The sequence below is a fragment of the Mesorhizobium sp. M0106 genome (assembly GCF_040322715.1).
Classification (GTDB): domain Bacteria; phylum Pseudomonadota; class Alphaproteobacteria; order Rhizobiales; family Rhizobiaceae; genus Mesorhizobium.
The window spans coordinates 1-55,153 of the sequence record NZ_JAMYUA010000032.1 but is presented as its reverse complement, the minus strand read 5'-3'; the positions used below and the strand labels follow the sequence as shown (position 1 = coordinate 55,153).

Annotated in this window: 59 protein-coding genes (1 of these 59 cut by a window edge); 37 read left to right on the top strand and 22 right to left on the bottom strand. The window is 63.1% G+C overall.

The window, feature by feature from the left end; translation table 11 throughout:
* The 4 genes from NKJ55_RS25560 to NKJ55_RS25545 all read left to right on the top strand — a co-directional run.
* Positions 1-1,112, top strand: the 3' end of a protein-coding gene (locus tag NKJ55_RS25560; protein WP_352452305.1) for a two-component system VirA-like sensor kinase. The gene continues 1,405 nt to the left of window position 1, outside the view; the window shows 1,112 of its 2,517 coding nt (coding positions 1,406-2,517); the start codon falls outside the window, past its left edge; the stop codon is at positions 1,110-1,112.
* Between the two features lie 169 nt (positions 1,113-1,281).
* Positions 1,282-2,331, top strand: coding sequence for a methyltransferase (locus NKJ55_RS25555; protein WP_352452304.1), 1,050 nt, complete (start codon positions 1,282-1,284; stop codon positions 2,329-2,331).
* A gap of 14 nt (positions 2,332-2,345) precedes the next feature.
* A complete protein-coding gene (locus tag NKJ55_RS25550) occupies positions 2,346-2,852 on the top strand; it encodes a hypothetical protein (RefSeq protein ID WP_352452302.1) in 507 nt (168 codons plus the stop codon).
* A 201-nt stretch (positions 2,853-3,053) separates the two neighbouring features.
* Positions 3,054-3,929: a class I SAM-dependent methyltransferase gene (locus NKJ55_RS25545; RefSeq protein WP_352452301.1), complete on the top strand. Its 876-nt coding sequence runs from the start codon at positions 3,054-3,056 to the stop codon at positions 3,927-3,929.
* A 116-nt stretch (positions 3,930-4,045) separates the two neighbouring features.
* On the opposite strand, the gene NKJ55_RS25540 is transcribed toward NKJ55_RS25545, so the two are convergent.
* Complete coding sequence (locus NKJ55_RS25540) at positions 4,046-4,783, bottom strand: gamma-glutamylcyclotransferase (protein WP_352452300.1); 738 nt, start codon at positions 4,781-4,783, stop codon at positions 4,046-4,048.
* Between the two features lie 304 nt (positions 4,784-5,087).
* On the opposite strand from NKJ55_RS25540, the gene NKJ55_RS25535 reads away from it, so the two are divergent.
* Both NKJ55_RS25535 and NKJ55_RS25530 read left to right on the top strand, forming a co-directional pair.
* A complete protein-coding gene (locus NKJ55_RS25535; RefSeq protein ID WP_352452299.1) occupies positions 5,088-6,245 on the top strand; it encodes a putative hexosyltransferase in 1,158 nt (385 codons plus the stop codon).
* The gene (locus NKJ55_RS25530) at positions 6,232-6,864 is read left to right on the top strand and encodes a hypothetical protein (RefSeq protein WP_352452298.1); all 633 of its coding nucleotides are present in this window, start codon (positions 6,232-6,234) and stop codon (positions 6,862-6,864) included. The genes NKJ55_RS25535 and NKJ55_RS25530 overlap by 14 nt, the downstream gene beginning before the upstream one ends.
* Here NKJ55_RS25530 and NKJ55_RS25525 read toward each other — a convergent pair.
* The 4 genes from NKJ55_RS25525 to NKJ55_RS25510 form a co-directional block, all read right to left on the bottom strand.
* Positions 6,861-7,301: a GtrA family protein gene (locus NKJ55_RS25525; protein WP_352452297.1), complete on the bottom strand. Its 441-nt coding sequence runs from the start codon at positions 7,299-7,301 to the stop codon at positions 6,861-6,863. The two genes, NKJ55_RS25530 and NKJ55_RS25525, sit on opposite strands and share 4 nt — an antisense overlap.
* On the bottom strand, positions 7,294-7,986 hold the full coding sequence (locus NKJ55_RS25520) for a class I SAM-dependent methyltransferase (protein WP_352452296.1): 693 nt from the start codon (positions 7,984-7,986) through the stop codon (positions 7,294-7,296). The genes NKJ55_RS25525 and NKJ55_RS25520 overlap by 8 nt, the downstream gene beginning before the upstream one ends.
* Positions 7,961-9,001, bottom strand: a complete 1,041-nt coding sequence (locus NKJ55_RS25515; protein ID WP_352452316.1) for a glycosyltransferase family 2 protein — start codon at positions 8,999-9,001, stop codon at positions 7,961-7,963. The genes NKJ55_RS25520 and NKJ55_RS25515 overlap by 26 nt, the downstream gene beginning before the upstream one ends.
* Before the next feature lie 465 nt (positions 9,002-9,466).
* The gene (locus tag NKJ55_RS25510; RefSeq protein ID WP_352452295.1) at positions 9,467-10,849 is read right to left on the bottom strand and encodes an FAD-binding oxidoreductase; all 1,383 of its coding nucleotides are present in this window, start codon (positions 10,847-10,849) and stop codon (positions 9,467-9,469) included.
* 226 nt (positions 10,850-11,075) lie between these two features.
* Between NKJ55_RS25510 and NKJ55_RS25505 the strand changes: the two genes are divergently transcribed.
* On the top strand, positions 11,076-12,083 hold the full coding sequence (locus tag NKJ55_RS25505; RefSeq protein WP_352452294.1) for an AraC family transcriptional regulator: 1,008 nt from the start codon (positions 11,076-11,078) through the stop codon (positions 12,081-12,083).
* A 123-nt stretch (positions 12,084-12,206) separates the two neighbouring features.
* Here the strand turns inward: NKJ55_RS25505 and efp are convergent, their stop codons facing one another.
* Complete coding sequence (gene efp / locus NKJ55_RS25500; protein ID WP_352452293.1) at positions 12,207-12,773, bottom strand: elongation factor P; 567 nt, start codon at positions 12,771-12,773, stop codon at positions 12,207-12,209.
* Positions 12,774-12,887: 114 nt separating this feature from the next.
* On the opposite strand from efp, the gene epmA reads away from it, so the two are divergent.
* From epmA to lpxK, 7 genes are all read left to right on the top strand, one after another.
* Positions 12,888-13,934 carry an EF-P lysine aminoacylase EpmA gene (gene epmA / locus NKJ55_RS25495; RefSeq protein ID WP_352452292.1) on the top strand — a complete coding sequence of 349 codons (1,047 nt, stop codon included), beginning with the start codon at positions 12,888-12,890 and terminating at the stop codon, positions 13,932-13,934.
* Positions 13,935-14,102: 168 nt separating this feature from the next.
* Entirely contained in the window at positions 14,103-15,446 is a 1,344-nt protein-coding gene (locus NKJ55_RS25490; RefSeq protein WP_352452291.1) for a TldD/PmbA family protein, read from the top strand.
* Positions 15,433-16,239, top strand: coding sequence for a 3'(2'),5'-bisphosphate nucleotidase CysQ (locus tag NKJ55_RS25485; protein ID WP_352452290.1), 807 nt, complete (start codon positions 15,433-15,435; stop codon positions 16,237-16,239). The genes NKJ55_RS25490 and NKJ55_RS25485 overlap by 14 nt, the downstream gene beginning before the upstream one ends.
* A 74-nt stretch (positions 16,240-16,313) precedes the next feature.
* Positions 16,314-16,559, top strand: coding sequence for a DUF4170 domain-containing protein (locus NKJ55_RS25480; RefSeq protein ID WP_023674378.1), 246 nt, complete (start codon positions 16,314-16,316; stop codon positions 16,557-16,559).
* 5 nt (positions 16,560-16,564) lie between these two features.
* Positions 16,565-17,344 (top strand): lysophospholipid acyltransferase family protein, encoded by a 780-nt coding sequence (locus tag NKJ55_RS25475; RefSeq protein ID WP_023717166.1) that lies wholly within the window; start codon positions 16,565-16,567, stop codon positions 17,342-17,344.
* Positions 17,341-18,657 carry a lipid IV(A) 3-deoxy-D-manno-octulosonic acid transferase gene (waaA, locus tag NKJ55_RS25470; RefSeq protein ID WP_254817457.1) on the top strand — a complete coding sequence of 439 codons (1,317 nt, stop codon included), beginning with the start codon at positions 17,341-17,343 and terminating at the stop codon, positions 18,655-18,657. Before NKJ55_RS25475 ends, waaA begins: the two co-directional genes overlap by 4 nt.
* Before the next feature lies 1 nt (position 18,658).
* Positions 18,659-19,687, top strand: coding sequence for a tetraacyldisaccharide 4'-kinase (gene lpxK, locus NKJ55_RS25465; RefSeq protein WP_352452289.1), 1,029 nt, complete (start codon positions 18,659-18,661; stop codon positions 19,685-19,687).
* A 142-nt stretch (positions 19,688-19,829) separates the two neighbouring features.
* Here lpxK and NKJ55_RS25460 read toward each other — a convergent pair whose 3' ends face one another.
* From NKJ55_RS25460 to NKJ55_RS25450, 3 genes are all read right to left on the bottom strand, one after another.
* Positions 19,830-20,249, bottom strand: coding sequence for an NUDIX domain-containing protein (locus NKJ55_RS25460; RefSeq protein WP_352452288.1), 420 nt, complete (start codon positions 20,247-20,249; stop codon positions 19,830-19,832).
* A 302-nt stretch (positions 20,250-20,551) separates the two neighbouring features.
* Positions 20,552-20,785, bottom strand: a complete 234-nt coding sequence (locus tag NKJ55_RS25455; protein ID WP_031211156.1) for a DUF2093 domain-containing protein — start codon at positions 20,783-20,785, stop codon at positions 20,552-20,554.
* 79 nt (positions 20,786-20,864) lie between these two features.
* Positions 20,865-21,791 carry a LysR family transcriptional regulator gene (locus NKJ55_RS25450; RefSeq protein WP_352452287.1) on the bottom strand — a complete coding sequence of 309 codons (927 nt, stop codon included), beginning with the start codon at positions 21,789-21,791 and terminating at the stop codon, positions 20,865-20,867.
* Positions 21,792-21,881: 90 nt separating this feature from the next.
* Here NKJ55_RS25450 and NKJ55_RS25445 point away from each other — a divergent pair, with 90 nt between their 5' ends.
* The gene (locus tag NKJ55_RS25445; RefSeq protein WP_352452286.1) at positions 21,882-22,775 is read left to right on the top strand and encodes a DMT family transporter; all 894 of its coding nucleotides are present in this window, start codon (positions 21,882-21,884) and stop codon (positions 22,773-22,775) included.
* A 205-nt stretch (positions 22,776-22,980) separates the two neighbouring features.
* Here NKJ55_RS25445 and mutL read toward each other — a convergent pair whose 3' ends face one another.
* Positions 22,981-24,831 (bottom strand): DNA mismatch repair endonuclease MutL, encoded by a 1,851-nt coding sequence (gene mutL / locus NKJ55_RS25440; RefSeq protein ID WP_352452285.1) that lies wholly within the window; start codon positions 24,829-24,831, stop codon positions 22,981-22,983.
* Positions 24,832-24,919: 88 nt separating this feature from the next.
* Entirely contained in the window at positions 24,920-25,822 is a 903-nt protein-coding gene (locus NKJ55_RS25435) for a LysR family transcriptional regulator (protein ID WP_352452284.1), read from the bottom strand.
* Positions 25,823-25,925: 103 nt separating this feature from the next.
* Between NKJ55_RS25435 and NKJ55_RS25430 the strand changes: the two genes are divergently transcribed.
* The gene (locus NKJ55_RS25430) at positions 25,926-26,915 is read left to right on the top strand and encodes a zinc-dependent alcohol dehydrogenase family protein (RefSeq protein WP_352452283.1); all 990 of its coding nucleotides are present in this window, start codon (positions 25,926-25,928) and stop codon (positions 26,913-26,915) included.
* A gap of 17 nt (positions 26,916-26,932) precedes the next feature.
* Here NKJ55_RS25430 and NKJ55_RS25425 read toward each other — a convergent pair whose 3' ends face one another.
* Entirely contained in the window at positions 26,933-27,835 is a 903-nt protein-coding gene (locus NKJ55_RS25425) for a LysR substrate-binding domain-containing protein (protein ID WP_352452282.1), read from the bottom strand.
* Positions 27,836-27,927: 92 nt separating this feature from the next.
* On the opposite strand from NKJ55_RS25425, the gene NKJ55_RS25420 reads away from it, so the two are divergent.
* The 6 genes from NKJ55_RS25420 to NKJ55_RS25395 all read left to right on the top strand — a co-directional run bounded on the left by NKJ55_RS25420 (position 27,928) and on the right by NKJ55_RS25395 (position 34,408).
* Positions 27,928-29,478, top strand: coding sequence for a trimethylamine methyltransferase family protein (locus tag NKJ55_RS25420; RefSeq protein ID WP_352452281.1), 1,551 nt, complete (start codon positions 27,928-27,930; stop codon positions 29,476-29,478).
* A 41-nt stretch (positions 29,479-29,519) separates the two neighbouring features.
* On the top strand, positions 29,520-31,169 hold the full coding sequence (locus NKJ55_RS25415) for an ABC transporter substrate-binding protein (protein ID WP_352452280.1): 1,650 nt from the start codon (positions 29,520-29,522) through the stop codon (positions 31,167-31,169).
* Between the two features lie 105 nt (positions 31,170-31,274).
* Entirely contained in the window at positions 31,275-31,754 is a 480-nt protein-coding gene (locus NKJ55_RS25410) for a DUF3828 domain-containing protein (protein WP_352452279.1), read from the top strand.
* 4 nt (positions 31,755-31,758) lie between these two features.
* Positions 31,759-32,316 (top strand): hypothetical protein, encoded by a 558-nt coding sequence (locus NKJ55_RS25405; RefSeq protein WP_352452278.1) that lies wholly within the window; start codon positions 31,759-31,761, stop codon positions 32,314-32,316.
* A gap of 11 nt (positions 32,317-32,327) precedes the next feature.
* Entirely contained in the window at positions 32,328-33,512 is a 1,185-nt protein-coding gene (locus NKJ55_RS25400) for a mandelate racemase/muconate lactonizing enzyme family protein (RefSeq protein ID WP_352452277.1), read from the top strand.
* A gap of 110 nt (positions 33,513-33,622) precedes the next feature.
* Positions 33,623-34,408 (top strand): alpha/beta hydrolase, encoded by a 786-nt coding sequence (locus NKJ55_RS25395; RefSeq protein ID WP_352452276.1) that lies wholly within the window; start codon positions 33,623-33,625, stop codon positions 34,406-34,408.
* Between the two features lie 14 nt (positions 34,409-34,422).
* On the opposite strand, the gene queF is transcribed toward NKJ55_RS25395, so the two are convergent.
* A complete protein-coding gene (gene queF / locus NKJ55_RS25390) occupies positions 34,423-34,884 on the bottom strand; it encodes a preQ(1) synthase (protein WP_352452275.1) in 462 nt (153 codons plus the stop codon).
* A 114-nt stretch (positions 34,885-34,998) separates the two neighbouring features.
* Between queF and NKJ55_RS25385 the strand changes: the two genes are divergently transcribed.
* A complete protein-coding gene (locus NKJ55_RS25385; RefSeq protein ID WP_352452274.1) occupies positions 34,999-37,044 on the top strand; it encodes an oxidoreductase in 2,046 nt (681 codons plus the stop codon).
* A gap of 139 nt (positions 37,045-37,183) precedes the next feature.
* Here NKJ55_RS25385 and NKJ55_RS25380 read toward each other — a convergent pair whose 3' ends face one another.
* Complete coding sequence (locus NKJ55_RS25380; protein WP_245274614.1) at positions 37,184-37,552, bottom strand: hypothetical protein; 369 nt, start codon at positions 37,550-37,552, stop codon at positions 37,184-37,186.
* Positions 37,553-37,708: 156 nt separating this feature from the next.
* On the opposite strand from NKJ55_RS25380, the gene NKJ55_RS25375 reads away from it, so the two are divergent.
* Positions 37,709-38,137: a MarR family winged helix-turn-helix transcriptional regulator gene (locus NKJ55_RS25375; protein WP_023674397.1), complete on the top strand. Its 429-nt coding sequence runs from the start codon at positions 37,709-37,711 to the stop codon at positions 38,135-38,137.
* Positions 38,138-38,157: 20 nt separating this feature from the next.
* Entirely contained in the window at positions 38,158-38,400 is a 243-nt protein-coding gene (locus NKJ55_RS25370) for a type II toxin-antitoxin system Phd/YefM family antitoxin (protein WP_352452273.1), read from the top strand.
* A gap of 5 nt (positions 38,401-38,405) precedes the next feature.
* On the opposite strand, the gene NKJ55_RS25365 is transcribed toward NKJ55_RS25370, so the two are convergent.
* Positions 38,406-40,478 (bottom strand): putative bifunctional diguanylate cyclase/phosphodiesterase, encoded by a 2,073-nt coding sequence (locus NKJ55_RS25365; RefSeq protein WP_352452272.1) that lies wholly within the window; start codon positions 40,476-40,478, stop codon positions 38,406-38,408.
* Between the two features lie 265 nt (positions 40,479-40,743).
* On the opposite strand from NKJ55_RS25365, the gene NKJ55_RS25360 reads away from it, so the two are divergent.
* The 3 genes from NKJ55_RS25360 (at position 40,744) to NKJ55_RS25350 (ending at position 43,716) form a co-directional block, all read left to right on the top strand.
* Positions 40,744-41,931, top strand: coding sequence for a glycine C-acetyltransferase (locus NKJ55_RS25360; RefSeq protein WP_352452271.1), 1,188 nt, complete (start codon positions 40,744-40,746; stop codon positions 41,929-41,931).
* A gap of 96 nt (positions 41,932-42,027) precedes the next feature.
* Positions 42,028-43,062, top strand: coding sequence for an L-threonine 3-dehydrogenase (gene tdh / locus NKJ55_RS25355; protein ID WP_352452270.1), 1,035 nt, complete (start codon positions 42,028-42,030; stop codon positions 43,060-43,062).
* 33 nt (positions 43,063-43,095) lie between these two features.
* Entirely contained in the window at positions 43,096-43,716 is a 621-nt protein-coding gene (locus NKJ55_RS25350) for a DUF4304 domain-containing protein (protein ID WP_352452269.1), read from the top strand.
* A gap of 32 nt (positions 43,717-43,748) precedes the next feature.
* On the opposite strand, the gene NKJ55_RS25345 is transcribed toward NKJ55_RS25350, so the two are convergent.
* Positions 43,749-44,186 (bottom strand): MarR family winged helix-turn-helix transcriptional regulator, encoded by a 438-nt coding sequence (locus NKJ55_RS25345; protein ID WP_352452268.1) that lies wholly within the window; start codon positions 44,184-44,186, stop codon positions 43,749-43,751.
* A gap of 153 nt (positions 44,187-44,339) precedes the next feature.
* Here NKJ55_RS25345 and hmgA point away from each other — a divergent pair, with 153 nt between their 5' ends.
* The 6 genes from hmgA to NKJ55_RS25315 are packed head-to-tail and all read left to right on the top strand — an operon-like array spanning position 44,340 to position 48,760.
* Positions 44,340-45,653, top strand: a complete 1,314-nt coding sequence (hmgA, locus tag NKJ55_RS25340) for a homogentisate 1,2-dioxygenase (protein WP_352452267.1) — start codon at positions 44,340-44,342, stop codon at positions 45,651-45,653.
* A 10-nt stretch (positions 45,654-45,663) separates the two neighbouring features.
* A complete protein-coding gene (locus NKJ55_RS25335; protein ID WP_352452266.1) occupies positions 45,664-46,527 on the top strand; it encodes an MBL fold metallo-hydrolase in 864 nt (287 codons plus the stop codon).
* Positions 46,524-46,865, top strand: coding sequence for a DUF7660 family protein (locus tag NKJ55_RS25330; RefSeq protein WP_352452265.1), 342 nt, complete (start codon positions 46,524-46,526; stop codon positions 46,863-46,865). Before NKJ55_RS25335 ends, NKJ55_RS25330 begins: the two co-directional genes overlap by 4 nt.
* 17 nt (positions 46,866-46,882) lie before the next feature.
* On the top strand, positions 46,883-47,905 hold the full coding sequence (locus NKJ55_RS25325; RefSeq protein ID WP_352452264.1) for a fumarylacetoacetate hydrolase family protein: 1,023 nt from the start codon (positions 46,883-46,885) through the stop codon (positions 47,903-47,905).
* On the top strand, positions 47,902-48,195 hold the full coding sequence (locus NKJ55_RS25320; RefSeq protein ID WP_352452263.1) for a hypothetical protein: 294 nt from the start codon (positions 47,902-47,904) through the stop codon (positions 48,193-48,195). Before NKJ55_RS25325 ends, NKJ55_RS25320 begins: the two co-directional genes overlap by 4 nt.
* Positions 48,196-48,199: 4 nt before the next feature.
* Positions 48,200-48,760 (top strand): DinB family protein, encoded by a 561-nt coding sequence (locus NKJ55_RS25315; protein WP_352452262.1) that lies wholly within the window; start codon positions 48,200-48,202, stop codon positions 48,758-48,760.
* A gap of 128 nt (positions 48,761-48,888) precedes the next feature.
* On the opposite strand, the gene NKJ55_RS25310 is transcribed toward NKJ55_RS25315, so the two are convergent.
* Together NKJ55_RS25310 and hppD are read right to left on the bottom strand one after the other, a co-directional pair.
* Positions 48,889-49,116, bottom strand: coding sequence for a type II toxin-antitoxin system Phd/YefM family antitoxin (locus NKJ55_RS25310; RefSeq protein WP_023674407.1), 228 nt, complete (start codon positions 49,114-49,116; stop codon positions 48,889-48,891).
* A gap of 69 nt (positions 49,117-49,185) precedes the next feature.
* Entirely contained in the window at positions 49,186-50,301 is a 1,116-nt protein-coding gene (gene hppD, locus NKJ55_RS25305; protein WP_352452261.1) for a 4-hydroxyphenylpyruvate dioxygenase, read from the bottom strand.
* 139 nt (positions 50,302-50,440) lie between these two features.
* Between hppD and NKJ55_RS25300 the strand changes: the two genes are divergently transcribed.
* Both NKJ55_RS25300 and NKJ55_RS25295 read left to right on the top strand, forming a co-directional pair.
* Positions 50,441-50,908, top strand: coding sequence for an Lrp/AsnC family transcriptional regulator (locus NKJ55_RS25300; protein ID WP_023674409.1), 468 nt, complete (start codon positions 50,441-50,443; stop codon positions 50,906-50,908).
* Between the two features lie 9 nt (positions 50,909-50,917).
* Positions 50,918-51,244, top strand: coding sequence for a hypothetical protein (locus NKJ55_RS25295; protein ID WP_352452260.1), 327 nt, complete (start codon positions 50,918-50,920; stop codon positions 51,242-51,244).
* Positions 51,245-51,259: 15 nt separating this feature from the next.
* Here NKJ55_RS25295 and NKJ55_RS25290 read toward each other — a convergent pair whose 3' ends face one another.
* The 4 genes from NKJ55_RS25290 to aztA all read right to left on the bottom strand — a co-directional run bounded on the left by NKJ55_RS25290 (position 51,260) and on the right by aztA (position 54,372).
* Positions 51,260-51,598, bottom strand: coding sequence for a protein tyrosine phosphatase family protein (locus tag NKJ55_RS25290; protein WP_352452259.1), 339 nt, complete (start codon positions 51,596-51,598; stop codon positions 51,260-51,262).
* 122 nt (positions 51,599-51,720) lie between these two features.
* On the bottom strand, positions 51,721-52,662 hold the full coding sequence (gene aztC, locus NKJ55_RS25285; RefSeq protein ID WP_352452258.1) for a zinc ABC transporter substrate-binding protein AztC: 942 nt from the start codon (positions 52,660-52,662) through the stop codon (positions 51,721-51,723).
* Between the two features lie 22 nt (positions 52,663-52,684).
* Complete coding sequence (gene aztB, locus NKJ55_RS25280) at positions 52,685-53,560, bottom strand: zinc ABC transporter permease AztB (protein WP_352452315.1); 876 nt, start codon at positions 53,558-53,560, stop codon at positions 52,685-52,687.
* Complete coding sequence (gene aztA / locus NKJ55_RS25275; RefSeq protein ID WP_352452257.1) at positions 53,560-54,372, bottom strand: zinc ABC transporter ATP-binding protein AztA; 813 nt, start codon at positions 54,370-54,372, stop codon at positions 53,560-53,562. Before aztA ends, aztB begins: the two co-directional genes overlap by 1 nt.
* 211 nt (positions 54,373-54,583) lie before the next feature.
* Between aztA and NKJ55_RS25270 the strand changes: the two genes are divergently transcribed.
* Complete coding sequence (locus NKJ55_RS25270; RefSeq protein ID WP_352452256.1) at positions 54,584-54,928, top strand: RidA family protein; 345 nt, start codon at positions 54,584-54,586, stop codon at positions 54,926-54,928.
* The last annotated feature ends 225 nt before the right edge of the window (positions 54,929-55,153 follow it).

Below are 55,153 nucleotides of genomic sequence, written 5' to 3'. Positions count from 1 at the left end.
CCGGCGGCATAGCGCACGAGTTCAACAACATCCTCGGTGCCGTCCTTGGCTACAGCGAGATGGCGCTGGCGGTGCTGCTGAAGGAGTCGCGCGCGCGGCGCTACGTCCAGCAGATCATGCAGGCCGGCAGGCGGGCGCAGGACGTCACCGAGCAGATCCTCGCCTTCGGCCGTCGTCACGAGCGGCAGCATCACGCGCTGCGGGCGGAAGCCGTGGTTGCCGAAGCGGTCGACCTGCTGCGCGCCTCGTTCCCCGCCACGCTTTCAGTGCAGACGCATCTTGCAGCCGCGGATGCGGCGATGACGGGCGATCCGACCGAACTTCAGCAGGTGGTGATGAACCTCGGCACCAACGCGGCGCAGGCGATGAACAACCGCGGCGCATTGGAAATCGGTCTCGACACGACGGAATTCGTCGAGGCGCGGATGCTGTCGCACGGCAACCTGCCTGCCGGCTGCTATCTCCGCCTTGCCGTCAGGGACACCGGCAGCGGCATGGATCAGGCGACGCTCGAGCGCATCTTCGAGCCGTTCTTCACGACCAAGCCGGCAGGGCAAGGCACCGGGCTCGGCCTGTCGACGGTGCACGGCATCGTCATAGCGCACAGAGGCGCGGTCGACGTGAACAGCAAGCCCGGCGAAGGCACGACCTTCGAGATCTATTTTCCGCAGATCGAGGCCGCCGAAGCAACCCAGAACGAGGACGAGAGCGACGCCGCCGAGGTGCCGATCAAGCATGGCAACGGCGAGACGATCCTCGTCGTCGACGACGACACGCCGCTGATGCAACTTGCGGAGGAAATGCTCGCCGCGCTCGGCTACGAGCCGGTCGGGTTCGACCGCAGCCCCGCGGCTCTCAGCGCATTCCGCACCGATCCGGAACGCTTCGACCTGGTGCTGACGGACGAGGTCATGCCCGACCTGACAGGGATCGAATTCTCCGGCCGGTTGCACAAGATCCGGCCCGACCTTCCGGTCGTGCTGATGACCGGTTACGGCCGTCAGCTGCGGTCCCGCCAACTGACGGCGGCCGGCATAAGCGAAGTCATCAAGAAGCCGCTGCTGTCGGCCGCCGTCGCACAATGCCTTGCCCGCCATCTGCATTCAGGCTGATCACGGCCGGCCGGATTTCTTCGTTACAACCGTAACCAAAATCCCACCTGGCTGAAATCGACCCGTAGCCGGGCCAGTCGATGGTCCTCCCGCGCCCAGACCATGATCCCGAAAAACCGGGAACCGGTTTTTTGGAAAGGTCATGGTCTCTTGAGGAAGGAGAAATCTTATGGACGCAAACATCACCGAGGTAACGAAACAGGCGAAGGACGTCGCAGAACTGTCGCCCGAAAGCCTTATGCAACTCGGCCTCGGCTTCTGGGCATCGAAGACGTTGCTGAGCGCCGTCGAACTTGACCTTTTCACGGAGTTGACGGCGGGACCCCTCGAAGGGGAAACACTGAGAAACCGGCTTGGACTGCATGAGCGGGGAGCGCAGGATTTCTTCGACGCGCTGGTTGCGCTGCGCATGCTTGAGCGCGAGGGCAACGTCTACTGCAACACGCCCGTGACTGACCGCTACCTTGACCGCAACAAGTCGACCTATGTTGGCGGGATGCTCGCCAGGGCCGGTCAGCTGCTTTACGCGAACTGGGGCTCGCTCACCGACGCGCTCAGGACGGGCAAACCGCAAAACGGCACCCAGGACGGCGAAGATCTGTTCGACATGCTGTTTTCGGACCCGGACAAGGTGGAGATGTTCGCGCAGGCGATGACCGGCGGCAGCCTCCAGGTGGCGGAGGCGCTCGCCCGGCATTTTCCCTGGGCGGACTATTGTACCTTCATCGATATCGGCACAGCCGAAGGCAGGCTTCCGGTCGAGATCGGCCGCGCCCATCCGCATCTCACCGGCGGCGGTTTCGACCTGCCGCCGATGCGGCCGGTGTTCGAGGCCTATGTGGAGCGGCACGCACTTGCAGACCGGCTTCGGTTTTATCCCGGCGACTTCCTTGCCGAGCCGCTGCCTTCCGCCGACGTGCTGGTGATGGGTCATATCCTGCACGACTGGAACCTGGAGGTGAAGCGCGCGCTGCTGGCAAAGGCCCATTCCGCGCTGCCGAAGCAAGGCGTGCTCATCGTCTACGACCAGATCATCGATGACGAGCGACGGGAGAACGCTGCGGGTCTGCTGATGAGCCTCAACATGCTGGTCAACACCAATGGCGGGTTCGACTACACGCGCGCCGACGGCATGGGCTGGATGCGGGAGGCGGGCTTTGCGGAGGTCCGCTGCGAGCATCTCGCCGGTCCTCACTCGATGATCGTCGGCGTCAAATAGCAGCGGAGAAGCTGATGACACGAAGAGCTCTCATCGCAATTGCCGCCCTTGGCCTGGCCGCAGCATTCACCGCCGCAACGCTCAACCAGGGTGAGGTCGGCGCGGCGTCCGCGACCGCTTCGATCGAGCACGGTCGATACCTGGTGAAAATCGGCGGCTGCAACGACTGCCACACGCCAGGGTACCTGGAGAAGGCCGGCAACGTTCCGCAGGATCGATGGCTAATCGGCGACTCGCTCGGCTTCAACGGGCCGTGGGGTACGACTTACCCGACCAATCTTCGCCAATTTTTGCGGACCATGGACGAGGACGACTGGGTACAGTTCGCGCGCACGATCGAGACGCGCCCGCCCATGCCATGGTTCAACCTGCGTGCCATGAGCGAGCCCGACCTGCGCGCCATCCACCGATATGTGCTTTCGCTCCCGGCAGACGATACGCCGGTTCCGGACTATGTGCCGCCCGGTCGTCCGCCGAAGACGCCGCATATCGTATTCGTTCCGCAGGCGCCGAAATCATAGTGGCGTCCGAACGCCGGGCGCAGGGTGGTTCTCCGCTAGCGTGGTATGCCAGGCACGGGCGCCTGTTTCAGTCGTAACGCAATTCCCGATTCCGGAAATCACGTTGTAGCACCGATCTCCGATCGTGATGGTCGGGCCCTGGGCGGTCATCAGGCTGCCCAGCGGTCACAAATCCCGGATAAATCGATCATGGAGTCAAACATGTACAATCTGCTTGCCGAACATGCGCCGAAGACCGACCGTGATCAGAGCCCCATGGATCCGCGTCCCTATGCGTTGGGTTACACGCAAAGCGAATTCAAGCGCCTGGAGCTGCAGGGAGCGCTCATTCACGACCTTACCGAGCATGTCCTGCGCAGTGCGGGCATAGGACCCGGCATGCGCGTGCTCGACATTGGCTGCGGCGTAGGCGATGTCTCCTTGCTGGCCGGAAGGCTGGTCGGACCGGCGGGAAGGGTGCTTGGTGTCGATCGCTCGGCAGAGGCTGTGGACATTGCCGAGCGGCGCGCCACTGAATCCGGCCAGTGTTACTGGACACGTTTCACGACGGCCGAGCTTGATACATTCTCGCCCGACGGGAGCTTCGATGCGGTGATCGGCAGGCTTGTCCTGATGTATCTGCCCGACCCGGCCGCAACCCTGCGCAGGCTTGCCGGTTTCCTGCGGCCTGGCGGCATCGTCGCCGTCCAGGAAATGGCGATGCCGCTCACCCGCAGTTTTCCAGAGGCGCCGCTGTTCGGCAAATGCCGCGGCTGGATCATCGACACGATCGAGCGCGCGGGTTTCGAGGTCGACATGGGTGGCAGGCTGCCCATGGTGTTCGCCGGCGCAGGGCTGCCGGCGCCGCGGATGAACTCCGCCGGCCTCGCCGGCAGCGGACCCGACTCGCCGATCTACGACTACATTGCCGGCACGTTGCGCAGCCTGTTGCCGATGGCCGAGGCAGTCGGTACCGCAACCGCCGCCGAGGTGGAAGTCGATACCCTCGCCGAGCGGCTGCGCAACGAGGCTGTCGAGCAGCAGACGTGCATCATGCTGCCGCCCTTTGTCGGCGCATGGGTGAATACGCCGGGATAACGAACCGAAGGGAGGACACACGATGCTCGATACTGCCATCGGCGAGCGCGCGGGACATCTCGTCGACCTGCACAACATCGATTTCGCCTGGGAGCCCGACGAGATGCTGGTCTGACTCAGGGACGAATGAAGCCCGACCGCGCCCGACCGATCTCCTCGGCCACAAGTTGCTGCAACTGCCAGAGATTGCGGTCGCGGATGCCGCAGGCGTCGAGATGGCGGATGGTCTCGAACAGATATTCGGCGCCCGAACCCCAATGGCCGACGGCCGTGGCCAGGGTCGCCGCTATCGCTCGCTTTTCGAGCTTGCCGGCATAGCGCGGATTGGCGGGATCGACAACGAAACCAAGCGCTTGGCCCGTGCCGTCGCCCGTCCTGACCTGCAGCCAGCGCGGCACGTTGACGGCCGGCAGGATGGTCATCTCACGTCGCAGCAGCGTTTCGAGATTGGCCCCCACTGGCTCGGCGATCTCGAACACCATGCCCTGACATTGGCCGCCGCGATCGAGCGCCATCATCAGGCCGGGCTGCTCGACGGTGCCCCTGAAGCGCTGCACCGTAAAACAGAACGAACGGTGCCAGCCCGTCGCCACGGCCCGTTCGCCACCCCTGACCTCGCCGGCCGGCTTCCACAGAAGCGAGCCATAGGCGAACAGCTTCACCGGCCCGCCCGGCGCGCCGGCCAGCACCTCGTCGCGAATGCGCGCGTAATCGGCATCGGTCATGTAGACCATGCCCGGCGTCGGCCCGGCATCCTCGACCGCACGCAAGGTGCGGGCGACCAGCGCCTCGGTCAGCGCCATCGGTGTCTTGCGCGGCGAACGCCGTGATGCGGCGGAAATGACCTTGCTCATCCTCATGCTCTCAGCCTTGCCGCCATGTTGCCGAAGGCTGAAGGATTCTCAAGGGCCGAGTTCACCAGCGCGGTATCGGGATTCGAACTATCGTGTCCAACAGCTTGACTGCACAAATACCTACGCGACGGGTTAAAAGCGTCGACTGAACCCATTTCAACGTGATGCGGCGAGATGCTGGCTCAGGGACGCCGGATAGGCGGTATCGCCAATTTTTGAGCCGCGTTGCATGCCTTGAATTCGCCCGGGCGCGCGTCATCTAGCTTTGAGTGGCGCCAGTCACTTGAACGGGTGGAGGCAGATTGTGGCGCTCGAAGCTGTCGCGCGTCCCGGCGGTCGCTATATTGCGGTCGCCGTCGTGGCGGTGCCATTGCTGTTCGTCGTCGGTGGACTGGCCATCCGCTATGCCGCATTTGCCTCGATCTCGGCGGAACCAGGCTTCGCAGTCTATGCCCAGGCGCTCTGCCGCTGGGATTGCGCGTGGTATGTCGACATTTCCGAACACGGTTATGAGCGCTTTCCCATTCCAGGCCAGAGCAATGTCGGACGCTGGGGCTTCTTTCCGCTCTATCCGATGCTGGTGGCGGCAATCCGGTCTGTTTTCCCTTTGCCGACAATACTGCTCGCGTCGATCGCATCGATTGCGTGCAGCTACGCGGCCTGTCTGGTGGCGTGGCCGCTGCTCGAGAAGAACATGCGCGCTTATGTGCTGTATTGCGCCTTTCTGCTCAGCGGCCCGTTCTCCTTTCACTTCACGACTTTCCTGACCGAACCTCTTTTCGTGCTCCTGACGTCGTGCGTTTTTCTGGCACTCAAACGCTCCAGCTATCTGACCGCGGGGCTGTCATCGGCTCTCCTGTCGGCAACCAGGCTCGTCGGAGTGCTTGTTGTATTTGCGACCGTCATTCAGATGTTCAGGGATTACCGCGCAAAGGGCGGATCGATGCTTTCTTTCCCACGCTGGGTGCTTGGCCGACCGGATCTGCTCGTTGCAATTCTCATCTCGCCTGCCGGCTTGTTCGCCTACATCCTGTTCCTCTACCTGACAGTCGGGGACGGCTTTGCCTTCCTGCACGTCCAGCGCGCGTTTGGACGGGTGGCGGGCAATCCGCTCGCCTTCATATGGGATGGACTCTCGGCCGTTCCGACGACTGGATGGCTGCCTACGGCGCCACAATGGAGCGCGCTCGCCGCACTCATAGGACTGGCATTATCGGCGGTTCTGGCGGTTCGCAGGCAATATGGCGCCGCGCTGTTCTGCGCCTGCTGCATCATCTCGCCGCTGATCACGAACCTGGCCTCGATGGTCAGATACGTCGTTGGGCTTGCGCCTCTGACAATATTGCTGACCACGTTGTTGTCGGCGTCGAAGCTGACTTTTCTTGCGGCTCTGGGTCTCTTCCTGGGCGCCTGCTATTTCATGACCGTCGCGTGGATCGGGGGCTATCTTGCCCTGGTCTAGCACTCCGGGCCCGCATCGGCGCGCGGCCTCGCTTGGCGGCTACACGCTGGCGGCGGTTCTGGCCGGGGCGGAAATCATCATCCTTGCGCTTGCTCTCAATCCAGACGTCAATGCCGACTATCGCGCCTATTACATCGACCGGACGACGACCTGCCTCAATCGCGATGCGGTCGGCAGCTACACACTTGGCGAGACGGTGTCGTTCCGGTCCGACGGAGCCAAAAAGGCAACCGGCATGAGGGTCTGCGGCTGGTCGGGACCGGTAGCCGACGGCACCCATTCGCTGGGCGAGACCTCGCGGCTTCGCCTGGAGATAACGCCGCTTCGCGACGGCCTGACGGCCACGGTGCAAATGGCCGCTGTCATTCGTCCGCCACAGATCACGCAAAGGGTTGTGATCTCGGTGAACGGCGTTCGGGTGCATGCGGTGACACTGTCCGGCAAAGAGCCACGCACCGTCTCGTTCGTCATCCCACCGGCGGCTCTCGCCGAGGCCAAGACACTCGACATCGCCTTCGACTACCTCGACGGCATTCCCCAAACTCCTGCCGCCAGCAACATCTATAAGCGCTCCATCAAATTGTTGTCGCTCCGGCTCGATCCCACTGACGCGGATTAGGGCGGGCGATCGCGCTGCTGGCCGCGTCTTCGCTGCGCAAAAACCCAGCGGTCGAGCATGAGGAGATTGACCGCTGGAACAAGCAAGCATGTAACCAGGATGGCAATGATCGGCGGCAGACTGAGTTTCGTCGTCAAAAGCGCCGGCGCCGCGTAAGCCACCGCGAAGCCGGTTGCCGTCAGCAAGAGAAAACGCGGAGCCTCCGATCGATGCGATCCGCTCGACGCGAAGGTCACGAACTTATGCGCGAGATAAGAAAACAGGGCGGCAGCGGTATAAGCTGCGAGCGAGGCACCGACCGGCGAGAGGCCGAACCGTTGCCATTCGACCAAAGCGGTGGCCATCACTGCATATATGATCGTTGCAGCGATGCCGACCGACCCGAAGCGCGCCATCAGCCTCAGCCGGGCGTCGCCGGTCAAACGGCGCTCAGACATGCGCACTGCACGCATACTGCGCTCCAAGCGGCAAAGGCGCGAATACGCGCTCGACTCTTCTGGCCAAGGGCCTTGCCGAGGGTAGCAGCAGAAAATGCTCGGAGCGGATGTCGCTGAAGCCTGTTTCCTGAAAGAGGGACCTTGCTCTGGCGGCTTTGAGCAGGACTGCGTCGTGATCGAAGGGACACCGGAACACCGCAAGGCGCGTCATCGGATTATAGGGATTGTGCTCGATGATGCAGGCGATGCCGCCTGGCCGCACGACGCGCCGCATTTCCAGCAAGAAATCGAGCCAGGAGGAGGGCGGAACGTGATGGACGACACAACTGGCGAAAGCCAGGTCGAACGTGCCGTCCTCATAAGGCAGCCCCTGCGTGCTGCAGGTCCTGTAGGCCACACGCGGATTGTGTTGGCTGGCGCGCAAAATCGAGTCTTGCGAGACGTCGCAGCCATCGAGGCTGTCGAAAGCGCCGTCGAGATAGCGGTGGAGCGAACCGACGCCGCAGCCGACATCCAGCGCCCTTACAGCCGACCCACCCTGCCGAAGCTTTCGCTCGACCACCAGTCGCCGCAGCAGGTCCGCCTTGGCGACAAGGAAGAAGTCGTGCCTGAGTCCGGAAAACCGGATGGACCCTTCGACCGCCTCGCCGTAGTTGGAATTATAGTTGTCGAAGAGTTCGCCCATTGGCGGGGACTCCACTCCTGGGCTTGTGAAACGATCGGCCGCGCTCACCAGAGACGGCACGCATCGCCTCGTCGAAACCGGTGAGCCGATCGATCACGTACAGCGGGCGGCGTTTCACCTCGGCGTGAATGCTGCCAACGTAGAGCCCGACCACGCCGGTCATGAAGAGATTAATGCCGCACAGGAGCGACACGATCACCACCGTGGATGTCCACCCGGCAATGATGCCGGCTTCAAAAAACCAGGCAAACATGGCGTAGGCACCAAAGACCACCGCAAGCGCGGAAATGGCCAATCCGCCCCAGAGCGCCAGGCGCAACGGCTTCTCGGAGAAACTGACGATGCCGTGAACCGCAAGGTGCATCATCTTCCAGAATGGGTATTTGGTCTGGCCCAGGGTTCGCGCGTGGCGCTCAAATGGCACTGCCGTCTGCTTGAAGCCCATCCAGCCGAACATGCCCCTGACGAAGCGGTCATGTTCGGGCATATGCTTGAAGGTTTCCAGCGCCTTGCGGCCGACCAGGCGAAAGTCGCCGACGTCGCGCGGAATATCGACCGACGTCATTTTCTCCAGCAGGCGATAGAAAAGACTTGCCGTAAAGCGCTTGAACCAGGATTCGCCGTCGCGCTTGACTCGGCGGGCATAGACGATCTCGAAGCCTTCCTTCCACTTTGCCACCAGATCGAGAACGACCTCCGGCGGGTCCTGCAAGTCGGCATCCATGACGATGACGGCATCGCCCGCAGCGGCATCCATACCGGCGGTAATGGCCATCTGGTGGCCGAAATTGCGGGAAAATTCGATCAGCCGAAAGCGCGGCTCGGCGGCAACCACCTTTCTCAGGTATTCGACACTTCCATCGAGGCTTCCGTCATCGACGAAGATGGCCTCCGTTTCTCCGTCCAACCGGCCGATCAGGCAACTGATCCGCTCGATCAGCCGAGGCAGCACCTGTTCTTCATTGTATATGGGCAGGACCAGCGAGTAGCGAGGCGGTGACCTGTTCACCGTCATTCCAGGGTCGTGGACCACAGACTCTCGCATGCGGTTGAAAATGGAACGCAAGCTACAAAGTTCCAAAGGCACTTAAGAAACTGCTAATTTATCTAATTCTGGAGGGAATACCGGTTCTCGATGAGCACTGGAGGGTGTCGTCGTGAGGTCGGACGTCCACATCGAGGCGTAAACTATCGGTGGCTGCTGGCGCGATCGGCCTGGCGAGAAACAGTCGTTGAGGCATAACGCGTTGACCGCGAGGCCTACTCCCGGACTTGCCGGTTGAAGCGGGCTGCGGGTCACCCTAAGGGTGCGGGCAGACCGCTTTTGACGCATGCCGGACATCGCTCATGGAACACGGTCGGCGAGCGCGGCCGAGTATCCCGCTTGCCGGCCAGCGAGCGTCCTGACCGGCAAGCTATCGTACCGGCCGAGCCTTAGCTGGGCCGGCCGGTACGCTTGCCGGCCTGACGAGGGCCGCCGTCAAGCAGCCGGTCGAATGTTTTGGTTCACCCGGAAGAGGTTGTTTGGGTCGTATTTCTTCTTCAGCGTAGCCAGGCGCTCATAGTTGTCGCCATAAGCCGCCTTGAGCCTTGCATCGCCCTCGTCATCCATCATGAAGTTCAGGTAGGCGCCACCCAGATCGAACGGATGCACGGCCTCCCAGTAGGCCTTGGTCCAGCGCGTCACCGGCCCCGCTTTCTGTGGGTCCGGATCGATCCCGGCGATGACCATCGACCAGGTCGCATCACGGTAATTCCAGGGTGTCTCGTCTTTGCCGACGCGATGGACCGCACCATCGATCGGGTAGAGGTGCATGAGCGATAGCTCGCTCGGCGTCTTCGCCGCCTGCTTGAGATGGGCGTCGATCGCCTCGTCGGACAGCGTCTTGACGAAATCGCCCCGCCAGTACCACTGCATTCCCTTCGGGTAGAGCCCATCGAACATGCTCTGCACCGCGGGATAGGGCATCGTTCCCATCCAGTTGAACCAGGGCGCGGGCAGCGCATCGAGCAGCGGGGCCAGCGCCTCTCTGCCCTTTTCCTCCGGGCCGTTGTAGCAGCACATCAGCAGACACATCCGCTTTCCCCAAAACTCTTCCGGGAAGGGTGCGCTCGAGAGGACGGTCTTGAGCCCGAGAAAGATCCCGAGTTCTTCGGGCGCGTTTGGCAGGAACTCGCGATAATGCTGCATGATGGTGCGGGCGTGGCGCTGATCCCATGCGATCGGCCCCGCAAAGACCATGCTGACCTGGTGGAGCTTGAACACAAAGCTGGTGACGATGCCGAAATTGCCGCCGCCGCCGCGAAGCGCCCAGAACAGGTTGGGGTTCCGCTCCTTGCTGGCGGTGACGAAGCTTCCATCGGCAAGCACGACATCGGCCTCGATCAGATTATCGATGGTCAGGCCATATTTGCGCGTCAGATAGCCATGGCCGCCGCTCAGCGTCAGTCCGGCGACCCCGGTGGTTGAGATGATGCCCGCCGGTACGGCCAGGCCAAAGGCATGGGTGGCATGATCGAGGTCGCCCTGAGTACAGCCCGGGCCTACCCGCGCCGTGCGGGCATCCGGATCGACGCGCACGCCGTTCATCGCCGACAGGTCGATCACCAGACCGTCGTCGCAGCTCCCCAATCCTGGTCCGTTATGGCCGCCGCCGCGTACCGCAACCAGCAAATTGTTGTCGCGGCCGAAATTCACCGCTGTGATTACGTCGGCGACGTCGACACAGCGGGCGATGATCAGCGGCCGCTTGTCGATCATGCCGTTGTAGAGCTTGCGGGCCTCGTCATAGCGGGCGTCGCCGGCGCGGATGACTTCGCCTCGCAGGCTTGCTGCGAATTTGGTGATGTCTTCATCGTTCATGACATTCCTCCCTGCTATTGGACCTGTCGGCCGGCCGATGAAACGCTAATCCCGTCCGCTGTTCCCGCAAATGTCACATCGTCCATTTCTGTTGCCCGATCGTTCAGAGTAGGATTAGACCGGATGGATAGTTGCCCGGGCGGCCATATTGCCGGATAGTTCGAGATGCCTGGCGGAAAAACTCGTTGTCAAAGGGAGTAGCCGATCGTTTCCGGAGGTGTAGTGCATGGATGTCCTTTCCGATGTGCTCCGAGCCGTACGCCTCACCGGTGCGATCTATTTCGACGTCGACGCCAGCTCTCCCTGGGTTGGCGAGTCGCCGGGCACGGCCGACATTGCCGCCGCCGTCATGCCGGAGGCAGAGCACATCATTTCTTTTCATGCCGTGATGTCGGGCTCGTGCTGGGCCGCGCTGGGAGACGATTCGGTGCCGCCGGTGCTCGTGAACGCCGGTGATGTCGTTGTCTTCCCCGGTGGTGTTCCGAACGTCTTGAGCTCCTCGCCGGGGGCGCGGGGCGAGCCCAATATGGCGATGTATTATCGGCCGATAGACGAGAGCCTGCCGTTCGCGGTGATCCATGGTGGCGGCGGAGACGAGCGGACCCGGTTCATTTGCGGGTATCTTGGCTGCGATGCACGTCCCTTCAATCCTCTCCTGGCCGCATTGCCGGCCATCCTGTGTGCCCGCAAGCCCGCCGATGGAAGCAGCTGGGTTATCGACCTTTTTCGGCTGGCGCTGGCCGAAGGTGGCAGTGGGCGGGCGGGCTGTGAAACGATACTCGCCAAGCTGAGCGAGCTGATGTTTGTCGAGATCATCCGCCGCCATCTCGAGACCCTCCCCGACGATTCGCGCGGCTGGCTGTCAGGCCTACGGGATCCACATGTCGGCGAGGCGCTCCGGCTCATCCACGCTCGCCCCAGGGAGGAATGGACATTGGACCGGCTCGCCCGCGAAGTAGGGCTCTCGCGCACGGCGTTTGCGAGCCGCTTTACCCACTATGTCGAGGTCTCGCCGATGCACTATCTTGCTCGCTGGCGTCTGCAACTGGCAGGACGCTTGCTCGAACGCCCCGAAATGAGCATCGCGCAAGCGGGTGCCGAGGTCGGCTACGAGTCGGAAGCCGCCTTCAATCGCGCCTTCAAAAAGTTCGTCGGCATTCCACCTGGCACCTGGCGAAAGGGACGGTCGGCGTTGCTCGAGGCTCAGAAATTGCCCGCTGGCGTCGTGCAATAGGAAAGAACTGGCAGGGCGTTGACGCTTCGGTCTGCGTGCAATGCTCGAAAGCCCCTGGCACAAAGCGGTAGACGATGACCGGCCGCCGCGACGCTTTCGGCGAGGCGTTTCAGGCTTCGCGCCTCAATCCTTCGCGCGCTCGACATAGGCGCCATCGGCCGTCATCACCACCACGCGGGTGCCGGCGCTGATGTGTGGCGGCACCAGGGTGCGCACGCCGTTGGACAGCGTTGCCGGCTTGTAGGACGAGGACGCCGTCTGGCCCTTGGTCACCGGCTCGGTCTCGACCACCTCGAAAGTGGCGCGCTGCGGCAGTACCAGCGAGATGGCGATGTTGTTGTATTGCGAGATCTGCACCGGCATGCCTTCCACCAGATAAGGCGCCATGTCGCCGACCACGCTTTCCGGCACCGCGACCTGGTCGTAGCTCTCCGGATTCATGAAGTGAAAGCCTTCGCCGTCGCGATAGAGGAACGTGTGCTCGCGCTCCTCGACATAGGCGCGCTCGACCTGCTCGGTGGTGCGGTAACGCTCGGAAACCTTTACCCCGTCGGAGATACGCCGCATGTCGAGCTGGGTGACCGGCGTACCCTTGCCAGGATGAATGTTTTCGGCAAAGAGGATCACATAAAGCTTGCCGTCCTTTTCGACGACGTTGCCTTTGCGTAAGGAGCTGGCGATGACCTTCACGGGTTTCCATCCTGATAAAATTTGTTGGCGCAAATCGGCTGGAGAGGCCGTTGCGTGCGGCCTAGCGCATCTTGGCCGCAATCGCCAGCCCTCTGCGCAATTCCCCTGAAGCCGATGACCGCCGCCTCGCCGTGGTGGACGCCGCATGTCCACGCCGACCGCCGGCCGCGGCTGATCCTGCGCAATGCCATTGCCGCCGGGATGCGCGACTGGTTCGCCCGCCGCGACTTCGTCGAGGTGGAGACATCGGCCCTGCAGGTCTCGCCCGGCAATGAAGCGCACCTGTCGGCCTTTGCCACCGAGGCGATCGGGCCGGACGGACAGCGCCAGCCGCTCTACCTCCACACGTCGCCGGAATTCGCCTGCAAGAAGCTGCTTGCGGCCGGCGAGGAGCGCATCTTCAGCCTCGGGGCTGTCTGGCGCAACCGCGAGCGCGGCCCCTTGCACCATCCTGAGTTCACCATGCTCGAATGGTACCGCGTCGGCGAGACCTATGAGAGCCTGATGCGCGATTGCGCCGAGCTCGTAGCGCTGGCGGCCGAACGGGCCGGAGCGAAGCGTTTTAGCTTCCGCGGCCGTGAAGCCGATCCGTTCGCCGAGCCGGAACGGTTGAGCGTCGCCGAAGCTTTCATGCGCCATGCCGGCATCGATCTGCTGGCGACGGTCGCAGCCGATGGCAGCACCGACCGCGCGGAGTTGCATGCCGCCCTGGTCCAGGCCGGATTGCGGACCGCGCCCGACGACAATTGGGCCGACCTGTTCAGCCGGGTGATGGTCGAAAAAATCGAGCCGGCGCTGGGGCAGGGGCGCAACACCATTCTTTTCGGATATCCGATCTCGGAGGCGGCATTGGCCCGGCCGAGCGCCGACGATCCGCGCACCGCCGAGCGCTTCGAGCTCTATTGCTGCGGCGTCGAACTCGCCAACGCCTTTGGCGAATTGACCGATCCGGCCGAGCAGCGCCTGCGCTTTGCCGCCGAAATGGATGAGAAGCAGCGCGTCTATGGTGAACGCTACCCGATCGACGAGGACTTCCTCGCCGCGCTCGCCATCATGCCGCAGGCGAGCGGCGCCGCGCTCGGCTTCGACCGGCTGGTGATGCTCGCCACCGGCGCGCTCAGGATCGACGACGTGATCTGGACGCCGGTGGCCGCTTCCTGAGGGATTGTCGATCTCGCTCGCCGTTCATCCGCCTGCGGGCTGCGGTCCTGTTTGAGCGCTTGATGCACCCGGTTTGTCCGCTTCTCCCATTGCAGAAGGCGCATCGGGACAATAGATGGTGCAGCAGCGGCTGCCCTATTGCGGGCCGAAAATAACAGGATCATGCGCATGACCGATACGCTCGACGCAGCGAAACTGACCGATCGCGTCGCGGCCCTGGTCGAGGCTGCCAAACGGGCCGGCGCCGATGCCGCCGATGCCGTTGCGGTACGCGGCCGCTCGACCGGCGTGTCGGTGCGGCTTGGCAAGGTCGAAGGCACAGAGGCGTCCGAGAGCGAGGACGTCTCGCTGCGCGTCTTCGTCGGCAAACGCGTGGCGAGCGTTTCGGCAACGGCGGCATCCGACCCCAATATGCTGGCCGAGCGTGCCGTCGCCATGGCCAAGGTGTCGCCCGAAGATCCCTATCAAGGCCTCGCTGACCCGGCCTTGCTGGTCAAGACGCCGCGCGACCTCGATCTGTTCGACGCCACCGAGGTGTCGGCCGATCAATTGAAGGAAGCAGCGCTTGCCGCCGAAGCGGCGGCGCTTGCCGTCAAGGGCGTCACCAATTCGGCCGGCAGTGGCGCCAGTGCCGGGCTCGGCGGCCTGGTGCTCGCCACCTCGCACGGCTTCGTCGGCCATTACGTCGCCTCGCGTTTTTCACGCTCGACCAGCGTGATCGCCGGCGAGGGCACCGGCATGGAGCGCGACTACGAATTCTCCTCGCGCCAGCATTTTTCCGATCTCGACGCGCCGGAAGACATAGGCCGCAAGGCCGGTGAGCGCGCTGTACGCCGCATTGGCGCGCGCAAGGCGGCGACCGGGCCGGTCGACGTGGTGTTCGATCCGCGTGTGGCGCGCGGCATTGCCGGCCACCTTGCCGGTGCCATCAATGGCGCCGCGGTCGCGCGCAAGACCAGCTTTCTCCGCGACATGATGGGCAAGAAGGTGGCTTCGGCCGCAATCACCGTCACCGACGAGCCGCTCCGGCGCCGTGGACAGGCCTCGCGCCCGTTCGACGGCGAAGGCGTCGAGGGCGAAAAACTGTTCATGGTCGACAAGGGCGTGCTCAACCACTGGTTCCTGTCGACTTCGGCGGCTCGGGAACTCGGCCTCGTCACCAATGGGCGCGGCTCGCGCAGCGGCTCGTCGGTCTCGCCGTCGTCGACCAATCTCGCCATCGAGCCCGGGGAAAATACGCCGGAAGAGCTGATCAAGTCGCTCAAGACCGGCTTCTACGTCACCGAAGTGTTCGGCCAGGGCGTCGACATGGTGACGGGCGAATATAGCCGCGGCGCTTCCGGCTTCTGGATCGAAAATGGCGAGCTGGCCTATCCCGTCGCCGAGGTGACCATCGCCTCCAATCTGAAGACGATGTTCCTCAACATGGTTCCGGCAAGCGATCTCGACCGCAATTTCGGCACTGCCGCGCCCACGCTTTTGATCGAAGGAATGACCCTTGCCGGAGCTTGACCCGGCCGTCTCGGCCGGCGCTACTGAAGACCTGCAGCTGCTGCGCGATGCCGCCCGCGCGGCGGGGCTCATCGCCATGCAGTACTTCAACAACAATCCGCAGGTGTGGATGAAGGGCGGCACCTCGCCGGTCAGCGAAGCCGATCACGCCGCCGACAAATATCTGCGCGAGACCTTGCTGGCGGCCCGGCCGGATTATGGCTGGCTGTCGGAGGAAACCGTCGACGACCCGGTAAGGCTCGTCGCGCGCCGCACCTTTGTCGTCGATCCGATCGACGGCACGCGCGGCTTCCTCGAAGGGCTGCCCACATGGTGCGTCAGCGTCGCTGTGGTCGAGAACGGCCGAACGCTTGCCGGCGTGCTCGACTGCCCGGCGAAGGGCGAAATCTATTGGGCGCTGCCCGGCGAGGGCGCGTTCCTGAATGGCAGGCGCATCAGCGTGCGTCCGCCGTCGGAAACGGCCGAAATCGCCGGACCGAAGGCGATGATCGACCTGATGCCGGCGAAATGGCACAAACGGCTGAAGCGCGTGCTCTATATTCCTTCGCTCGCCTACCGGCTGGCGATGATCGCCGGCGGCCAGCTCGATGCCACCTTCGTCAAGGCCAACGCGCATGACTGGGACATCGCCGCGGCCGATCTCATCCTGCGCGAGGCAGGCGGCGCCTTGCTCGATCGGCATGGCCGCGCGCCGCTCTATGCCGGCGAAGTGATCCGTCACGGACCGCTCGCCGCCGGCAGCGGCGAACTCCTCGCCGTGCTCGCCGGCGTCATCGCCGGGCTGGACAATTGACCACTATCAATAGTTCCAAAGTCGGCGGCTTTGGTCTAGACCTGTCCCAAACTCACGATATGTGAAGGATCGACATGGCCGCTGAAGACGGAAAGAAACAGCTTTTGCACCTGGTGTTCGGCGGCGAACTCAAGAAGCTGGGCGGCACCGAATTCCGCGATCTCGACGCGCTCGATATTGTCGGCATCTATCCGGACTATCAATCGGCGCACGCCGTCTGGAAGGCCAAGGCGCAAGCTAGCGTCGACAATGCCCATATGCGCTATTTCGTCGTTCACCTGCACCGCCTGCTCGACCCCGAAAACAAGGCTGTCGGTTGACATCGATGAACCATGAAGCGGTCAAGCGATCAGCCCCGCGGTCGGCGGTCAGACGTCGCAAGCCGAAGACGTTCTGGCGCAAGATCCGCGAACCGCTGGCGCAGTCGCGATTCGTCAAGAATGCGCTTGCCGCGCTGTTTGCGTATTTCGTCCGCCTTGTCCGCTTGACCAACCGCATGGTTGACGGATCGGCCAAGTTTTCCGGCGGTGCCTATGCGCAGCTCGAGCCTGGCATAATCGCGCTCTGGCACGGCCAGCACCTGCTGACCCCGGCCTACTATCCCAAGGGACGGCCGCTGGTTGCCATGGTATCGCGCAGCGCCGATGCCGAGCTCAACGCGCTGATGGTCGAGAAATTCGGCATCGAGGCGGTGCGCGGCTCTGGCGGGCGCGAAAGCGCAAGGCATCTCGACAAGGGCGGGGCCAAGGCGCTCATCGCCCTCAAAAAGTCGCTCGCCACCGGCAAGAATGTCGCCATGATTGCTGATATTCCCCACGGCACGCCGCGCGATGCGGGGCTCGGCGTCGTCCTTCTGGCGCGGCTGTCCGGCCGGCCGATCCTGCCTGCCGCGATAGCCACCAGCCGCCGCAAGGTGATCGAGGGCAGCTGGGACAAGACGACGATCAACTTGCCCTTCGGCCGCTCCTCGATTGTCGTCGGCACGCCTGTCTTCGTGCCGGCCAACGCCGACGCCGCGGAAATGGAACGCAAGCGCCAGGAGGTCACGGCCTCGCTCAATGCCGCGACCGCCGAGGCCTATCGCCTTGTGGACGGTTCGAAATGAGTATGCGCTGGGCCCGCGCCTTCCTGACGGCCTACCGCTTCGCCGGGGCCGCCGCTTACCCGCTGGTCGGACCTTACGTCGCCTGGCGCACTTCCAGAGGCAAGGAGGACCGCATTCGCCGGCGTGAACGCTACGGCGTCGCCGGACGCGAGCGTCCCGAAGGCCCGGTGATCTGGATCCATGCAGCCAGCGTCGGCGAGACCATCGCCGTCGTGCCGCTGGTCGAGAGCATTCTCGATTACGGCGTCAACATCGTGCTGACCACGGGCACGGTCACCTCGGCGCAGGTCGCCGAAGAACGGCTGGGCGACCGCATCATCCACCAATATGTGCCGCTCGACCTCAAGCCGGCGGTCAGCCGCTTCCTCGACCATTGGCAGCCGGACCTGGCGATCATCGCCGAATCGGAGATCTGGCCGATGACCATCCTGGAACTCGGCGCCCGCCGCGTGCCGCAGGTTCTGGTCAACGGCAGGCTGTCCGACCGCTCCTTCAAGTCCTGGAAGAAGCGCGCCAACATTGCCGAAGCATTGTTCGAAAATCTTGCCCATGTCGTCGCCCAGTCGGATCTCGATGGCGAGCGCTTCCTGTCGCTCGGCGCCCGGCCGGTCACTGTATCCGGCAATCTCAAGGTCGACACCGCGCCGCCGCCGGCCGACGAACGGGCGTTGGCGGCGCTGAAACGCCAGATCGGCGGTCGCCCGACCTGGGCGGCGATCTCGACCCATGACGGCGAAGAGGCGGTCGCCGCCGAAGTTCACGCCATGCTGCACAAGCGCCACCACGGGCTTTTGACGATCATCGTGCCGCGCCATCCCGATCGCGCCGGGCAGCTGGCCGCCCAGATTTCCGGCATGGGCCTGAAGCTGGCGCAGCGCAGCAAGGGCGACAGGATCACCGCCGACACCGATATTCTGCTCGGCGACACGATCGGCGAGATGGGGCTTTATCTGAGGCTGACGGAAATTGCCTTTGTCGGCCGTTCGCTGACTTCCGAGGGCGGCCAGAACCCGCTGGAACCAGCCATGCTGGAGACAGCGGTGCTTGCCGGCCGCAACGTCCAGAATTTTCGCGAGGCCTATCAGCGCCTGCTCGATAGCGGCGGCGCCAAGCTGGTGCGCGACCGCGATATGCTGGCCGGCGCCGTTAATTTCCTTTTGACCAACGAGGCGGCCCGCCATGAGATGATGGCGGCGGGTGCGGCGACGGTCGACGAGATGCGCGGTGCGCTGGCGCATACGCTCAGGTCGCTCGAGCCCTATATCCAGCCGCTGGTCGTCAAGTCGCGCCTGAAGGGCGCGAACGGGCGCTGACGTGACCTCGGAAGCGCCACCCTTCTGGTGGGAAGAGCCGGACTGGCGGGTCACGGCGCTGTCGCCGCTTTCCGCCATCTATGCGCTTGTCGCCGGTCGCCGCATGCGGCACGCGCCGCGCGAAAAGGTCGAGGCGCCGGTGCTCTGCGTCGGCAACTTCACCGTCGGCGGCACCGGCAAGACGCCGGTGGCGATCGCGCTGGCCGAGCAGGCCAGGCGCATGCAGCTCAATCCGGGTTTCCTGTCGCGCGGCCATGGCGGCTCCTTCGCGCAGCCGCATATCGTCGATCCCCACCATGACGCCGCCAAGCATGTCGGCGACGAGCCGCTGCTTCTGGCCGAACATGCGCCGGTCGCGGTGACGCCGAACCGGGCCGCCGGCGCCAGGCTTCTGCTGGACAAGCTCGGCTGCGATTTCCTGATCATGGATGACGGTTTTCAGAGCGCGCGCATCCACATCGACTATGCGCTGGTCGTCGTCGACGCGCGCCATGGCATCGGCAATGGCCGCGTCATCCCCGGCGGACCGCTGCGGGCGAACATCGTCGACCAGCTGGTCTTCACCAGCGCGTTGCTGAAGATGGGCGAGGGCACCGCGGCCGATACGGTCGTGCGGCAGGCAGCGCGCGCCGGCAGGCCGATCTTCGAGGCGCATACCGCGCCGAGCAGCAAGATGACGCTGGCCGGCAGGCGGTTCCTGGCGTTCGCCGGCATCGGTCATCCCGATAAGTTTTTCGACACCGTAAGCGAGGCCGGGGGCGAGCTTGCGCTGACCCGACCATTTCCTGACCATCATTTCTACACTGCGGACGAGCTTGCCGAATTGGCGGCGACAGCACGTAAAGCCGGGCTTGGCCTCATTACCACCGCGAAGGACGCTGCCCGCCTGCGTCACGGCGCAGCACCGCCGGAATTCCTCGACGGGCTCGATGTGCTGAAGATCGACACCGTCTTCGAGCTCGACCATGTGCCGCAACGCATCATCGACGAGACGCTGGATGCCTGGCGGCAGCGCAGGCTGAGGGGCTGACCAGCAGCTTGAGCACCGAGGCGATGTAGGACTGGAATTTGCAGCTTTCCGCTGGTCGCGGCATATTTTGTTTCGATCAACCTGATCGAAGATCTGCTGCTGTGGCGCTGATCCGGCGACGTCATCTCCCCGATGTCATCTACTATCCGGTGCATGCGGTCACGATGCCTTCCAGTGACCTGAAGATCGAACGGTATTGCGGCAAAGCGAGGTCAGGCAAAGCGCAGGCCGTCTCAACATCGAACCAACGGAGCTCGGTATGCACATCACCCCGCATCTCCGGATCGCCGCCGGCCCACTCCGTGATAACAAAGAAATGAAGCCGGCCGGGTCCAACTTCGGGTGAAGACTCGACGAACCCTCCGATTGGTATGAAGCCCGTCGGCGTTACGCCAACTTCCTCTCGCACTTCCCGAACGAGCGCATCCTCTGGCCTTTCCGCGCCCTCAAGATGTCCCCCAATCACATCCCAGCAGCTTGCATAGGACCGACGATGCGGAGACCTCCGCCCAAGCAACAAGGTGCCATCGCGGACCAGGATGGCACAGGCGACTTCGCGCATCCCTTGAACACCTTCGTCGTCGTGGTTAGGCCGTGCTTTCTCACCCTAAGATCACAACAGATTGTCGACAAGCACAACTCGCGCGACGCCTCAGGCCGGACGCTTACTTTTGTTCTTGCTTTGTGCCGGCAGCTATGCTACTAATTTGGCTATGGTGATGATTCACCGAGACCCGCCCTCGAGCCCCGAGGCGGGTTTTTTATTTCAAGATAACCTCTAAGGTTTCGGTGTCGCCGGCTTGACGTCGCGGCAGGAGGCGGCGCGCGAAGGATCGCAACGGGGCGGCTTCCATTTGCGCTGGACTAGCGTCGGCGGCGCAGTTCCGGATGCGCTTCGATCTCGCGGCGCAGCGAGGCAGCGGCGTTCACATAGGGTTCCTGCCTGGCGACACTCCAGTATTTGAGCTCGTCGAGCGGGATGCTCTCGCCGGTCACCGCGCAGCGCACGAAGGCGCCGGGGCTGGTCACCTGGAAGTCGCCGTCGAGATAGCGGATGCGGGCTTCCTTGCCGCCGGGTCCTTCGAAACGGTTCATCATGGGGTGGTGCCGAAATTCATGACGATGTCATCGCCACAAATTGCGGCGAGGTCAAGCCGGCAAACCGGATGCCGGCATCTCATTCCTCGGCCGTGATAAACTGCTCGATCTTCTCCGCTGCCAGCCCGGCCTGGACGGCGATGCGCCGGGCGAGTTCGGCGGCGGCGGCGCGCGGGCGCCCCAGCGGCCGGTCGAGCCAGTAGGATATCGGGCTTAGCGCACTGCGCTCGTCTACGGCGACGATGCGGCCCGATTTCAATTGGTCCACCGTCAACGGCGGACGTGCCAGCGCAATACCGAGCCCGTGCGCGGCGGCGTCAAGCACGAGGTTGTAGTCCTCGAAACGGCGGTCGTGCGGCCGCGGCCGATAGTCCATCTCCTGCGCCGCAAACCAGGCGCGCCAGGCCGAAGCGTCGGAATCATTGATCACCGGAAATTCGAGCAGTCGGGCGGGGTCTCCGCGACCGATCTCTCTGGCCAATTCCGGCGAGGCGACAGGGAACACATATTCTTCGAAAAGCTGCACCGAGATCCGGCCCGGAATGCGACCGCGCCCGCAGCGGATCGACAGGTCGATGCCCTCGTCGGCAAGATCGCCCTGGCGGATGTCGACGTCGAGCACGATACGCAGCTTGGACGGGTGGTTCTCCAGCGCCGCCATGCGCGGCATCAGCCACAGCCCGCTGACCGAGGGGATCGAGGTCAGCCGCACCACCGCCGTGCCGCGCGGCTCGACCCAACGGTCCGAATTGCTGGCGATCAGGGCAAAGGCTTCGGTGGTGCGCAGATGCAGCCGGTTGCCCTCGATGGTCAGCGAGACGCCGCGCGCGCCGCGATCGAAGACTTTCAGCCCGAGCCAACCCTCGAGCTTGGCGATCTGCCGGCTGACGGCGCCGTGGGTGATGTTGAGCTTCTCGGCGGCCGCCGAAAAGCTGCCGGTCCGAGCCGCGGCGTCGAAGGCGCGCAGCGTTTCGAGCGGCAGCATCGGGTCTAAGCTGTGATCCATAGTCACAGGTGATCCTCGATTTGTTCGTTTGTCAACCGACCCGCAATAGCGTTTCTCTACTTCATGGCATTGGATCGCGAGGACACCCAAATGAGCGCTTACACCGGCACGTTGAATACGACACAGCGCATGGATGCCACGGCTGCCATCGCGGTGGCGCTGACGGTCGTCGGCTGGGCCTCCGCCTTTCCGGCGATCCGCGCCGGCCTTGCCGCTTTCGGGCCGCTGGAGCTTGGCGCGCTGCGCTTTGCCATCGCCGCGGTTCCGGCGGCGATCTTCCTCGCGGTCAAGCGGCCGGCACTGCCCAGGCTCGATGAACTCTGGCGCTTTGTCTTCGGTGGTGCCGTCTTCGTCGCACTCTACACGGTGATGCTCAATTTCGGCGAGCTGACCGTTTCGGCCGGTGCGGCCGGCTTCATCATCAACGTCAGCCCGATCTTCACCGCCATCATGGCCATGGCGCTGCTCGGCGAACGCTTCTCGGGCCTGGCCTGGGCCGGCACATTCCTGTCCTTCGCCGGTATCGGCATCATCGCCATGGGCGAGGGGCAAGGGCTGCATTTCAACAATGGTGCGCTGCTTGTCCTCGGCTCGGCGCTGTGCTCGGCCGTCAACACCATCGTCCAGAAGCCGCTGTTTGCCCGCCATCACCCGCTGACGATCTCGGCCTCGAACATGGTGCTTGGCGCGCTCTGCCTGTCGCCGTTCCTGCCGAGCGGTCTGGCGCAGGCGGCGGTCGCCGATGCGGCCGGGCTCGGCGCCGTCATCTTTCTCGGCATCGTGCCCAGCCTGATCGCCTATGCCGCATGGGCAACAGCGCTTTCCCGGCTGCCCGCGGCGCGTGCCTCGAACTTCCTCTATCTGGTGTCGCCGATGGCGACGCTGATCGGCTTCTTCTGGCTGGGCGAGGTGCCGACGCTGCTCGGCATCTTCGGCGGCGCGCTGGCGCTGGGCGGCGTCATTGTGGTGAATTTGAAGAGATGAGCAAAGGGTTTGGGGCTGTGCCTGACTCGAAAAGAGCCGCTGTACAGCGGCTCTTTTCGTACCCCCACCCCGCTGCTTCGCAGCGACCCTCCCCACAAGGGCGAGGGTAAGCTCCTCGCGAGGCGTCGGCGGATAGGCTCCCTACCTCCCCCTTGTGGGGAGGTCGGACCGAAGGTCCGGGTGGGGGCTGCGCCCTGCGAGTTTCTCACCGCCGCCCGAACAACCGCTCAATATCCGCCAGCTTGAGTTCGATATAGGTCGGGCGGCCGTGGTTGCAGGTGCCGGAGCCCGGCGTCGCCTCCATCTGGCGCAGCAGCGCGTTCATCTCTTCCGGTTTGAGCAGGCGGCCGGAACGTACCGAGCCGTGGCAGGCCATGGTCGCGGCTATTTTGTCCAGCCGCTCCTTCAGCGTGTCGACCGTGTCGTTGTCGGCGATCTCGTCGGCGAGATCGCGCACCAGCTGCTGGACGTTGGTCTCGCCGAGCATCGACGGCGTCTCGCGCACCGCGACGGCGCCGGGGCCGAAGCGCTCGATGCCGAGGCCGAAGCGGGCCAGCGTCTCGGAGTGTATGGCAAGCCGCTCGGCATCCTCTTCCGGCAGATCGACAATCTCGGGCAACAGCAGCATCTGCGACGGCACCGCGCGTGAGTGGAGGGCGTTCTTCAAGGCCTCGTAGACCAGCCGCTCATGCGCCGCATGCTGGTCGACAATGACAAGCGAATCCCTGGTCTGGGCGACGATATAATTCTCGTGCACTTGCGCGCGCGCCGCGCCCAGCGCCGTGCCGAGCAGCGTTTCCGCCGCTTCGTTTTGCCCGGCGCGCGCATCGGCGCTGTGCAGCGGCCCGGCGTCGAAGGCCGCCTGCTCGTCCTCGCCGAAGCCGTCGCCCATGTCGAGCGGCCGCTGCGGCGAACGGGCAGGATCGAACCCGGAAAAGCCCGATGCCCGATAGGCGGCCTCGTAGCTGCGGTGACCGTTGGCCGGGCCACCATGCGCATAGGATGCGGCGCCTGGCCGGAACGCCGCCATCATGCCGGCGGCCCCGGTGGTGGCGGCGCGGATGCCGGCATTGGCCAGCGCTTCGTGGATAGCGCCGACGATCAGCCCGCGCACCAGCCCCGGGTCGCGGAAGCGCACGTCTGCCTTGGCCGGATGGACATTGACATCGACGATCACCGGATCGAGCGTCAGGAACAGCACGGTGACGGCATGGCGGTCGCGCGGCAGCACGTCAGCGAAGGCGCCGCGAATGGCGCCGGCGATCAGTTTGTCACGCACCGGGCGGCCGTTGACATAAGCGTATTGCTGCAGCGCGTTGGCGCGGGTGAAGGAGGGGACCGAGACATGGCCGGCGAGATGCACGCCGTCCCGCATCGCGTCGATGGCGATCGCATTGTCGGGAAAGTCGGCGCCCATCACCTGTGCCACCCGGCGCAGCCGGCCTTCCGGGCTGTCGTCGGTCGCCGGCAGTTCCAGCGTCGAGCGGTCCGGGCCGGCCAAGGTGAAGCGCACGGCGGGGAAGGCGATGGCGATGCGCTTGACCACGTCGCCGATGGCCGAGCTTTCGGCGCGCTCGCCCTTCATGAATTTGAGCCTTGCGGGCGTGGCGAAGAACAGGTCGCGCACCTCGACCGTGGTGCCGCGATTGGCCGCCGCCGGCCTGACCGCGGAGACGCGGCCGCCGTCGATGCCGATCTCGGCGGCGTTTTCACTGGACGCGGTGCGCGAGCGGATCGACAGCCGCGCCACCGAGCCGATCGACGGCAAGGCCTCGCCGCGGAAGCCGAGCGAGCGGATGTCGTGAATGTCGTCGGCGAGCTTGGAGGTGCAATGGCGCGCAATCGCCAGCGCCAGTTCCTTTTCCGGAATGCCCGAGCCGTCGTCGCTGACGCGGATCAGGTTCAGCCCGCCGCCGGCGGTGACGATCTCGACTCTGGTAGCGCCTGCATCCAGCGCGTTCTCGACCAGTTCCTTGACCACGCTTGCCGGACGCTCGATGACTTCACCGGCGGCGATCTGGTTGATCATCGTTTCGGAAAGCTGGCGGATCGGCATGGGGCACTATAGGCGGATTCGTGGTCGATGCGGGAGGGCGGAATTGAGGAAATCCACGCAGCTGATCGCGACTGGCCGCTCGTGCACTTCAAGTCATGAGCTTGGGCAGCGCTGCCGCCAGTGCATCGACGGCAAGACGGACTTTCATCGGCAGGTGAGGCGTCTGCAACCACAGCGCATGGGCGTCATAGAGAAACCGTGGCTGTTCCGGCAGCAGCGGGACAAGTACGCCGGCCTGGATGCGCTCGCGAACCATCCAGTATGGCAGCCAGGCGAGCCCCATGCCGGCGGCCGCGGCATCGGCGATGGCATCGAGATCGTCGAGCCGTAATCTGCTGACGGGCCTGACCTCCGCCGCGGGCTGGCCGTTGCGCGGAAACAGCCACGGCTGAACGGCACGCCCGGAACGGCGGTAGATGATCGCGTGATGGCTGCCGAGGTCATCTATTTCATGTGGCTCGCCGTGCCGGTCGAGATAGGACGGCGACGCGCAGACGACCATGTGCTGGCGCGCGATGCGACGCGCCATCACCCCGGTCTGGTCCTCCAGATCGCCCGTTCGGATGGCAAGGTCGCAGCCATCCTCTGCCAGATCGGCGATGGCATCGCTGAACGATAGGTCAAGTTCCAGCGCCGGATATTGCTGCGCAAGCCCGAACAGGATCGGGGCAACGCAGCGCCGGCCGAAATGCACCGGCATGAGGACACGCAGCTTTCCGCGCGGTTCGGCAAGCTGGTCGGCGGCGAGTGCATCCGCGGCCTCCGCTTCGGCAAGCACCAACCGGCAGCGTTCATAATAGGCGCGCCCGAAATCGGTCAGGCTTTGGCGGCGCGTGGTCCGGTTGATGAGGCGCACGCTCAGGCGCTCCTCGAGAAACCGGACATGCTTGCCGACCATCGGCCCGGACAGATCGAGAGCCGCCGCCGCGGCTGCGAACGAGCCCAGGTCGACGGCTTTGACGAACACGGCCATGCTCGTAAGGCGATCCATATTCAAAACCCACAGTTTCTGCTGCTCTACTCAAGCGGCTATTTATCCGCCTGATGAGCGCTGGCATAGCTGATTCAGTTCAAATAGTTTGGAGTTGTGACCGATGGCACGTGTCGTTCGCTTTCATGAGCTCGGTGGTCCCGAGGTCCTGCGCATCGAGAATGTTGACACGCCTGCGCCCACGAGCGGTGAGATTCAGATCCGCGTCAAGGCGTTGGGTATAAACCGCGCCGACGCGCTGCTGCGTTCGGGGACCTACATCCAGACCGCGCCGTTGCCTTCCGGTCTTGGGCTCGAGGCGGCGGGTATCGTCGAGATGGTCGGCGAAGGCGTGGACGGGTTTGCGCCTGGCGATGCCGTCAGCATCGTGCCGCCATTATCGATGGCCCGCTGGCCCGCCTATGGTGAGATTGCCACATATCCCGCCGAGCTCGTCGTCAAGCATCCACCATCGCTGAGTTGGGAAGAAGCCGCCGCGGCGTGGATGCAATATCTCACCGCCTACGGTGCGCTGATCGACATTGCCAACCTCCAAAGCGAGGACTTTGTTGTCATTACCGCGGCCTCGAGCAGCGTCGGACTTGCCGCGATCCAGATCGCCAACATGATTGGCGCGACCCCGATCGCGGTCACACGGACATCTGCCAAGAAGCGGGCTTTGCTTGAGTTCGGCGCGGCCCACGTCATCGCCTCGGCAGAGGAGGACCTGGAAGCCAGGCTGAAGCGAATCGCCGGCCCGGACGGCGTGCGCGTGGTGTTCGATGCCGTCGGCGGCCCGATTTTCAAGCCTCTGACGGCAGCGATGGCACCGGGTGGCATTCTCATCGAATATGGCGGCTTGAGCCTCGACCCGACACCCTTTCCGCTACCTGCAGTGCTGGCAAAGACACTGACGCTGCGCGGTTATCTCGTCCATGAGATCGTGCGCGATCCGGTCCGGCTGCAGGCCGCCAAGGCGTTCATCCTTGACGGACTGAGCTCGGGTTCGCTGAAGCCGGCAATCGCCAGAACCTTTCCGTTCGACCAGATCGTCGAGGCGCACCGCTATCTCGAATCGAACGAGCAATTCGGCAAGATCGTCGTGACCGTTTGACCCGGCATTTATCGGCCTCACGCCTGCGCCGCCAGCCAGTCCCGCACCTTGCGGGCGTTGTCGCTGAGTTCGCGGTTCTTCGACCAGATGACATGAAAGCCCTTGCCGGTCGTCATCGTGTGGCCGGTGACGCGCACCAGCAGCCCTGATGCCAGCAGCCGCTCGGCGAGGTGACCCCAGCCGAGCGCGATGCCTTGCCCTTCCATGACGGCCTGGATCACCAGCGCATAGTCGTTGATGCGCAAGCCACGTCCGGCATCGGCGATGTCGACACCGGCCGAGGCGAACCATTCGTCCCAGCTGGCGGCCTCGCGAAACGGTTCTTCAAGATGGATAAGGCGGTGCGATTGAAGGTCCGCGACACGCTCCGGCAGCCCGAACCGTGCCACATAACTGACGCCGGCAACGGGGAATATCACCTCATCGGCCAGCGGCAGCGAATGATAATCCGGCCATTCCTTGGGCTCGCCTCCGCGGACGCCGAGCGGGATGTCTTCGGCGATGATGTCGAGATCGCGGTCGGCGGTCTGGATGCGCAGGTCGATGCCCGGCAATTCGTCGCGAAACTGCTGCAGGCGCGGCATCATCCAGAACGAGGCGAAGGCGGTCGAGGCCGCGAGCGTCACATGCGCGCCGACGGCGATCTGGCGCAGATCCTCCGCCGACTTGCGAATGTGCGACAGGCCGAGCGAGACGTCGGCATGGAAGCGGTCGCCGGCCTCGGTCAGGCTGACTTGCCGGTGGCGGCGCTGGAAGAGTTTGGCGCCGAGCTGCCCTTCGAGCCCACGGATCGCATAGGAGACGGCAGCCTGCGTCATGCCGAGCTCGCGCCCGGCGGCGGTAAAGCTCGACAGCCGCCCGGCGGCCTCGAAAACAATCAGGCTGCCGGCCGACGGCAGCAGGTGGCGCAAGCTTCGCATAAGCTGAGCTTATACAAGAGATCAGGATTTTCCAGCGTCACAGCCGCAATTTGTCTGGCTAGATTGGTCACCAACAGGAATATGGAGCCTTCATGAACGCACCGGCCGTTGAAGTGAGCGAACACACCAACCGCCGCAGCGGCGGCCGCCTGGGGCGCAAGGCGCTGCGGGGCGCACCCATAGCGTCGTTTCCAACTCTGGTCCGCCAGATTCCCGTCTATCAGATGGTTCCGGACGAGGCGGTGGAGCTGATCCACCAGGAGTCGCTCTCCATCCTCGAAGAAGTGGGATGCGAGTTCCGCGACGACGAGGCGATCGCAATGTGGAAGGCGGCGGGCGCCGATGTCTCGGAGACAAGGGTCCGGATCGACCGCGCCCTGCTGATGGAGCTCATCTCGAAGGTCCCGTCGGAGTTCACGCTCAATGCGAGGAATCCCCAGCGTTCCGTACGTGTGGGTGGAAACAACTCCATCTTCGTGCCGATGTACGGGGCGCCTTACGTGCGCGACCTCGACAACAACAGGCGCTACGGCACACTCGCCGACCTCAACAATTTCCACAAGCTCGCCTACATGGCGCCGGCGCTGCATTCGTCGAGCTCGATCATATGCGAGCCGATGGAAATCGCGGTGCCGAAACGTCACCTCCACATCATCCATTCGGCGCTGAAGCACTCCGACAAGCCGTTCATGGGCATCGTGACCTCCAAGGATCGAGCCGAAGACACGATGGCGATGGCAGGCATCGTGTTCGGCGAGGACTATGTCCGCGACAACCCGGTCCTGGTGTCGATCACCAACTGCAATTCGCCGCTGGTGTGGGACGCCACCATGCTGGACGCGATGAAAGTCTATGCGCGCCACAACCAGCCGCTGATCCTCGCCCCCTTCGCCCTTTGCGGCGCCTCGACTTCGGCCTCTGCCGTCGGTGCGGTCGCGCAGGTCAATGCCGAAGCGCTGGCGGGCGTCGCGTTCACACAGCTCCTGCGTCCGGGTTCGCCGCAGATCTACGGACAGTTCATGGTGACGGTCGACATGAAGACCGGCGCTCCCATGGGCGGCACACCGGAGGCGGCCCAGATGATGTATCTCATGGGCGCGCTGGCGCGGAAGTATCGTCTGCCGTGGCGCACGTCCGGTTTCCATGTCGGCTCGAAGCTGAACGACGCCCAGGCGGGCTACGAGGCGAACATGCTGATGCATGCCGCCATCCTTGCCGGCGCCAACTACATCTGGCACTCTGCCGGTTGGCTCGAGGCCGGCCTGACCTGCGGCTATTCGAAATTTGCCACCGACTGCGAGCAGCTTGTCGGCTGGTACAAATATGCTGGCGGGCTGCCATTCGACGATTTCAAGGAGGCTATGGCGGCTATCCGCGAGGTCGGACCGCAGGGCCATTTCCTCGGCACCCAGCACACGCTTGAACATTTCGAGTCCGCCTTCTTCATACCGAGCATCATGGACTTCAATTCGTTCGAACAGTGGAAGGCGGAAGGAGCAAAGGACCACGACACCCGCGGCCGCGAGAAAGCGCGCAACATGCTCGCCGATTATGAGGAGCCGAAGCTCGATGAGGGCATCGCCGATGGTCTCAAAGATTTGATTGCGCGGCGCGAGGAGAAACTGCCGGACAGCGTTAGTTGATCACGGGCGAAGACCCGATGCGAACCATAAGGGAGGAAAAAATGACACTCTTCAGAAGCAACGGCGATCGCGTACCGAGCGCCATCGAAGCAATGGCCAGCGAGGCGCGCGCCGGTCGCGTCGACCGGCGGGAGTTTCTGGCCCTGGCAAGCGCTTTCGGCGCATCGACGGCCCTTGCCTACGGCATGATTGGACTTGCCGTGCCGGAGCGGGCTTTGGCTGAAGAGCCGAAGAAAGGCGGAACGCTGCACGTTTCGATGTCGGTGAAGGCGCAAAAGGACACGCGCACCTACGACTGGGTGGAACTTGCGAACATTTCACGCTGCTGGCTCGAGCCGCTTGTCCGCTACACCCGCCAGTTCACATTCGAGCCGGTTCTGCTCGAAGGCTGGGAGGTCAACGACGACGCCACCGAATACGTGCTGCATGTGCGCAAGGGCATCGCCTGGAACAACGGCGATGCTTTCAACGCCGATGACGTGGCCTACAATCTGACGCGCTGGTGCGAGAAGGCTGCCGCCGGCAATTCGATGGCCGCGCGCGTCGGTGCGCTGATCGATGCAAAGACCGGCAAGGCCAGGGAAGGGGCGATCACCAAAGTCGACGACAACACGGTGAAGCTGAAGCTGAACGAACCGGACATCTCGCTGATCCCGAACTTCACCGACTATCCGGCGCTGGTGGTCCATCGCAACTTCGACGCCGACGGCGCCAATCCGATTGAGAAGCCGATTGGCACCGGGCCGTTCGAACTGGTGTCTTATGCGGTCGGCCAGAAAGCGGTCGTCAAGCGTCGTGAGAATGGCAAATGGTGGGGCGGTGAAGCGCTTCTCGACGGCGTCGAATTCATCGACTACGGAACCGATTTCAACGCCTCGATAAATGCATTCGACTCCGGCGAAATCGACCTCAACTTCGAGACGCCGGCCGACTTCATAGACATCCTCGACAAGATGGGGCTGGTCAAATCGGAGGTCGCGACAGCGACCACGCTCGTCGCCCGGACCAACATCACGAACAAGCCCTATGACGACAAGCGGGTTCGCAACGCCCTCCAGATGGCCGTCGACAACAAAGCGGTGCTCGAACTTGGCTACGCCGGGCGAGGCACTGTTGGTGAAAACCACCACGTCAGCCCGATTCATCCGGAATACTACGCGCTGCCCAAGAAGACACGCGACGCCGCGGGCGCCAGGAAGCTTATGGCCGATGCCGGGCAGGACGACTTCGAGCATGAACTGATCACCGTCGAGGACGATTGGCAAAAGAACACCGGCGACGCTATTGCCGGCCAGTTGCGCGATGCCGGGATCAAGGTGAAGCGCACCGTGCTGCCGGGGTCGACCTTCTGGAACGACTGGACGAAATACCCCTATTCGATGACCATCTGGTACATGCGCCCGCTTGGCGTACAGGTGTTGGCGCTCGGCTATCGCACCGGCGAGGCCTGGAACGAAACCGGCTACTCGAACCCTGATTTCGACGCCAAGCTCGAGCAGGCTCTTTCGCTCATCGACGTGGAAAAGCGCCGCGAGGTCATGAAGGACATCGAGCAGATCCTGCAGGATTCGGGCGTCATCATTCAGCCGTTTTGGCAGAAGCTGTTCAGCCACATGAATGAGAAGGTGAAGAACTACGGTGTCCACCAAACCTTCGAGATGGATCTCCAGGATGTCTGGCTGAACGCCTGAGTTGCCAGCAGACGAGACGTTGCAGGATTTCATGGACCGCAAGAAAGCCGACGGGCAAGATGCGTGGTACTGATAGCTTCCGTCAGTGAACAATCGGGGACACCCATGAAACTGCCACTTTTTGTTGCCGCGCTTTCGATGGCCGTGCCGGCGGCCGCGTTTGCCGGCCCTGCTGCCAACGCCGTGAAGTTCTTTTATGTCCCGTCGGTCAAATTCGAGGCCGATGCGCAATATCGCGACCGCTTCACCGCGCCGGTGACGAAACTGTTCGAACTGAACGACAATGCGGCAAAGAACCATCCGGATGAAGTTCCCTGCATCGACTTCGCCCCTGGTCTCGATGCGCAGGACTATGACGAGAAGACCGTGGCCAAGACGCTGACGCTGGCCGAAACGCTGGACGGCGATAGCGCCGAGGTGACGGCGACGTTCAACCTTTTCCCCGAAGGCGATGAGTCCAAACGCGAAATGGTCTGGTCGTTGAAGAAGATCGACGGCCAGTGGAAGATCGCCGACATCACCTCGAAGACCAGCGGCTGGACGCTGAGTGCGCTCGAATGCCTTGCCGGGCAGTCGCCGGAGTGATGCCGTGCTCCGCTGCCGTCCCTGGGTTCTGGCGACTGCGTGCCTGCTGGCCGGATTGAGCAGCGCCGCCGCTCAGGGCCTGTTCGGCGCGCCGCCCGCAAACGCGCCGGCCGACAGTGCGGCACCTCCGCCGGCAGTTTCGCCGCCGGCAGAAAACGCGCCGGCCGCAGCCGTGCAGCCGGCCTCGCCGACCGCGGTGGTGAAGCCGTTCTACGAGCATGCCGGGCTCGAGGTCGATCCGGCTCAGCGGGGCCATTTCACCGACCCGGCAAAGTCGGTGCTGGACAAGAGCGACGCGCTGCGGAAGTCGGGGCAGGGCGAGTGCCTCGATCCCAACATGGCACTCGACAATTCCGAATACGACAAGGCGGAGATCGACAACAGCCTGAAGACCATCGAAGCGATCAAAGGCAACGAGGCCAAGGTCGTCGTCGCCTTCGTCGTCGCCGGCAACCCGCACCGGCTGGAGTGGAAATTCAGGAAAGTCGACGGCGACTGGAAGATATCCGACCTGCTCTCGGTGACCGGCGAATGGGCGCTCAGCCAATACCAGTGCGAGTGAGAACGGAACCGATGAAGATCACCAACATCCGCGTCACCCACGTCAACGTCCCGCTCGATGCTCCGTTCTGGTGGACGGCTGGTCTCTACGGCGGCGCCTCGAAATCGATCATCGAGGTCGAGACGGACGAAGGCGTGGTCGGACTGGGCGAGGCGCCATGGTGGCATTTCGGCGAGGTGATCAAGGCCGAGATCGCGCCGGCGCTGATTGGCGCCGATCCCCTCGACATCGCCGACTGCGAGGCGCGCTGCGTGCCGCCCTGGCAGATTACCGCCAATACTGGCGAGAATGCAGCCACGGTGGCGTTCGGTGCCGTCGAACTGGCGCTGTGGGATATAAGAGGCAAGGTCTTCGGCATGCCGCTCTACAAGCTGCTCGGCGGCGCGGTGCGCAAGGACATTCCGTTTTCGGAATATTTCGCCTTTCGCCCCGCTCAAGGCGGAGCCGGCGGCGAGATGACCGCCGAAGCGATCGTCGACTACTGTCTCGGCATGCGAGAACAGCACGGCTCGACGATCTTCGAGGGCAAGCTGATCATGGGCGATCCCGAGCTCGAGATCAGGACAGTGCGCATGCTGCGCGAGGCGCTTGGCGATAAAGCGCAGATCAAACTCGATTCCAACATGCAGTGGTCGCTGACCACAGCGCGCTGGGTGCTGGGCGAGATCGAGCCGTTCAACATCCGCAATTACGAGGATCCGGTCGCGACCTTCGAGGAGATGGCAGCGCTGCGCCAGCATTCGCGCATTCCGTTCTCCACGCACATCCCGGATCTCAGACGGGCAGTCGCGCTCGGTGCGCCGGATTACTTCGTCTGCAATTTCGCAGCACTCGGCGGATTATCGAAAACTCTGAAATTCATCGCCGCCTGTGAGGCGATGGGCAAGGGGTTCTGGTGCTATTCGAACGATCTCGGCATCATGACATCGGCTTATCTGCACGTCGTGGCGGCAACGCCATGGATCACCGAGGCGTCGCAATCCCTGTTTCGCTGGCAGATCGGCGACGTGATCAAGGACGGCCCGTTCAAACAGATCGCCAACACGGTGCGCGTGCCGGAAGGTGACGGGCTGGGTGTCGAACTCGCCCCGGCGGCAATGAAACGCTGGTCAGCGCACTTTGCCGAACACGGGCCGATGCACCATTTCAGCGATCCGAACAGTCCCGGCCGTTACCGGCGGCTGCCGCTCAACTGATGCGAAGTGCACGTGACCGATCGATGAGAAGAGGTCCTGTCGTGGTTGCTTTATTCGCGGCGGTTTGCGTCCTGGCCTGCGCTGTCACCTGGGAGGCAGGAAGCCGCGCGGTGGCCCGCGTGCCTCAGCAAAGCTTCACGCTGCCTGTGGGGTTACCGGTGGAGCGCATCGTTCTGAAGCAGGAGGGCGCGCCCGATCTTGCCGGTTGGGTGGCGGATCGGCAGGACAGTTGCGGAACAATCGTGCTGTTACACGGACGCGGTTCAAACAAGCTGGCCATGGTTCCAAGAGCGAAGCTGCTTTTCGAAAGCGGCTACTCGATCGTGCTGTTCGATCTGTCGGGACATGGCGAAAGCGGCGGCGATATCAGAGGCTTTGGTTACATCGAACGGCAGGACGCCAGCCGCATCCTCGCCTTTGCGCGGCAACGCTTCGCCGGTCGCAAGGTGGCGGCCATCGGCTCGTCGCTCGGTGCGGCTGCTTTTGTATTTGGCGCTCAGCAGGAGCATGCCGATGCCTATGTCCTGGAGCAGCTCTACGCGACTTTGCTGGAAACCACGGCGTTGCGAGCGCCCTTGCCTATGTTGCGCGACGTACAGGCGACCATCCTCTTGGCGCAGATGCAGCTCCGCCTTGGCTTCGGGGTAGATGATGTCAGGCCGGTCGATCGCATCGGCGCGATTGATCGGCCGATATTGCTGCTAGCAGGCAATTCGGATCCGTTTGTCGCTCGCAGCCAGACACTGGCGTTGAAAGATGCGGCAGGCGCTGACGCAAAGCTGGTCTGGTTCGACGGCGCGCGGCACGTTGATCTCTATCGCTATGACCAACAGCGGTACCGCGACGCCGTGATGCCTTTCCTGGGGACCAACCTGTGCCGGACCGGGATCAGGTGAGCCGCTCCGTCCGATTAGCCGCGCCCGCGATAGGGGGCGACGCCGGTGTCGGGCAGCCACACACCTTCCGGCGGCGCGCCGGTTTGCCAGAACACGTCGATCGGAATGCCGCCGCGCGGATACCAATAGCCGCCGATGCGCAACCACAATGGCTTGGTCGCGGCGATGATGCGGCGGCCGATCATGACGGTGCATTCTTCGTGGAAGGCGCCATGGTTGCGAAACGAGGTCATGAACAGCTTGAGCGACTTCGATTCCACCAGCAGCGCATCGGGTGCGTACTCGATGACGATATGGGCGAAGTCCGGCTGGCCGGTGACCGGGCAGAGCGAAGTGAATTCCGGGCAGGTAAAGCGAACGATGGCCGGCGGGCCGTCGCCGCGCGAAAACGGCACGGTTTCCAGGACTGCCGCTTCAGGGCTCTGTGGCGCCTCGACGTTGGTGCCGAGCTGGGTGAGGTTTTTCGTATCGGTCATGAGCAGGTTCCTTGCTGCATGTCGCCCAAAACTGCGCAGCGATTTTGGGACAGCGACATGCGTAAAAACAGAAATTTGCCGCTCATTAGCACAATTTGAAACAGCAGGAAGATGATGACTAGCAACGACCCGCTCCTCCAGCCCTATCAGCTCAAGCATCTGACGCTGAAGAACCGGGTGATGTCGACCAGCCATGAGCCGGCCTATTCCGAGGACGGCATGCCGAAGGAACGCTATCGGCTCTACCATGCCGAAAAGGCCAAGGGCGGCATGGCGCTGACCATGACCGCCGGTTCGGCGATCGTCTCGCGCGACAGCCCGGCCGCTTTTGGCAATCTGCATGTCTATGACGACCGCATCGTGCCGTGGCTCGCCGAGCTTACCGATGCCTGCCACGAGCACGATTGCAAGGTGATGATACAGATCACCCATCTCGGCCGCCGCACCGGTTGGAACAAGGCCGACTGGCTGCCCGTCCTGTCGGCTTCGCCGGTGCGCGAACCGGCCCATCGCGCCTTTCCCAAGACTATCGAGGACTGGGATATCGAGCGCATCGTCGCCGACTATGCGGCGGCCGCGCAGCGCTGCCAGGCTGCCGGCCTCGACGGCATCGAGTTCGAAGCCTACGGCCATCTGATGGACGGTTTCTGGTCGCCGGCCACCAACCAGCGCGACGACGATTTCGGCGGCTCGCTCGACAACCGGCTGCGCTTCACCGGAATGGTGCTCGACGCAGTGCGTGCCGCGGTCGGCGAAAAGTTCGTCGTCGGCATCCGCATGGTCGCCGACGAGGATTTCGAGAAAGGCCTGTCGAAACAGGAGGGCGTCGAAATCGCCAGGCGGCTGGCCGGCTCCGGCAAGGTCGATTTCCTCAACATCATCCGTGGCTCGATCGAGACCGATGCGGCGCTGACCAAGGTCATCCCGGTGACCGGCATGCGCTCGTCACCGCATCTCGATTTCGCAGGGGAGGTGAGAGCGGCGACGAAATTCCCGACCTTCCATGCGGCGCGGATTTCCGACGTCGCCACCGCGCGTCACGCCATCGCCACCGGCAAGCTCGACATGGTCGGCATGACGCGCGCCCACATTGCCGACCCGCATATCGTCAAAAAAGTGATGGAAGGCCGCGAGCACGAGATCCGCCCTTGCGTCGGCGCCACCTATTGCCTCGACCGCATTTATGAGGGCGGCGAGGCGCTGTGTATCCACAATGCGGCGACGGGCCGCGAGGCTGATATCCCGCATATTATTCCGAAAACCGAGGGACCGAAGCGGAAGGTGGTCGTCGTCGGCGCCGGCGCCGGCGGGCTGGAGGCAGCGCGCGTCGCCGCCGAGCGCGGGCACCAGGTGACGGTGCTGGAAGCATCGAGCCAGGCCGGCGGCCAGGTGCGGCTGGCAACGCAAAACCCGCGCCGCAAGGAATTGATCGGCATCATCGACTGGCGCCTGGCCGAACTCGACCGGCTGGGCGTCGAGATCCGCTACGACAAATGGGCGGAGACGGACGACGTGCTGGCGCTGTCGCCGGACGTGGTGGTGGTCGCCACTGGCGGCCTGCCGCAGAACCCGCCTCTGACGGCGGGCGACGATCTCGTCACCTCGAGCTGGGACATCATGGCCGGCAGCGTCAAGCCGGCCGAGAACGTGCTGCTCTATGACGACAACGGCGGCCACCAGGGCATGGGTGCCGCCGAACTGATCGCCAATAGCGGCGCCAGGCTGGAGCTGGTTTCACCAGAGCGCTTCTTCGCCCCGGAAATGGGCGGCATGAATCATGTGCCCTACATGCGCGCCTTCCAGGAAAAGGGGGTCACGGTGACCATCAACACACGGCTACGTTCTGTGCGGCGCGAAGGCAACCAGCTGATCGCCGAGCTCGCCTCCGACTTCGCCGATGGCTGGCGCGGCGAGCGGCGCGTCGACCAGGTGGTGGTCGAGCACGGCACGCTGCCGCTCGACGATCTCTACCTGGCGCTGAAGCCGCTGTCGAAGAACGCCGGCGCGATCGATTACGAAAAACTGGTCAATGGCGGCGACATCTTTCCGGTGCGCAATCCGCAGAGTGGTTTCGTGCTCTTCCGCATCGGCGATGCAGTAGCCTCGCGCAACATCCACGCCGCAATCTATGACGGCATCAGGTTCGGCTTGCGGATCTGAGGAATATTTTGGATTGATTGGTGGCGCGCAGCCGAACCTCCGTACGGAGAGCCACCAGGCACGTCGGTCCGGTCTGCGCGCCGCGCACGCCGCCGGCTATCGCCGGGCACCGTACGATCTTGCGATTGCGGCAGGACGCTCAAAACATCCTGGCGGTGGCCATGCAGAACACGGTGATGACCAGCAGGCCGCCAGCGATGCGTTCGCCTTTTGTCATCTTGGCGCGCAATTGGGTTTGCTTCGCCGCATCGGCCCCGGCCAACTGCCTGCTGGCGGAACCCACCAGCGCGCCCTGAACCCCGGCGGCGATTAACGCCGTCAAGATGCCCAGCGCCAAGACCTTCTCCATCGAGCCGAAAGAGCCGTTGTGGAAGAAATACCACAGCAGCAAGCCCGTGAGGAAAACCACGCCGGCTGCGCCCATTTGCGGCCGGAAGAAACGTTCCGCCCTGATCTCCGGTTCGCGGGCGACCGCGATGGTGGTGCCGGCCCAGAACACGCCCGCCATGACGTGAAGGCCGAGGACGATGATGTAGACATATTGCATGACCGCATATCCTCTCTTGCCCACCGCCAGGCATATTGATAGATATCAAATGATTAGATGTCAACGCATAAGCTCGAGCCGGTTCCTTAGGCTTTGCCCTTGTTCTAGTGTCGGATCATGACGCCCTTTGACCGCCCGCCGATCGGGATGAATCTCGCGCGCACCGCCAAGCTGGTTGCGCAGGCTTTCGACGCTGCCTTGGTCGAGGCAGGCGGCACGCTGCCGGTCTGGGTCACGTTGCTGTCGGTCAAGTCGCGGGAGCTGGCCAACCAACGCGAGCTCGCCGGCATGATCGGCATCCGGGGCGCAACGCTGACCCACCACCTCAACGCCATGGAGACGCAAGGCCTGCTGATGCGCCGCCGCGATCCCGAGAACCGCCGGGTTCACCAGGTGGAGCTGACCCAAGCCGGAGAAGCGCTGTTCCTGAAATTGCGCACCGCCGCGTTAGCCTTCGACAAGCGGCTGCGGAAAGGACTGTCCGACGACAGGCTGGCGGAGTTTGCACAGGTGCTGGCCGCGTTGCGGGCCAATGTCGAGGGTTAGAAATTAGGATAGGAAACGCCATGCGCGAAATTTCGCTGAAGGATGCCGGGGCTACACTCTCGGCGCTGCTCGATCAGGTCGTCGCGGGAGAACCCGCCATCATCACCCGGCACGGCCGCAAGCAGGCGGTCATTCTGTCGTTTCAGGACTACGAAAGACTGGCGCGTGTGCCCAGCTTTGGACAATTGCTGGCAGGATTTCCCGGTGATGAGGATGACCTTCCGCCTCGGCAGATCAGGTCGGTTCGCAAGTCCGAACCATGACGGATCTACGCCCGGCAGCCCTGCAGCACCGTCAGCCTGGCCTTCTTGGGCGTTCGCGCCAGCAGCCATTCGCGCACGCTGTCCGGCGGCATCGGGAAAGCGATGGAATAGCCTTGCACCTGGTCGCAGCCGATCGCCATCAGCGAGTCGAGCTCGGCTTCGGTTTCAGCGCCCTCGGCAACGATCGAGATGCCGAGACCGCGGGCGAGTTCTGTGAGGGCACGCACGATCTTGGTGTTGCCGCTGTTCTCGTTGATGTTCTGGACGAAACGGCGGTCGATCTTCAGCCGATCGATCTCGTTTGGATTGACATGGCTGAGCGATGCGTAGCCGGTGCCGAAATCATCGAGCTCAAGATGGATGCCGGCGGCGCGAATGTGCCGCAGCTTTGCCGCGATACCGGTCTTCTCGTCGTCGAGGATGACGGATTCGACGATCTCCAGCGACAGTTTGTGCGCTGGCAGGCCAGCCCTCTCCAGCATGTCGAACAGGAAGACTTCGAAATCTGTCTCGCGCAGCTCCGAGCCGGATACATTGACGGCGATCCGCCCGAAGGCGATGCCTGCGCGGTTCCATTCGGCTGCTTCGTCGATCGCCTTGGCAATGACGATGCGGCCGATCTCGGGCATGAGTCCGCATTTTTCCGCGATCGGAATGAACTCGCCCGGCGCGATCATGCCGCGCTCGGCATGTCTCCAGCGAACCAGAGCCTCGATGCCGCTGATGCCGCCGTCCGACAGCGAGACTTGCGGCTGGAAATAGACTTCGAACGCCTTCTCCGAGATGGCGGTCCTGATGTCGAGCTCGAGCTGCTTGCGATAATCGAGTTCGTGCCTCAGCTCCTCGGAGAAGAACGACAAGCTGCCGCCGCCCTGCTTCTTGGCGGAATACAGCGCCAGATCGGCATGGACGAGCAGATCCTGCGCATTGTCGGCGTCGACAGGGTAGACCGCAATCCCGGCACTTACGCCCGGATGGATTGTCGTGCCTCGAAAGACGATCGGCTTGTTGAGCTTGGTCAGGATGCGCCGGGCGACGGTATCGATGTCCTCGGTGCTGCCGGCACCGTTGAGAATCATGACGAATTCATCGCCGCCGAGCCGCACGTTGAGATCCGACGTACGGCACGAATCACGCATGCGCTGCGCAGCCGCCACCAGCACATAATCGCCGGCGGCGTGGCCGAACGTGTCGTTGATCTGCTTGAACCGGTCGAGATCGAACTGCACAACGGCAACCCGTTCACGCCGTCGCCGCGCCGCATTGATCAGCGTATCGAAATGCTCGGTCAGGAAGGTGCGGTTGTGCAGGCCGGTCAGCCCGTCATGCACGGCGATAAAGGCCATGGAATTGCGCGCATCGACCAGCTCGCGCGTCCTGCGCAGGATGGCATTCGACATTGGCCTGAAAATGAAAAGCGCCACCAGCACGATGACGCCGATGGTCGAGTAGAACAATGTGCGGTTAAGATCGAGAAGTGTTTCGGATCGCTGGTCTGCAAAGGCGCTGATGGGCTGGCCAAGTGCGGCATAGCCCGACAATGTTGCGTTGGCAACGGAAGCGTTCAGGTTGACGCGCTCCTCTCCGCCTTTGTAGCCACCATTGCCGGCCATGTTGAGCCGCGATTCGAATGACGAGATCAGGCGTTCGCCGTTGGCGATAAGCCCGACCGAGAAATAGTCGAGATGGTACGGCTTGGCGAAAAGCACGCTCTCGATCGATTTCGGATCGAACCTTGCCGGCGACGCCGGATCGGCGGCGGTCCGTTCGAGCAGCAGATCGTAGTTCTTCTCGAACTCCACCGTCGCTTGCTTGAGCGCGCTAACCAGGGCCGGCTGCTGGTCGCGTGAAGCGCTGCCTGTCGCGCCGGCGAGGAAGACGATGCGCTGCGACAGGGCTTTCTGTGTGCTGACGATATCGAGCAGCGCCTGATTGTGCCGTTGGGTAGACATCACCTGTTGCAGCAGGATGAAGGAGGCCACGACCATGGCGGCTATGATCAACAGAGCCAGCCAGTAGCCGGATTTGATCAGGAGTATGAGCCTGCCTGAAACGGCGTGCACCGGCTGCTGCGACATTTTCTGAGGCGGCCCTCTCGCCAACGAATTCTTGTGCGACAACCTTTGGCTTCAAAGTGTTAACAGGTTTGGGACGGCAGCAGGCCGGCGGCGGCGACCGCGGCGGGAAACCCGCAAAGTGGTTATTGCAATCTTTCGCGGCGCCTCCGCATTTGAACATCGTGGCCTCTGCCGTGCCATTGCCGCCACCGAAGCGGTCGCTTTTGCGATGGATTTTTCGTCCGCGCGGCGCGACAGTCCTCGTCGATCTCAACAGGGCCTGATCATGACCGAAGCATTCCTTTCCCACATCGACAGCGAGCTTGAAGGACTGAAATCGGCCGGCCTTTACAAATCCGAACGGGTGATAACCTCGACCCAATCGGCCGAGATCGAGGTCGGCGGCGAGAAGGTGCTGAATTTCTGCGCCAATAATTATCTCGGCCTCGCCGACAGCGCCGAACTGCGGAAAGCGGCCAAGCAGGCGCTTGACCGCTACGGCTACGGTATGGCGTCGGTGCGCTTTATCTGCGGCACGCAGGAAGAACACAAGCAGCTCGAGGCGACGATTTCTGACTTCCTCGGCATGGAGGATACGATCCTCTACGGCTCCTGCTTCGACGCCAATGGCGGCCTGTTCGAGACGCTGCTCGGCGAGGAGGATGCGGTCATCTCCGATGCGCTGAACCACGCTTCGATCATCGACGGCGTGCGGCTGTCGAAGGCAAAGCGCTTCCGCTACGCCAACAACGACATGGCCGATCTGGAGGCGCGGTTGAAAGAGGCGCGCGACTGCCGGTTCCGGCTGATCGCCACCGACGGCGTGTTCTCTATGGATGGCATCATCGCCAATCTGAAGGGCGTCTGCGACCTCGCCGACAAATACGATGCGATGGTGATGGTCGACGACAGCCATGCAGTTGGTTTCGTCGGCAGGAATGGCCGCGGCTCGGCCGAACATTGCGGCGTCGAGGGCAGGGTGGACATCATCACCGGCACGCTTGGCAAGGCGTTGGGTGGCGCGTCGGGCGGCTACACTTCGGGCAGGAAGCAGGTAGTCGACTGGCTGCGCCAGCGCTCGCGCCCCTATCTGTTCTCCAACACGCTGATGCCGGCGATCGCCGGCGCCTCGATTCGGGTGTTCGAACTGGTCCGCAATGGCGATGCGTTGCGTCAGCGCCTATATGCCAACGCAGCGCGGTTTCGCTCCGAGATGGGCAGGCTCGGCTTTACACTGGCCGGCGCCGACCATCCGATCATCCCGGTGATGCTGGGCGACGCGACGTTGGCACAGGAAATGGCGGCGCGGATGCTGAAGCGCGGCATCTATGTCATCGGCTTCTCGTTCCCGGTGGTGCCGAAGGGCCAGGCGCGCATCCGCACGCAAATGTCGGCCGCCCATTCCAGCGCTGACATCGATCGTGCGGTTGAGGCGTTCGCCGCAGTCGGTCGCGAACTCGGCGTGATTTCCTGAGCGGCCGGGACCGAAAAGCGATTCCGGATCAAAAGATTCAAGCGACTAAGTTCAGGCGACTAAGGTTCAGGCGACTAAGGTTCAGGGGACAAGAGAATGTCGAACATGATGAAGGCGCTGGTCAAGGCCAAGGCCGAGCCGGGCATCTGGATGGAAGAGGTGCCGGTGCCGGAAATCGGTCCGAACGACGTGCTGATCAAGATCAGGAAGACGGCGATCTGCGGCACCGACGTGCACATCTACAATTGGGACCAGTGGGCGCAAAAGACGGTGCCGGTGCCGATGGTGACCGGCCACGAATTCGTCGGAACCGTCGCCGATTTCGGCACGGCGGTGACCGAGTACAAACTCGGCCAGCGCGTTTCCGGAGAAGGCCATATCGTCTGCGGCCATTGCCGCAACTGCCGGGCGGGCAGGGGGCATCTGTGCCGCAACACGCTCGGCGTCGGCGTCAACCGGCCGGGCGCCTTTGGCGAATACCTGGCGATCCCGCAGCACAATGTTGTGCCGATCCCCGACGACGTGCCGGACGAGATCGCGGCGATATTCGATCCCTTGGGCAATGCGGTTCACACCGCATTGTCCTTTGATCTCGTCGGCGAGGACGTGCTGGTCACCGGCGCCGGGCCGATCGGCATCATGGGCGCGCTGGTGGCGCAGTGCGTCGGCGCGCGAAAAGTGGTCATCACCGACATCAACCCGGTGCGCCTGGCACTGGCGAAAAAGCTCGGCGTCCAGCATGTCGTCGATGCGTCGAAGGAAAAGCTGCGCGACGTGATGCCGGCGCTCGGCATGACCGAGGGTTTTGACGTCGGCCTCGAAATGTCGGGCGCAGCCCCTGCCTTCCGCGACATGATCGACACCATGAACAATGGCGGCAAGATCGCCATTCTCGGCATCGCGCCGACCGGCTTCGAGATCGACTGGAACAAGGTCATCTTCAAGATGCTGCACCTGAAAGGCATCTACGGCCGCGAGATGTTCGAGACCTGGTACAAGATGATCGCGCTGGTGCAAGGCCCGCTCGATGTCAGCGGCCTGATCACGCATCGCATCGGCATTGACGACTATATTTCCGGCTTCGAGGCGATGAAGAGCGGCAATTCCGGCAAGGTGGTGATGGATTGGTAGCGCCACGCCCATTGCTGTCATGTAGGGACCGAGATGGCGGATAACGAGCACGGACGTATCATTGCTTCGCAGGCAAGGATCGCATTGCAGCCTGCTGGATTTCGGCGGAAGGGTCAGTCGCGAACCTGGATTGCCGACCGTGGCTTCTGGCTAAGTGTTGTCGAGTTCCAACCCAGCTCTTGGTCGAAAGGCTCTTACCTGAATTTAGCGGTTCACTGGCTTTGGGGTTTGCCGCCATTCACATTGACGTTCGATCGCGTTGAGCGCGTTGGCTCCTTTGTTGAGTTCGAGAGCCCAGAGCAGTTTCTCCCCTTGGTAGGTCAAATGGCCAGGGAGGCAGTCGAAATCGATCAGGTTCACCGATCGATGTTCCCTTCCGTTCAGGCGGCGGCGACGATCCTCGTGAATGAATTGCAGCCCCGTGCATACGGCGAATGGGCAGCTCTCAATGCCGGGGTGGCGGCCGGCTTGGCTGGTGATTTTGAAACAGCGAGGCGGCTGTTTGAAAGCGTTCGAAGACACGCGGCTTCGCAAGCGCAGGTGCTCCTGACTTACATCGATGATCCGGTAGCATTTCGAAGCTATGTCAGAGGCATCATTGAAGCCGAACGCGCCTATTACGGTTTAGGAGCGTCGCCTGCCCAAGCCATCTGATTTCTGCGACGGTCGAAGCTGAGGGAGGATTTTCAACCCAAGGTGAGTTTTGCCTCCAGCGCCGCTACCCCACTGACAATCGCCGCCCGCTCTTCCGCACCAAGCCTCTCCAGCAGCTCCCGCTCGAACTCCTTCGCCAGCGGCACCATTTCGCGATAGGCGGCAAGCCCCGCTTTGGTCAGCGTCAGATGCTCGACGCGACGGTCTTTCTCGTCTGGCGTGCGGGTCAGCCAGCGCCGCCGCTCGAGTTCGGCGACCGCGCGCGAAACCTTGGTCTTGTGCATGGCCGATTGCTCGCCGAGCGCCGTCGCCGTCATCGTGCCGTGCTGTCCAAGTCCCGCAAGCGTGCGCCATTCGGGCCGTGTCAGGCCGTGGCGGTCCTTGTATATCCTTGAGAATTCGCGGCTGACGGCATCGGCGAGCCGATAGAGCCGGTAAGGCAGGAAGGATTCCAGTTCGAGGATTTCCATGGTTGGCCCTGACTGGCATGCTGGCGGCTCATGCCGAAATCACCGTTGATGGTTACATTTTCAATGGTTACAAATGAAACCGGTATGGTCAACTCGGAGCATCTTTGCGGATGCGCAAACGATGCTCCAAGACCATGAATTCGGGAGGATTCCATGGCCTATTCCTACATGCCGGGTTTCGGCAACGACTTCGAGACCGAGACTCTGCCGGGCTCGCTGCCGCAAGGGCGAAACTCGCCGCAGCGGCCGGCTTACGGCCTCTATGCCGAGCAGCTTTCGGGCTCTCCATTCACCGCGCCGCGCGGCACCAATGAGCGCTCCTGGCTTTATCGGATAAGGCCAAGCGTCAGGCACACCGGCCGCTTCAAAGCGGCGAATTATCCGCTTTGGAAAAGCGCGCCGAACGTCGGCGACCATCAGCTCGCACTCGGCCAGTATCGCTGGAGCCCCGTGCCGATGCCGAAGGAACCGACCAATTTCATTGCCGGCATGCGCTCGATCACCACCGCCGGCGACGTGCTTAGCCAGACCGGCATGGCGGCACATGTCTATGTCGCCAACCGTTCGATGGCCGACGACCATTTCTTCAACGCCGATGGCGAGTTGCTGGTCGTGCCGCAGGTTGGAGCCTTGCGCTTCGTCACCGAGATGGGCGTCATCGAACTCAGGCCGGGCGAGATCGCCGTGCTGCCGCGCGGTCTGGTGTTCAAGGTCGAACTGGTGGATCCGCAAGTGCGCGGCTATGTCTGCGAGAATTACGGCGCCAAGCTGACGCTGCCGGATCGCGGCCCGATTGGCGCCAACTGCCTGGCCAATCCGCGCGATTTCAAGACGCCCTGTGCCTGGTTCGAGGACAAGGAAACACCGTGCCGGCTGATCGCGAAATGGTGTGGCCAGTTCCATGTCACCGAGATCGATCATTCGCCGCTGGATGTGGTGGCGTGGCACGGCAATTATTCGCCCTACAAATATGATCTTGCGACCTTTTCGCCGGTCGGCGCGATCTTGTTCGATCATCCTGACCCATCGATCTTCACCGTGCTGACCGCGCCGAGCGGCGAGGAAGGCACCGCCAATATCGATTTCGTCATCTTCCCGCCGCGCTGGCTTGTGGCGGAAAACACTTTTCGGCCGCCCTGGTATCACCGCAACATCATGAGCGAGTTCATGGGCCTGATTCATGGTCAGTACGATGCCAAGGAAGAGGGCTTCGTGCCCGGCGGCATCAGCCTGCACAACATGATGCTGGCTCACGGACCAGATGCGTCTGGCTTTGAAAAAGCCTCGCGCGCGGAGCTGAAACCGGTCAAGCTCGACAACACCATGGCCTTCATGTTCGAGACACGCTTTCCGCAAATGGTGACCCGCTATGGCGCCGAGCTCGAAACCCGGCAGGACAATTACATCGACTGCTGGGCCGGCCTGAAGAAGCGCTTCAACGGCACGCCAGAGGGCGACTGGTCTTGAGCGCCGACGCATGACGGATCGTCTGGTGCTTCTGGGCTCGAAGGGTGGCCCGGCGCTGCGGCCGGGCGGCCCGTGGCCGAGTTCGTCGCTGCTGGAGATTGGCGGCCGCACCATCGTCGTCGATTGCGGGCTGGGCGTAACGCGCGGGCTGACCGATGCCGGCATCAGCCTGAAGGCGCTCGACCTGATCTTCATCACGCATTTGCATTCCGACCATGTGCTGGAACTCGGACCGTTGATCCACACCGCCTGGACCGCCGGCCTGGCGGCGCCCGTCACTTTGTTCGGCCCGCCCGGCATCGGCCATTATTGGCAGCGCTTTTGCCAGGCGATGGAATTCGACATCGAGATCCGCATCGCCGACGAAGGCCGGCCGGATATCCGCGACCTGGTTTCGATCGTCGAGTTTGGTGAAGGCCAGGTGGCGGAAAAGCGCGGTCTCAAAATATCGGCGCTGCGCGTCGACCACCCGCCGGTGACGGATTGCTTTGCGCTGCGCTTCGATCATGCGGGGCAAGGCATCGTCTTTTCATCGGATACGGCGTTCTTTCCGCCATTGGCGGATTTCGCCGAGGGCGCCGACGTCCTGGTCCACGAGGCCATGCTGGAAAAGGGTATCGAGCGGCTGGTCGCGAAGACCGGCAACGGCGCAAGGCTGAGGGAACACCTGCTTGCCAGCCACAGCTTTGCCGAGGAAGCGGGCCGCATCGCCTGTGATGCAGGCGTCAAAAGACTGGTCCTCAACCACCTCATTCCCGCCGACGATCCCGAGATCGGCGAGGCCGACTGGATTGCCGCCGTCAGGAAAACATGGGCCGGCGACTTGACGATCGCCCGCGACGGCCTTGTTGTGGGGCTTGGGAGTGAGACGTGACCAACGACAAGCTTTGGGAAGAGGTGCGGAAATCCGAGGAGACATCCTGGGCGCAGCTCTCCTTGTTTCTCGATCGGGTGGAAGACTTGCCGTCTTTCGTCCGGTTCGTCGATGCGTTGAGGAGGGATCGGGAAGACGCCGACCGCAGGGAGATTGCGAAGCCCGGACCATCCGATCCCGGCTGGAATGGGTGGCAAAATGGCTCGATCAGCACCTTTCTCGAATCGGCGGTCGCCTGGTTCGAAGCCCATGGGCAGGGCAATCCGGCGTTTCTAGCGGATGAAAATCCTTGGAAAGCCGCGGCCAGAATTATCTACGCCGGCAAATACTACGAATAAACGCATTGGGAGGACGCATGAAGCTTGCCACATTGAAGGATGGGACGCGCGACGGAAAGCTCGTCGTCGTCTCGCGCGACCTGACGCGGTTTACCGATGCTTCGTTCCTGGTGCGGACGCTGCAGGCCGCGCTCGACGACTGGCATCGCATCGCGCCGCATCTCGCTGCGATGGCCGAATCGCTTGAGAATAATGCGGTGCCGTCTGCCCGCTTTCACGAACATGACGCCCTTTCGCCGCTGCCGCGCGCCTACCAATGGGCCGACGGCTCGGCCTATGTGAACCACGTCGAGCTGGTGCGAAAGGCGCGCGGCGCCGAGATGCCGGCAAGCTTCTGGACCGATCCGCTGATCTACCAGGGCGGCTCGGACTCCTTCCTCGCGCCGCGCGACCCGATCCGCATGGCCGACGAGGCCTTCGGCATCGACATGGAAGGCGAGGTCGCCATCATCACTGACGACGTGCCGATGGGCGCAAGCCTCGATGAGGCGCGGGCGGCGATCCGGCTGGTCATGCTGGTCAACGATGTAACGCTGCGCGGCCTGACCGGACCCGAGCTCGCCAAGGGGTTCGGCTTCTACCAGTCGAAACCGTCATCGGCCTTTTCGCCGGTTGCGGTGACGCCGGACGAGCTGGGCGATGCCTGGGACGGCGGCAAGGTCGCCCTGCCGCTGCTGGTCGATCTCAACGGCAAGCCGTTCGGCCGGGCAAACGCCGGCATCGACATGACCTTCGATTTTCCGGCGTTGATTGTTCATGCCGCAAAAACGCGGCCGCTGGCTGCCGGCACCATTATCGGTTCGGGCACCGTCTCCAACAAGCTCGACGGCGGGCCGGGCAAGCCTGTCTCGGCGGGCGGCGCCGGCTACTCCTGCATCGCCGAGTTGCGCATGATCGAGACCATCGAAACCGGCGAACCGAAAACGCCGTTCCTGCGCTTTGGCGATAGCGTGCGCATCGAGATGAAGGACAGGGGCGGGCATTCGATCTTCGGCGCCATCGAGCAGAAGGTCGAGAAGTACGAGGGGGCAAGAGCATGACGGGCGAGACATTCTATCTGCTGTGCGGTGTCTGGGCCCTTGTCATGCTGGCGATCTTCATCCTGGCGATCCGCCTGAGCTATCGCATCGAGGCGCGCTCGCCCGGCCTGACCAACCGCAGCGGCCTGCCGCGCAAGGCGATGATGTTTCACACCGTCACCAACACGAATGTCGCGCTGGACCAGGAAACGCAAGCCATGCGGCGGCGCATGATCGGGCTGCTGCTGACTGTTTTGGCTGGGTTTGCGCTTCTATGGGCGGGTGTGTCGCTATTCCGGGTCGCGCCGTGAAGTCATGGACCTGCTGAACCATTTTCGGCGCATGGCAGCCAACAATCTCTGGTCGAACGACCGGCTCTATCGTGCCGTGCTGCAGCTTGAGCCCGGCGAATTCGAGGTTGAAAGGATAAGCTTCTTCCCCTCGATCAAGGCAACGCTCAATCACATCCTGGCGGTCGATCACCTCTATCTCGATTTTCTCGAAGAGGGCGGCGTCGGCGCCGCCGCCCATGACGATTTTGTGCCGTTCAATGATGCCAAGGCGCTTTTTGTTGCACAGGCGGAGGCCGACCGGCGGCTGATCGCCTTTTGCGACCGCCTGTCGGCGGACGATCTCGAGCGCCGCGTCGTCACCGACCGGCGCGAGGACGGCATGGTACCGGAACGGATCGGCGACGTGCTCGCCCATCTCTTCATCCACGACATCCATCATCGCGGCCAGGTGCACGCGATGCTGTCCGGCACCTCGGTGAAACCGCCGCAACTCGACGAGTGCTTGCTCGATTACGATGTGAAGTTGAGGAAAGCCGAAGTCGAGCGGCTGGAGCTGGATGATCAGGCCAACGCGACGTCGTAGGCTGAGAAATGTCGATCCGCAGTGACCACCGTCAGACCTTCAATTTGAGCCTGGATGGTGATCCGAAAGGCGTGAATCCGCGTTGAGTACCCAAAGCAGAATATGAGTATCCACCAGATATTGGCGGCTCATTTAATGTACTCGTCCCATTCGGGACCGAGTTCATCAAAATCATCCGGTATCCGAATTTGGCCTTTCAGGGCCCCAAAAAGGCCTTTGCTCCCGCCGGCCCGGGTGGGCGCGCTTAAGGTCGCCACCACCTCTCCATGCCGCGTCAGATGGATCTCTTCGCCGGCCTGGGCACGTTTCACCAACTCAGAGAGTTGGGCCTTCGCTTTTGCCATCGGAACATTCATGGTCAGACCTCTTATGACCAGAATTTAGGTCATAATTGATCAAACCACAAGGCACCTCGGCCGAGTTGGCTACGCTGCCTTGCCGTCCACCTTCAGCACGCCGCGCTTGATCTGGTCCTGCTCGATCGATTCGAACAAGGCGCGGAAATTGCCCTCGCCAAAGCCTTCGTCGCCCTTTCTCTGGATGAACTCGAAGAAGATCGGGCCGATCACGGTTTTCGAAAAGATCTGCAGCAGGATCTTGGTCGTGCCGCCGTCGACGACGCCCTCGCCATCGATCAGGATGCCGTGCTTCTTCATACGTTCGATCGGCTCTTCATGGCCGTTCACGCGGGCATAAGACATGTCGTAATAGGTCTCCGGCGGTCCCGGCATGAACTTCAGGCCGTTGGCGGCCAGCCTGTCGGTGGCGCCGTAGATGTCGTCGGTGCCGACGGCGATGTGCTGGATGCCCTCGCCATTATACTTCTTCAGATATTCGGCGATCTGGCTGGTCTCGTCCTTGGACTCGTTCAGCGGGATGCGGATCTTGCCGCAGGGCGAGGTGATGGCGCGGCTGACCAGGCCGGTGATCTTGCCGTCGATGTCGAAGAAATGGATCTGCTTGAAGCCGAACAGGTCTCGGTAGAAATCCCACCATTTGTCCATCTGGCCGCGATAGACATTGTGGGTCAGGTGGTCGAGATAATAGAAGCCGACGCCTTCCGGCCTGGGGTCGCGCTCGCCCAGCCAGTCGAACTCGGCGTCGTAAGCCGAGCCCTTCTCGCCGTAAGTTTCGATGAAATAGAGCAGCGATCCGCCGATACCGACGATCGCCGGCACATCGAGCGTCTTGTCGTTGCCTTCATAGGGCGTCGCGCCCTTGGCCACAGCGTGATCGAAGGCATGCCTTGCATCGATCACCCGCCACGCCATCGAGGCGGCGCAGGGGCCGTGCTTGTCGACGAATTTCATGGCATGCGAGCCCGGTTCGGCATTGACGACATAGTTGATGTCGCCCTGCCGCCAGACGGTGATGTCCTTGCTGCGGTGCTTGGCCACCGGCACATAGCCCATGCGGGTGAACAGTTCGGCGAGCTTTTCCGGCTCGGCATGCGCGAATTCGACGAACTCGAAGCCGTCGGTGCCGGCGGGATTGGTTTTGCTGATCTTGGCGGGCGGTGCGTCGTGCGGGAAGGGACCCATGGCATTGCTCCGAAATCTGGAACTGGCCGCGTCGGCCATCTAAACCCAATTATAGCGCGGAGCGAGTGCAAATTGCTTGCATTCAAACGCTTGAAATGGTCTGATCATGCGCGAGTTGTGCACTGCGGACCCGAAATACATGGATGAGGCGCGCATCGACCAGTTTGACCGCAAGATAATGGCTCTGTTGCAGGGCGATGCACGGCTGACCAACAACGATTTGTCGGAACGGGTGAACCTGTCCGCGTCGCAATGCTCGCGCCGGCGCCAGCGACTGGAGGAGGACGGGTATATCAAGGGCTACCGGGCGGTGCTCGACCGCGACAAGCTCGGCTTTTCCCTGGTCAACGTCATTTCGGTGACGCTCGCCACCCACAACCGCGACAATGCGCGGCGTTTCGGCGAATTGGTGGCGCGGCTGCCGCAAGTGCAGGAAGCGCACGCGCTGACCGGCGAGATGGATTATATATTGAAGGTCGTGACGCCGGACCTGAAGTCGCTGTCGGAATTCGTCAACGGCGTGCTGCTGCCGCACGAATCCGTGCAGCATGTGAAGACGGCGATCGTGCTGGAGACGCTGAAGGAAACCGGCGCGCTGCCGATTTGAGTGTAAATCATGTCGAACTTTCAGATCGCCGGCATCGTGCTGTTTCTAGTGGGGATTGTGCCGTTCACGATTGGTAGTCTGATCCACGCCGCGCATGAACCGAAGGCTTGGGAGTTGCGCATCATCAATCCCTGGCCTTCGTGGCCGTATGGCTGGGTCGAACTCACTCATCCGAAGTCGCGCTGGTGGTGCGGTGTCGGCTTTCCGATTTGTCTCGTGGGCTTCGTCGTAATGTTGGTCGCTACGATTCCGCTCGTCGATCTTGCGCCATATGTCGCTTTGCTTGTCGCTTTCTTCTGGCTGCGGCGGGTCATAGCCAGACGGCGGCATCACTAATCATCGGAACGCCTCTCACCTCTTCGACTGCTTGATCAGCCCATAGAGATTGGTGCAGCGGGCGCCGGAGCGGCAATAGGCGAAGACCGGGCCTTCGAGTTCGTCAAGCGCCTCGGCCTGGTCCTCGACATTTTCGGCCGTGATCTGGCCGCTGACGACAGGGATGTAGCGGAAGGCGAGCCCGGCGCCCTCGACCGCCGCCTTGACGGTGTCGGCCGATGGCTGGCCGGGCTGCTCATCGTCCGGCCGGTTGCAGATCACGCTTTTGAAGCCGGCGGCCTTGATGGTCGCGACATCCTCGGGCTGGATCTGGCCCGAGACCGAATAGTCCTCGCTGATCTGACGGTATTCCATGGCGGTGTCCTCACAATCTGGCTAGCGGCAGTCTTGCCACTCCCGGACCCGGTCGGCAACCGCCATTAGATAGAAATCCGCCCGGGCAATTTCAGCCCGACCGGATGGAGTGACTAGACAGCTCAGCTTCCTAGGATCGCGCCTTTGATCTGGGCGATGTTGTTGTGCATCAGATCGATATAGGTCGCGGCCGGGCCGTCGGGCTGCGACAACGCATCGGAATAGAGCGTGCCGCCCACCTTGATGCCGGTCTCGCTGGCGATCTGCTCGATCAGCCGCGGGTTGGTGATGTTCTCGACGAAGATCGCCGCCGCCTTGTCCTGTTTCACCTGGCTGACCAGCTTGGCGACGTCGGCAGCGGAGGGCTCCGACTCGGTAGACACGCCTTCCGGGGCCAGGAACGTCAAGCCGTAGGCCTGCTCGAAATAGCCGAAGGCGTCATGCGAGGTGATGACGACGCGCTTCTCCTGCGGGATCGACTGGATCGCCGCCTGCACTTCGCCCTCGAGCGCCTCGAGCTTTTGCGTATAGGCGGCTGCATTGGCCTTGTAGCTGTCGCAACCCGCAGCGTCGGCCGTGCAAAAGGCGTCGGCGATGTTCTTCACATAGATCTCGGCATTGGTGATCGACTGGAAGGCATGCGGATCGGTGACCGTCTTGCCGCCGTCGGTTTCCGCGCCTTCGGCGACATCGGCCTCGGCGAATTCGGGTTTGAAATTGATCGGCGTGACCCCCTTGGTCAGCACGGCAATCGAAGCCTTGGTGGCGCTGGCGTCGACCAGGCGCTGCAGAAAACCTTCGAAATGCAGGCCGTTGACCAGCACGATGTCGGCCTTGGCCATCGCCACCGCATCGGCGGGGCTCGGCTCGTAGACGTGGGCGTCGCCGTCCGGCCCGACGATGGTGGTCAGATCGATGCGGTCGCCGCCGACATTTTTGGCGAAATCGGCGATTATCGTGAAGCTGGCGACCACCTTCAAAGGCTCAGCAAAGGCCGAAGATGCGCCAAAGGCGGTTAATGTTATAACGCTCACGGCCAAAGCGGCGCGGATCGAATTCAGCATGGACAGTTTCTCCTTGTTGGGATCAGGCAGTTCTGTGGCGGTGATGGACGATGCGGGCGCGCAGGATGCCGCGCGTGCCGAACAGGATCGAGGCGAAATAGACGACGCCGGCGGACAGGATGATGGCCGGGCCGGAAGGCAATGACGCATGGTAGGACAACAGCAGCCCGGCAATGCAGGAGGCAAAGCCGATTACTGTGGCCAGCACGCACATCGGCTCGACGCGCGAGGTCCAGAAGCGGGCCGCCGCTGCCGGCAGCATCATCAGCCCGACCGACAGCAAGGTGCCGAGCGCCTGGAAGCCGCCGACGAGGTTGAGCACGACGAGGCCGAGAAAGATGAAATGCACCGGGCTGCCCATCCGGCTGACCGAGCGCAGGAACAAAGGGTCGAGGCATTCGGCGACCAGCGCCCGCCAGAAGATGACGAGGCTGACCAGCGTCACCACGACGATGCCGCCGATCAGCGTCAGCGCCTCGTTGTTGAGCGCCAATACGGTGCCGAACAGCACATGCATGAGATCGACGCTGGAGCCGCGGATCGAAACCATGAGCACGCCGATGGCCAGCGAAATCAGATAGAAGGCCGCCATAGAGGCGTCCTCGCGCTGAATGGTGAAGCGCGAGACGGCGCCGGCGCCGAGCGCCACGATGATGCCGGCGATCAGTCCGCCGATGGTCATCGGCAGGATCTCCAGGCCATAGAACAGGAAGCCGGCGGCAGCACCCGGCAGGATGGCATGCGCCATGGCATCGCCGGACAGGCTCATGCGCCGCAGCATCAGGAACACGCCGACAGGGCAGGCGCCGAGCGACAGCATCATCGAACCGGCAAGCGCCCGCTGCATGAAGGCGTAGTCGGCGAAAGGAGCGACGAAAAGACCGTAAAGCACGTCCATCATGCCGCCCTCGGCCCGGAGCCGTGATGATGGTCGTGATCATGGCTGTGCTCGTGGCCACCGTGCTGGTGATCATGCTCGCCGGGCTCACACCACGGCGCGTTGTCTTCCCAGGCTTCGTGGAAGCGGCGCGCGCGCAACAGATTCTCCGGCTGCAGCGTCTCCCTGGTCTCGCCCCAGGCGATCGGCTGGCGCGCCAGGAGCAGTGTTTCGGGGAAATTCTGCCGCACCAGATCGAGATCGTGGACCACAACCATGATGGTGCGTTCCTCGCCGTGCCAGCGCTTGATCAGCGCGATCAGGTCGCCGACCGTCTTGCTGTCGACCGCGTTAAACGGCTCATCGAGCAGGATGAGCTCGGCATCCTGCAACAGCACGCGGGCAAACAGCGTGCGCTGCAGCTGGCCGCCCGACAACGTGTCGATCGGCCGCTTCTCGAAGCCGCCGAGGCCGACGGCCATCAGCGCCTTGCTGACAGAGTCGCGATCTTCCCTCGTATAACGGCCGAGCATGCCGCGCCGCGGCCACAGGCCAAACGAAACCAGGTCGACGACCCGGGCCGGAAAGGAGCGGTCGAGCTCCGATTGCTGCGGCAGATAGGCGGCGCGCACGCCGGGCGCCCGGATCACCGCGCCGGCCATCGGCTTCAGAACGCCGACGATGCCCTTCATCAGCGTCGATTTGCCCGAGCCGTTGGCGCCGACGACCGCCGTCAGCGATCCCTTGCGGATCGTACCATTGAGGTGGTGGACCGCAGGATGGCTATTGTAGCCCAGCGTCAGGTCGCGGAAGGTCAGGCAGGTTTGGCTCATGTGACGATCCATGGGGCGATGATCGGTGCTGCAGGGGCGGATTCGATATGTGATGTTATTACATTAGTCAACAAGCCAATCGGGCGGAATTGCGGCCGGGCCGTCTTGTTGTGTGCTTTGGCTTGGCTCAAGAAGTTCCGCTCGAGCGGCCTTGCCCCCGGCGAACCCGGCCCCTAAACAGGCGCACCGACAAGAGGAGAAGGAATATCCAATGAGCATTCGTCGTATCGATGTAGGCCCGCGCATGAGCCAGATCGTCATCCACGGCAACACCGTCTATCTGGCCGGTCAGGTCGGCAAGCCGGGCGGAAACGTCGGTGCCCAGACCAGGGACATTCTGGCGGCGATCGACGAATTGCTGGCCAAGGCCGGCACCGACAAAACCAAGATCCTGCAGGCGATCATCTGGCTGGCCGACATGAGCACCTTTGCCGAGATGAACGCGGAGTGGGACAGATGGGTACCGCAGGGCAACACGCCGGCCCGCGCCACCGGCGAAGCGAAACTTGCCGGACCGGAATATCTGGTCGAGATTATTATTACCGCGGCGATTTGAGAATGCGGCTCTTTACCCTCCCCCTCGAGGGGAGGGTCGGCGAGTAGTCGAAGCGAAGCGGAGACTGCGAGACGGGGTGGGGTCGGCGAGGTCGCACCGGCCCCCCCCCCCCGGGCCAAATTCCGCCCAGAGGGCAATTTGGGCGCGGCCCACACCCCCACGGGGGGGGGGTTACCCGTGTGACGGGGGGTACGCCGCCCCCCCGGGGGGGTGTGGGGCGGTGTG

Bases quoted from the DNA above. Each gene is read 5' to 3' on its own strand.
- NKJ55_RS25555 (WP_352452304.1), top strand. From the start codon at position 1,282: ATGGACGCAAACATCACCGAGGTAACGAAACAGGCGAAGGACGTCGCA.
- NKJ55_RS25550 (WP_352452302.1), top strand. From the start codon at position 2,346: ATGACACGAAGAGCTCTCATCGCAATTGCCGCCCTTGGCCTGGCCGCA.
- NKJ55_RS25545 (WP_352452301.1), top strand. From the start codon at position 3,054: ATGTACAATCTGCTTGCCGAACATGCGCCGAAGACCGACCGTGATCAG.
- NKJ55_RS25540 (WP_352452300.1), bottom strand. From the start codon at position 4,783: ATGAGCAAGGTCATTTCCGCCGCATCACGGCGTTCGCCGCGCAAGACA.
- NKJ55_RS25525 (WP_352452297.1), bottom strand. From the start codon at position 7,301: ATGTCTGAGCGCCGTTTGACCGGCGACGCCCGGCTGAGGCTGATGGCG.
- NKJ55_RS25520 (WP_352452296.1), bottom strand. From the start codon at position 7,986: ATGGGCGAACTCTTCGACAACTATAATTCCAACTACGGCGAGGCGGTC.
- NKJ55_RS25515 (WP_352452316.1), bottom strand. From the start codon at position 9,001: ATGACGGTGAACAGGTCACCGCCTCGCTACTCGCTGGTCCTGCCCATA.
- NKJ55_RS25510 (WP_352452295.1), bottom strand. From the start codon at position 10,849: ATGAACGATGAAGACATCACCAAATTCGCAGCAAGCCTGCGAGGCGAA.
- NKJ55_RS25505 (WP_352452294.1), top strand. From the start codon at position 11,076: ATGGATGTCCTTTCCGATGTGCTCCGAGCCGTACGCCTCACCGGTGCG.
- epmA (WP_352452292.1), top strand. From the start codon at position 12,888: ATGACCGCCGCCTCGCCGTGGTGGACGCCGCATGTCCACGCCGACCGC.
- NKJ55_RS25490 (WP_352452291.1), top strand. From the start codon at position 14,103: ATGACCGATACGCTCGACGCAGCGAAACTGACCGATCGCGTCGCGGCC.
- NKJ55_RS25480 (WP_023674378.1), top strand. From the start codon at position 16,314: ATGGCCGCTGAAGACGGAAAGAAACAGCTTTTGCACCTGGTGTTCGGC.
- NKJ55_RS25475 (WP_023717166.1), top strand. From the start codon at position 16,565: ATGAACCATGAAGCGGTCAAGCGATCAGCCCCGCGGTCGGCGGTCAGA.
- waaA (WP_254817457.1), top strand. From the start codon at position 17,341: ATGAGTATGCGCTGGGCCCGCGCCTTCCTGACGGCCTACCGCTTCGCC.
- NKJ55_RS25460 (WP_352452288.1), bottom strand. From the start codon at position 20,249: ATGCGCGAAGTCGCCTGTGCCATCCTGGTCCGCGATGGCACCTTGTTG.
- NKJ55_RS25455 (WP_031211156.1), bottom strand. From the start codon at position 20,785: ATGATGAACCGTTTCGAAGGACCCGGCGGCAAGGAAGCCCGCATCCGC.
- NKJ55_RS25450 (WP_352452287.1), bottom strand. From the start codon at position 21,791: ATGGATCACAGCTTAGACCCGATGCTGCCGCTCGAAACGCTGCGCGCC.
- NKJ55_RS25445 (WP_352452286.1), top strand. From the start codon at position 21,882: ATGAGCGCTTACACCGGCACGTTGAATACGACACAGCGCATGGATGCC.
- mutL (WP_352452285.1), bottom strand. From the start codon at position 24,831: ATGCCGATCCGCCAGCTTTCCGAAACGATGATCAACCAGATCGCCGCC.
- NKJ55_RS25435 (WP_352452284.1), bottom strand. From the start codon at position 25,822: ATGGATCGCCTTACGAGCATGGCCGTGTTCGTCAAAGCCGTCGACCTG.
- NKJ55_RS25430 (WP_352452283.1), top strand. From the start codon at position 25,926: ATGGCACGTGTCGTTCGCTTTCATGAGCTCGGTGGTCCCGAGGTCCTG.
- NKJ55_RS25425 (WP_352452282.1), bottom strand. From the start codon at position 27,835: ATGCGAAGCTTGCGCCACCTGCTGCCGTCGGCCGGCAGCCTGATTGTT.
- NKJ55_RS25420 (WP_352452281.1), top strand. From the start codon at position 27,928: ATGAACGCACCGGCCGTTGAAGTGAGCGAACACACCAACCGCCGCAGC.
- NKJ55_RS25415 (WP_352452280.1), top strand. From the start codon at position 29,520: ATGACACTCTTCAGAAGCAACGGCGATCGCGTACCGAGCGCCATCGAA.
- NKJ55_RS25410 (WP_352452279.1), top strand. From the start codon at position 31,275: ATGAAACTGCCACTTTTTGTTGCCGCGCTTTCGATGGCCGTGCCGGCG.
- NKJ55_RS25400 (WP_352452277.1), top strand. From the start codon at position 32,328: ATGAAGATCACCAACATCCGCGTCACCCACGTCAACGTCCCGCTCGAT.
- queF (WP_352452275.1), bottom strand. From the start codon at position 34,884: ATGACCGATACGAAAAACCTCACCCAGCTCGGCACCAACGTCGAGGCG.
- NKJ55_RS25385 (WP_352452274.1), top strand. From the start codon at position 34,999: ATGACTAGCAACGACCCGCTCCTCCAGCCCTATCAGCTCAAGCATCTG.
- NKJ55_RS25380 (WP_245274614.1), bottom strand. From the start codon at position 37,552: ATGGCGGGCGTGTTCTGGGCCGGCACCACCATCGCGGTCGCCCGCGAA.
- NKJ55_RS25375 (WP_023674397.1), top strand. From the start codon at position 37,709: ATGACGCCCTTTGACCGCCCGCCGATCGGGATGAATCTCGCGCGCACC.
- NKJ55_RS25370 (WP_352452273.1), top strand. From the start codon at position 38,158: ATGCGCGAAATTTCGCTGAAGGATGCCGGGGCTACACTCTCGGCGCTG.
- NKJ55_RS25365 (WP_352452272.1), bottom strand. From the start codon at position 40,478: ATGTCGCAGCAGCCGGTGCACGCCGTTTCAGGCAGGCTCATACTCCTG.
- NKJ55_RS25360 (WP_352452271.1), top strand. From the start codon at position 40,744: ATGACCGAAGCATTCCTTTCCCACATCGACAGCGAGCTTGAAGGACTG.
- tdh (WP_352452270.1), top strand. From the start codon at position 42,028: ATGTCGAACATGATGAAGGCGCTGGTCAAGGCCAAGGCCGAGCCGGGC.
- NKJ55_RS25350 (WP_352452269.1), top strand. From the start codon at position 43,096: ATGGCGGATAACGAGCACGGACGTATCATTGCTTCGCAGGCAAGGATC.
- NKJ55_RS25345 (WP_352452268.1), bottom strand. From the start codon at position 44,186: ATGGAAATCCTCGAACTGGAATCCTTCCTGCCTTACCGGCTCTATCGG.
- hmgA (WP_352452267.1), top strand. From the start codon at position 44,340: ATGGCCTATTCCTACATGCCGGGTTTCGGCAACGACTTCGAGACCGAG.
- NKJ55_RS25335 (WP_352452266.1), top strand. From the start codon at position 45,664: ATGACGGATCGTCTGGTGCTTCTGGGCTCGAAGGGTGGCCCGGCGCTG.
- NKJ55_RS25325 (WP_352452264.1), top strand. From the start codon at position 46,883: ATGAAGCTTGCCACATTGAAGGATGGGACGCGCGACGGAAAGCTCGTC.
- NKJ55_RS25320 (WP_352452263.1), top strand. From the start codon at position 47,902: ATGACGGGCGAGACATTCTATCTGCTGTGCGGTGTCTGGGCCCTTGTC.
- NKJ55_RS25315 (WP_352452262.1), top strand. From the start codon at position 48,200: ATGGACCTGCTGAACCATTTTCGGCGCATGGCAGCCAACAATCTCTGG.
- NKJ55_RS25310 (WP_023674407.1), bottom strand. From the start codon at position 49,116: ATGAATGTTCCGATGGCAAAAGCGAAGGCCCAACTCTCTGAGTTGGTG.
- hppD (WP_352452261.1), bottom strand. From the start codon at position 50,301: ATGGGTCCCTTCCCGCACGACGCACCGCCCGCCAAGATCAGCAAAACC.
- NKJ55_RS25300 (WP_023674409.1), top strand. From the start codon at position 50,441: ATGGATGAGGCGCGCATCGACCAGTTTGACCGCAAGATAATGGCTCTG.
- NKJ55_RS25295 (WP_352452260.1), top strand. From the start codon at position 50,918: ATGTCGAACTTTCAGATCGCCGGCATCGTGCTGTTTCTAGTGGGGATT.
- NKJ55_RS25290 (WP_352452259.1), bottom strand. From the start codon at position 51,598: ATGGAATACCGTCAGATCAGCGAGGACTATTCGGTCTCGGGCCAGATC.
- aztC (WP_352452258.1), bottom strand. From the start codon at position 52,662: ATGCTGAATTCGATCCGCGCCGCTTTGGCCGTGAGCGTTATAACATTA.
- aztB (WP_352452315.1), bottom strand. From the start codon at position 53,560: ATGGACGTGCTTTACGGTCTTTTCGTCGCTCCTTTCGCCGACTACGCC.
- aztA (WP_352452257.1), bottom strand. From the start codon at position 54,372: ATGAGCCAAACCTGCCTGACCTTCCGCGACCTGACGCTGGGCTACAAT.
- NKJ55_RS25270 (WP_352452256.1), top strand. From the start codon at position 54,584: ATGAGCATTCGTCGTATCGATGTAGGCCCGCGCATGAGCCAGATCGTC.